General features: G+C 59.3%; 52 protein-coding genes, 1 tRNA gene and 4 pseudogenes (2 of these 57 running past the window's edge). 33 read left to right on the top strand and 24 right to left on the bottom strand.

The features are described 5' to 3' along the window. From ROS217_RS02695 to ROS217_RS24615, 4 genes and pseudogenes are all read left to right on the top strand, one after another. A protein-coding gene (locus ROS217_RS02695) for a ribonuclease E/G (RefSeq protein WP_009816114.1) crosses the window boundary here: on the top strand, positions 1-279 show its end. It extends 747 nt beyond the left edge of the window; 279 of the gene's 1,026 nt are visible here — the last part of the coding sequence; its start codon lies off the left edge, out of view; it ends in the stop codon at positions 277-279. Then, positions 276-458 carry a DNA gyrase inhibitor YacG gene (locus ROS217_RS02690; protein ID WP_009816113.1) on the top strand — a complete coding sequence of 61 codons (183 nt, stop codon included), beginning with the start codon at positions 276-278 and terminating at the stop codon, positions 456-458. Before ROS217_RS02695 ends, ROS217_RS02690 begins: the two co-directional genes overlap by 4 nt. Positions 459-535: 77 nt before the next feature. Beyond that, a tRNA-Phe gene (locus ROS217_RS02685) sits at positions 536-610 on the top strand. A 283-nt stretch (positions 611-893) separates the two neighbouring features. After that, positions 894-1,079: pseudogene (locus ROS217_RS24615) on the top strand (IS6 family transposase); the annotation flags it as partial. 138 nt (positions 1,080-1,217) lie between these two features. Here the strand turns inward: ROS217_RS24615 and ROS217_RS02680 are convergent. The 5 genes and pseudogenes from ROS217_RS02680 to ROS217_RS02660 all read right to left on the bottom strand — a co-directional run bounded on the left by ROS217_RS02680 (position 1,218) and on the right by ROS217_RS02660 (position 8,910). After that, the gene (locus ROS217_RS02680) at positions 1,218-4,391 is read right to left on the bottom strand and encodes an efflux RND transporter permease subunit (protein ID WP_009816112.1); all 3,174 of its coding nucleotides are present in this window, start codon (positions 4,389-4,391) and stop codon (positions 1,218-1,220) included. A 115-nt stretch (positions 4,392-4,506) separates the two neighbouring features. Further along, on the bottom strand, positions 4,507-5,697 hold the full coding sequence (locus ROS217_RS02675) for an efflux RND transporter periplasmic adaptor subunit (RefSeq protein WP_009816111.1): 1,191 nt from the start codon (positions 5,695-5,697) through the stop codon (positions 4,507-4,509). A 68-nt stretch (positions 5,698-5,765) separates the two neighbouring features. Continuing rightward, positions 5,766-6,542 (bottom strand): alpha/beta hydrolase fold domain-containing protein, encoded by a 777-nt coding sequence (locus ROS217_RS02670; protein WP_009816110.1) that lies wholly within the window; start codon positions 6,540-6,542, stop codon positions 5,766-5,768. 272 nt (positions 6,543-6,814) lie between these two features. Then, the gene (locus tag ROS217_RS02665; RefSeq protein WP_009816109.1) at positions 6,815-7,723 is read right to left on the bottom strand and encodes a LysR family transcriptional regulator; all 909 of its coding nucleotides are present in this window, start codon (positions 7,721-7,723) and stop codon (positions 6,815-6,817) included. Positions 7,724-7,894: 171 nt separating this feature from the next. Continuing rightward, positions 7,895-8,910, bottom strand: a pseudogene (locus ROS217_RS02660) (IS110 family transposase). Between the two features lie 231 nt (positions 8,911-9,141). Between ROS217_RS02660 and ROS217_RS02655 the strand changes: the two are divergent. Then, a complete protein-coding gene (locus ROS217_RS02655; RefSeq protein ID WP_157046520.1) occupies positions 9,142-10,293 on the top strand; it encodes a glycosyltransferase in 1,152 nt (383 codons plus the stop codon). A 70-nt stretch (positions 10,294-10,363) separates the two neighbouring features. Here ROS217_RS02655 and ROS217_RS02650 read toward each other — a convergent pair whose 3' ends face one another. Then, positions 10,364-11,254 carry a Stf0 family sulfotransferase gene (locus ROS217_RS02650; RefSeq protein ID WP_157046519.1) on the bottom strand — a complete coding sequence of 297 codons (891 nt, stop codon included), beginning with the start codon at positions 11,252-11,254 and terminating at the stop codon, positions 10,364-10,366. Positions 11,255-11,731: 477 nt separating this feature from the next. On the opposite strand from ROS217_RS02650, the gene ROS217_RS02640 reads away from it, so the two are divergent. The 4 genes from ROS217_RS02640 to ROS217_RS02625 all read left to right on the top strand — a co-directional run bounded on the left by ROS217_RS02640 (position 11,732) and on the right by ROS217_RS02625 (position 16,250). Further along, a complete protein-coding gene (locus ROS217_RS02640; protein ID WP_085978771.1) occupies positions 11,732-12,445 on the top strand; it encodes a sugar transferase in 714 nt (237 codons plus the stop codon). 94 nt (positions 12,446-12,539) lie between these two features. Beyond that, positions 12,540-13,820, top strand: coding sequence for a polysaccharide biosynthesis/export family protein (locus ROS217_RS02635; protein ID WP_083781498.1), 1,281 nt, complete (start codon positions 12,540-12,542; stop codon positions 13,818-13,820). 25 nt (positions 13,821-13,845) lie between these two features. Next, positions 13,846-15,351 (top strand): lipopolysaccharide biosynthesis protein, encoded by a 1,506-nt coding sequence (locus tag ROS217_RS02630; protein WP_009816102.1) that lies wholly within the window; start codon positions 13,846-13,848, stop codon positions 15,349-15,351. After that, positions 15,348-16,250, top strand: coding sequence for a polysaccharide pyruvyl transferase family protein (locus ROS217_RS02625; RefSeq protein WP_040650309.1), 903 nt, complete (start codon positions 15,348-15,350; stop codon positions 16,248-16,250). Before ROS217_RS02630 ends, ROS217_RS02625 begins: the two co-directional genes overlap by 4 nt. Positions 16,251-16,266: 16 nt before the next feature. On the opposite strand, the gene ROS217_RS02620 is transcribed toward ROS217_RS02625, so the two are convergent. Both ROS217_RS02620 and ROS217_RS02615 read right to left on the bottom strand, forming a co-directional pair. Further along, positions 16,267-17,487: an O-antigen ligase family protein gene (locus tag ROS217_RS02620; RefSeq protein ID WP_009816100.1), complete on the bottom strand. Its 1,221-nt coding sequence runs from the start codon at positions 17,485-17,487 to the stop codon at positions 16,267-16,269. 26 nt (positions 17,488-17,513) lie between these two features. Beyond that, positions 17,514-18,332, bottom strand: a complete 819-nt coding sequence (locus tag ROS217_RS02615) for a family 16 glycosylhydrolase (RefSeq protein ID WP_040650308.1) — start codon at positions 18,330-18,332, stop codon at positions 17,514-17,516. 292 nt (positions 18,333-18,624) lie between these two features. On the opposite strand from ROS217_RS02615, the gene ROS217_RS23080 reads away from it, so the two are divergent. Together ROS217_RS23080 and ROS217_RS02605 are read left to right on the top strand one after the other, a co-directional pair. Beyond that, the gene (locus ROS217_RS23080) at positions 18,625-20,055 is read left to right on the top strand and encodes a glycosyltransferase family 2 protein (RefSeq protein ID WP_083781497.1); all 1,431 of its coding nucleotides are present in this window, start codon (positions 18,625-18,627) and stop codon (positions 20,053-20,055) included. Further along, positions 20,055-21,035: a glycosyltransferase family 2 protein gene (locus ROS217_RS02605; protein WP_009816097.1), complete on the top strand. Its 981-nt coding sequence runs from the start codon at positions 20,055-20,057 to the stop codon at positions 21,033-21,035. The genes ROS217_RS23080 and ROS217_RS02605 overlap by 1 nt, the downstream gene beginning before the upstream one ends. Positions 21,036-21,049: 14 nt before the next feature. Here the strand turns inward: ROS217_RS02605 and ROS217_RS02600 are convergent, their stop codons facing one another. The 5 genes and pseudogenes from ROS217_RS02600 to ROS217_RS02580 form a co-directional block, all read right to left on the bottom strand. Then, the gene (locus ROS217_RS02600; protein ID WP_009816096.1) at positions 21,050-21,313 is read right to left on the bottom strand and encodes a hypothetical protein; all 264 of its coding nucleotides are present in this window, start codon (positions 21,311-21,313) and stop codon (positions 21,050-21,052) included. A 106-nt stretch (positions 21,314-21,419) separates the two neighbouring features. Then, positions 21,420-23,318, bottom strand: a complete 1,899-nt coding sequence (locus ROS217_RS02595; RefSeq protein ID WP_009816095.1) for an AAA family ATPase — start codon at positions 23,316-23,318, stop codon at positions 21,420-21,422. A 22-nt stretch (positions 23,319-23,340) separates the two neighbouring features. Then, the gene (locus tag ROS217_RS02590) at positions 23,341-24,279 is read right to left on the bottom strand and encodes a glycosyltransferase (RefSeq protein WP_009816094.1); all 939 of its coding nucleotides are present in this window, start codon (positions 24,277-24,279) and stop codon (positions 23,341-23,343) included. Next, on the bottom strand, positions 24,276-25,310 hold the full coding sequence (locus ROS217_RS02585) for a glycosyltransferase family 2 protein (protein WP_157046517.1): 1,035 nt from the start codon (positions 25,308-25,310) through the stop codon (positions 24,276-24,278). The genes ROS217_RS02590 and ROS217_RS02585 overlap by 4 nt, the downstream gene beginning before the upstream one ends. Before the next feature lie 393 nt (positions 25,311-25,703). Next, positions 25,704-27,046: pseudogene (locus ROS217_RS02580) on the bottom strand (ISKra4 family transposase). Between the two features lie 280 nt (positions 27,047-27,326). On the opposite strand from ROS217_RS02580, the gene ROS217_RS02575 reads away from it, so the two are divergent. Genes ROS217_RS02575 through ROS217_RS02565 form a run of 3 tightly spaced genes read left to right on the top strand, consistent with a single transcriptional unit; the run spans position 27,327 to position 29,904 of the window. After that, positions 27,327-28,175: a 3-methyl-2-oxobutanoate hydroxymethyltransferase gene (locus ROS217_RS02575; protein WP_009816091.1), complete on the top strand. Its 849-nt coding sequence runs from the start codon at positions 27,327-27,329 to the stop codon at positions 28,173-28,175. Between the two features lie 50 nt (positions 28,176-28,225). Then, positions 28,226-28,924: a class I SAM-dependent methyltransferase gene (locus tag ROS217_RS02570; protein WP_083781496.1), complete on the top strand. Its 699-nt coding sequence runs from the start codon at positions 28,226-28,228 to the stop codon at positions 28,922-28,924. Next, complete coding sequence (locus ROS217_RS02565) at positions 28,921-29,904, top strand: GlxA family transcriptional regulator (protein WP_009816089.1); 984 nt, start codon at positions 28,921-28,923, stop codon at positions 29,902-29,904. Before ROS217_RS02570 ends, ROS217_RS02565 begins: the two co-directional genes overlap by 4 nt. A gap of 5 nt (positions 29,905-29,909) precedes the next feature. On the opposite strand, the gene ROS217_RS23075 is transcribed toward ROS217_RS02565, so the two are convergent. From ROS217_RS23075 to ROS217_RS24610, 4 genes are all read right to left on the bottom strand, one after another. Then, the gene (locus tag ROS217_RS23075) at positions 29,910-30,371 is read right to left on the bottom strand and encodes a MerR family transcriptional regulator (RefSeq protein ID WP_009816088.1); all 462 of its coding nucleotides are present in this window, start codon (positions 30,369-30,371) and stop codon (positions 29,910-29,912) included. After that, the gene (gene nrtS, locus ROS217_RS02555) at positions 30,331-30,624 is read right to left on the bottom strand and encodes a nitrate/nitrite transporter NrtS (RefSeq protein WP_198134856.1); all 294 of its coding nucleotides are present in this window, start codon (positions 30,622-30,624) and stop codon (positions 30,331-30,333) included. The genes ROS217_RS23075 and nrtS overlap by 41 nt, the downstream gene beginning before the upstream one ends. A gap of 87 nt (positions 30,625-30,711) precedes the next feature. Continuing rightward, positions 30,712-31,485 carry an OmpW/AlkL family protein gene (locus ROS217_RS02550; protein ID WP_009816086.1) on the bottom strand — a complete coding sequence of 258 codons (774 nt, stop codon included), beginning with the start codon at positions 31,483-31,485 and terminating at the stop codon, positions 30,712-30,714. A gap of 127 nt (positions 31,486-31,612) precedes the next feature. Then, positions 31,613-31,711: a hypothetical protein gene (locus ROS217_RS24610; protein WP_254656366.1), complete on the bottom strand. Its 99-nt coding sequence runs from the start codon at positions 31,709-31,711 to the stop codon at positions 31,613-31,615. A 17-nt stretch (positions 31,712-31,728) separates the two neighbouring features. On the opposite strand from ROS217_RS24610, the gene ROS217_RS25095 reads away from it, so the two are divergent. Beyond that, the gene (locus ROS217_RS25095; protein WP_441295875.1) at positions 31,729-31,893 is read left to right on the top strand and encodes an H-NS family nucleoid-associated regulatory protein; all 165 of its coding nucleotides are present in this window, start codon (positions 31,729-31,731) and stop codon (positions 31,891-31,893) included. Positions 31,894-32,223: 330 nt separating this feature from the next. On the opposite strand, the gene ROS217_RS02545 is transcribed toward ROS217_RS25095, so the two are convergent. Continuing rightward, positions 32,224-32,697 (bottom strand): winged helix-turn-helix transcriptional regulator, encoded by a 474-nt coding sequence (locus ROS217_RS02545; protein ID WP_009816085.1) that lies wholly within the window; start codon positions 32,695-32,697, stop codon positions 32,224-32,226. 84 nt (positions 32,698-32,781) lie between these two features. Here ROS217_RS02545 and ROS217_RS02540 point away from each other — a divergent pair, with 84 nt between their 5' ends. The 3 genes from ROS217_RS02540 to ROS217_RS02530 are packed head-to-tail and all read left to right on the top strand — an operon-like array spanning position 32,782 to position 35,465. Continuing rightward, complete coding sequence (locus ROS217_RS02540) at positions 32,782-33,594, top strand: oxidoreductase (protein ID WP_009816084.1); 813 nt, start codon at positions 32,782-32,784, stop codon at positions 33,592-33,594. 9 nt (positions 33,595-33,603) lie between these two features. Beyond that, the gene (locus tag ROS217_RS02535) at positions 33,604-34,440 is read left to right on the top strand and encodes an alpha/beta fold hydrolase (RefSeq protein ID WP_198134855.1); all 837 of its coding nucleotides are present in this window, start codon (positions 33,604-33,606) and stop codon (positions 34,438-34,440) included. Positions 34,441-34,463: 23 nt separating this feature from the next. Next, the gene (locus ROS217_RS02530) at positions 34,464-35,465 is read left to right on the top strand and encodes an NADP-dependent oxidoreductase (RefSeq protein ID WP_009816082.1); all 1,002 of its coding nucleotides are present in this window, start codon (positions 34,464-34,466) and stop codon (positions 35,463-35,465) included. A 557-nt stretch (positions 35,466-36,022) separates the two neighbouring features. Here the strand turns inward: ROS217_RS02530 and ROS217_RS02525 are convergent. Then, a complete protein-coding gene (locus ROS217_RS02525; RefSeq protein ID WP_368072237.1) occupies positions 36,023-36,490 on the bottom strand; it encodes a winged helix-turn-helix transcriptional regulator in 468 nt (155 codons plus the stop codon). Between ROS217_RS02525 and ROS217_RS02520 the strand changes: the two genes are divergently transcribed. Further along, positions 36,477-37,322 (top strand): NAD(P)H-binding protein, encoded by an 846-nt coding sequence (locus ROS217_RS02520; RefSeq protein WP_009816079.1) that lies wholly within the window; start codon positions 36,477-36,479, stop codon positions 37,320-37,322. The two genes, ROS217_RS02525 and ROS217_RS02520, sit on opposite strands and share 14 nt — an antisense overlap. A gap of 370 nt (positions 37,323-37,692) precedes the next feature. Here the strand turns inward: ROS217_RS02520 and ROS217_RS02515 are convergent, their stop codons facing one another. Beyond that, positions 37,693-38,529, bottom strand: a complete 837-nt coding sequence (locus tag ROS217_RS02515; RefSeq protein WP_009816078.1) for a LysR family transcriptional regulator — start codon at positions 38,527-38,529, stop codon at positions 37,693-37,695. A gap of 109 nt (positions 38,530-38,638) precedes the next feature. On the opposite strand from ROS217_RS02515, the gene ROS217_RS02510 reads away from it, so the two are divergent. The 4 genes from ROS217_RS02510 (at position 38,639) to ROS217_RS23340 (ending at position 42,394) form a co-directional block, all read left to right on the top strand. Beyond that, positions 38,639-39,832, top strand: coding sequence for an MFS transporter (locus tag ROS217_RS02510; RefSeq protein ID WP_009816077.1), 1,194 nt, complete (start codon positions 38,639-38,641; stop codon positions 39,830-39,832). Next, the gene (locus tag ROS217_RS02505; protein ID WP_009816076.1) at positions 39,829-41,043 is read left to right on the top strand and encodes an SGNH/GDSL hydrolase family protein; all 1,215 of its coding nucleotides are present in this window, start codon (positions 39,829-39,831) and stop codon (positions 41,041-41,043) included. Before ROS217_RS02510 ends, ROS217_RS02505 begins: the two co-directional genes overlap by 4 nt. A 647-nt stretch (positions 41,044-41,690) precedes the next feature. Next, a complete protein-coding gene (locus ROS217_RS02500; RefSeq protein WP_040650959.1) occupies positions 41,691-42,011 on the top strand; it encodes an ArsR/SmtB family transcription factor in 321 nt (106 codons plus the stop codon). After that, positions 42,008-42,394 (top strand): SRPBCC domain-containing protein, encoded by a 387-nt coding sequence (locus ROS217_RS23340; RefSeq protein WP_009816074.1) that lies wholly within the window; start codon positions 42,008-42,010, stop codon positions 42,392-42,394. The genes ROS217_RS02500 and ROS217_RS23340 overlap by 4 nt, the downstream gene beginning before the upstream one ends. On the opposite strand, the gene ROS217_RS23335 is transcribed toward ROS217_RS23340, so the two are convergent. After that, positions 42,320-43,088, bottom strand: a protein-coding gene (locus tag ROS217_RS23335; RefSeq protein WP_157046516.1) for an IS5 family transposase whose coding sequence is annotated in 2 segments (ribosomal slippage) — positions 42,320-42,767 and positions 42,766-43,088 — 771 coding nt in all. Because the reading frame shifts where the segments join, the coding sequence is not laid out codon by codon here. The two genes, ROS217_RS23340 and ROS217_RS23335, sit on opposite strands and share 75 nt — an antisense overlap. A gap of 235 nt (positions 43,089-43,323) precedes the next feature. On the opposite strand from ROS217_RS23335, the gene ROS217_RS02480 reads away from it, so the two are divergent. Together ROS217_RS02480 and ROS217_RS23325 are read left to right on the top strand one after the other, a co-directional pair. Continuing rightward, on the top strand, positions 43,324-43,758 hold the full coding sequence (locus ROS217_RS02480; protein ID WP_009816072.1) for a GFA family protein: 435 nt from the start codon (positions 43,324-43,326) through the stop codon (positions 43,756-43,758). Positions 43,759-44,130: 372 nt separating this feature from the next. After that, positions 44,131-44,905: pseudogene (locus ROS217_RS23325) on the top strand (IS5 family transposase). Positions 44,906-45,316: 411 nt separating this feature from the next. On the opposite strand, the gene ROS217_RS02465 reads toward ROS217_RS23325, so the two are convergent. After that, positions 45,317-45,775, bottom strand: a complete 459-nt coding sequence (locus ROS217_RS02465) for an SDR family NAD(P)-dependent oxidoreductase (RefSeq protein WP_009816069.1) — start codon at positions 45,773-45,775, stop codon at positions 45,317-45,319. Positions 45,776-45,904: 129 nt separating this feature from the next. Between ROS217_RS02465 and ROS217_RS02460 the strand changes: the two genes are divergently transcribed. Next, a complete protein-coding gene (locus ROS217_RS02460; protein WP_040650304.1) occupies positions 45,905-46,813 on the top strand; it encodes a LysR substrate-binding domain-containing protein in 909 nt (302 codons plus the stop codon). Positions 46,814-46,948: 135 nt separating this feature from the next. Here the strand turns inward: ROS217_RS02460 and ROS217_RS02455 are convergent, their stop codons facing one another. Further along, positions 46,949-47,896 carry a DMT family transporter gene (locus ROS217_RS02455; RefSeq protein ID WP_040650944.1) on the bottom strand — a complete coding sequence of 316 codons (948 nt, stop codon included), beginning with the start codon at positions 47,894-47,896 and terminating at the stop codon, positions 46,949-46,951. 157 nt (positions 47,897-48,053) lie between these two features. Between ROS217_RS02455 and ROS217_RS02450 the strand changes: the two genes are divergently transcribed. Then, a complete protein-coding gene (locus ROS217_RS02450; protein ID WP_009816066.1) occupies positions 48,054-49,196 on the top strand; it encodes an HPP family protein in 1,143 nt (380 codons plus the stop codon). Between the two features lie 168 nt (positions 49,197-49,364). On the opposite strand, the gene ROS217_RS02445 is transcribed toward ROS217_RS02450, so the two are convergent. After that, entirely contained in the window at positions 49,365-50,489 is a 1,125-nt protein-coding gene (locus ROS217_RS02445) for a zinc-dependent alcohol dehydrogenase family protein (RefSeq protein ID WP_009816065.1), read from the bottom strand. A 466-nt stretch (positions 50,490-50,955) separates the two neighbouring features. On the opposite strand from ROS217_RS02445, the gene ROS217_RS02440 reads away from it, so the two are divergent. The 6 genes from ROS217_RS02440 to ROS217_RS02415 form a co-directional block, all read left to right on the top strand. Then, positions 50,956-52,257: an ABC transporter substrate-binding protein gene (locus tag ROS217_RS02440; protein ID WP_009816064.1), complete on the top strand. Its 1,302-nt coding sequence runs from the start codon at positions 50,956-50,958 to the stop codon at positions 52,255-52,257. Positions 52,258-52,331: 74 nt separating this feature from the next. Then, positions 52,332-53,237 carry a branched-chain amino acid ABC transporter permease gene (locus ROS217_RS02435; RefSeq protein ID WP_009816063.1) on the top strand — a complete coding sequence of 302 codons (906 nt, stop codon included), beginning with the start codon at positions 52,332-52,334 and terminating at the stop codon, positions 53,235-53,237. 59 nt (positions 53,238-53,296) lie between these two features. Further along, a complete protein-coding gene (locus ROS217_RS02430) occupies positions 53,297-54,268 on the top strand; it encodes a branched-chain amino acid ABC transporter permease (protein WP_050766407.1) in 972 nt (323 codons plus the stop codon). Next, positions 54,265-55,014, top strand: a complete 750-nt coding sequence (locus ROS217_RS02425) for an ABC transporter ATP-binding protein (protein ID WP_009816061.1) — start codon at positions 54,265-54,267, stop codon at positions 55,012-55,014. Before ROS217_RS02430 ends, ROS217_RS02425 begins: the two co-directional genes overlap by 4 nt. Further along, on the top strand, positions 55,014-55,694 hold the full coding sequence (locus tag ROS217_RS02420) for an ABC transporter ATP-binding protein (protein ID WP_009816060.1): 681 nt from the start codon (positions 55,014-55,016) through the stop codon (positions 55,692-55,694). Before ROS217_RS02425 ends, ROS217_RS02420 begins: the two co-directional genes overlap by 1 nt. Next, positions 55,691-56,825, top strand: the 5' portion of a protein-coding gene (locus ROS217_RS02415; protein WP_009816059.1) for an aldehyde dehydrogenase family protein. The gene runs 332 nt beyond the window's last position; 1,135 of the gene's 1,467 nt are visible here — the first part of the coding sequence; it begins with the start codon at positions 55,691-55,693; the stop codon falls past the right edge of the window. The genes ROS217_RS02420 and ROS217_RS02415 overlap by 4 nt, the downstream gene beginning before the upstream one ends.

The following is a 56,825-nucleotide window of genomic DNA, read 5'->3' as shown; positions in this document are numbered from 1 at the left end:
AACACTGGCGGAGACGCCAGTCTTGCGGCCGGGCTCAAGGCCAACATCGCCGTGGCCCGCGACCTTCCGCGCCAGTTGCGCCTGCGGGGCTTGGGGGGGCAGATCACTCTCGATCTTGCACCAATGCCCAAAAAAGACCGCCGCACCTTCGAATCCGTTCTCCGCGCCACGTTTCGTCAGGATGCGACAGAAACTGCGCTTGTGGGCTGGACACCTCTGGGGCACTTTGAGTTGCAACGCAAACGTGACCGCCTGCCTCTGACCGACCTATTCAAATGACCTGTCCTATCTGCCAGAAAAAGACTGACCCCGCCTACCGCCCCTTCTGCTCGCGGCGCTGTGCTGACATTGATCTCGGCAAATGGTTTGCGGGCGATTACGCTGTTCCCTCCACAGAGCCCGCCGATCTGGAAGAGGCCATCGACGCCTTGGAGCAAGAGCTGCAAAAACCCCATTGAATTTTGCTCATACCCTCTGGACACCCCGCGCGCGCTCGCCTAGAACGCATCCACCCGAAGGCCAAGCCTTCTCCCATGCCCGGGTAGCTCAGGGGTAGAGCAGTGGATTGAAAATCCTCGTGTCGGTGGTTCGATTCCGCCCCCGGGCACCATTTTTACATATAAATAACAAATAGTTACGAACAGTATGTTGGCAGCCGGTTACTGGGCCAGAATTGCTTGGGTATCATATGGGTATCATTTGCCCGCCGCTTGGGACCTGATCGGCAATCAATGCGCCTGAGCGTTAGATGCCAGTTTGCCCTCTAACCGTCGTATGACTCGCCGTCGAACGCGCCGCTGACAGTCAAGTCAACAAGGCGGCACGCGGCGACTATGGTGCCGAGGGATCGTCAAGTTGTTGAGGGTCGTCTCGTTGGCCAGTCGCGCGGTCTGATGATCAGGCAGATTTCCACACCCTGCCTGAAAGGCTACCGTTTCCCGCGCTCCATCATATCCTACGCTGTTTGGGCAGACGACCGCTTTGCTCTTAGCTTGCGCGACGTTGAGTATCTGCTCGCCGAGCGCGGTAGTGTTGTCAGCAAAGCGGCGATTAGGGCGTGGGTTGGAAAATTTGGAACACCTGCGCAAACAGCATCCCTTCGTGACACCCAGAACCGCCGCTCCTCTCGATCTGTCGGCAACAACTTGACGGTCCCAACTCAACCTATCACATCGACCACCAAGTTTTGCCCACTCCCCGCACAGAGCGTATCAGGTTCAGATCACCTTGCGCTCTTGCTGATGGTCATGCCGCGCTATTGGACGGTTGGCCACCAATTTGCGCAACAGCACATAGAAGACAGGTGTCATGAAGATACCAAAGACGGTCACGCCAATCATGCCCGCGAAAACCGCAACGCCCATTGCGACGCGCATTTCCGCGCCTGCCCCTGTCGACAAAACGAGCGGCAGCACGCCCAAGATGAAGGCAATCGAGGTCATCAGGATCGGGCGCAGGCGCAGGCGGCTGGCTTCGATCGCGGCCTCGACCGGCGTCTTGCCTTCTATCTCAAGCTCTCGTGCAAACTCGACGATAAGGATAGCGTTCTTTACCGAGAGCCCGATCAAGACAACCAGACCGATCTGGGTGAAGACATTGTTGTCCCCCCCTGTGAGCCAGATGCCGGTCAATGCGGCCATCACCCCCATAGGGACGATCATTATGATCGCGATTGGCAGCGTCATGCTTTCGTACTGCGCGGCCAGAACCAGGAACACCAGCAGCAGGATCAGAGGGAAGACCAACACCTCGGAGTTGCCGGCGAGGATTTGCTGGTAGGTCAGTTCGGTCCATTCGAACGCGACCCCTTTCGGCAGGGTTTCTGCGGCGATCCTTTCGACGGCGTCCTGGGCCTGCCCCGAGGAAAATCCGGGGGCGGGGCCGCCATTGACGTCGGCGGCAAGGTAACCGTTATACCGTGTGACCCGGTCCGGCCCCGTGGTCGGGTACACATCGAGCAGGGCGGAAAGGGGGATCATCTCTCCAGTTCGGGAGCGGACCTCGAATTGTCCGACGTCGTCTGCGTGAGCGCGGTATTTTGCATCCGCCTGAACCCGGACCGAGTAGGTCCGGCCGAATGCGTTGAAGTCGTTCACGTAAAGCGACCCGAGATAGATTTGCAGCGTGTCGAAGACGTCTGTCACCGAAACGCCCAGCTGCTCGGCCTTTGTGCGGTCGAGATCTGCGTAGAGCTGCGGGACGTTGATCTGGAAGCTGGAGAACAATCCGGCCAGTTCGGGCGCTTGGTATGCTTGGGCCAGGAACGCCTTATTGGCGCTGTCGAGTACGTCGAACCCGAGGCCTGCACGATCCTCGATTTGCAGCTTGAAGCCCCCGGTCGTTCCCAGCCCCTGCACGGGAGGGGGCGAGAACATGGCGATGAAGGCATCCTGAATGGAGCCGAATTTCTGGTTAAGTTGCATCGCGATCGCATCCCCTGAAAGCTCGGGAGATTGGCGTTCCTCAAAGTCTGTCAGCGTTGCGAAAACGATGCCCGCATTCGAGGAATTCGTGAAGCCGTTGATCGAAAGACCTGGAAATGCGACCGCATGTTCGACGCCGGGCTGTTCCAGCGCGATCTCGCTCATGCGGCGGATGACGTCCTCGGTACGATCGAGCGTGGCAGCGTCGGGAAGTTGGGCGAAGCCGATGAGATACTGCTTGTCCTGCGCGGGCACGAAGCCGCCGGGAATGGACGTAAAGAGGCCGTATGTCGTGCCAGCAAGTGCAAGGTAGACGACCATGACGAGACTCTTGCGGGACAGCAAGCCACCGATACTGTGGCCATAGGCATTGGACCCTGCGCCGAACGCCTTGTTGAACGCTCGGAAGAACCATCCGAACAGCCGGTCCATTCCCTTTGTCAGCCAGTCCTTGGGGGCGTGATGGTCCTTGAGCAGAAGCGCAGCCAAAGCCGGGGACAAAGTCAGCGAATTGATCGCGGATATCACCGTGGAAATCGCGATTGTCAGGGCGAACTGGCGAAAGAATTGGCCGGACAGACCAGAGATGAACGCCAGAGGAACGAAGACTGCCACCAGCACCAGTGCGATCGCGATGATCGGCCCGGAGACCTCTTTCATGGCCTTGTAGGTCGCCTGGCGCGGGTTGAGGCCGTTCTCGATGTTCCGTTCGACGTTTTCGACGACGACGATGGCGTCATCCACGACGATGCCGATGGCGAGCACGAGGCCGAAGAGGCTGAGCGCGTTGATGGAAAAGCCGAACACATACATGACGCCGAATGTGCCGACGATCGAAACAGGGACGGCGATCAACGGAATGATTGAGGCGCGCCAGGTTTGCAGGAATACGATGACCACGATGACCACAAGTGCGACGGCTTCCAGCAGCGTGTGCACGACTTTCTCAATAGAGGAGCGGACGAACTTGGTGGTGTCGTAGACGATCTCGAATTCGACATCGTCCGGCATCGCCTCCTCAAGCTCTTCCATGGTGGTTAGCACCTCGTTCGAGATCGCGATCGCGTTGGAACCAGGAGACTGGAACACTGGCAAGGCAACGGCGGCTTTGCCATCCAAGAGCGAGCGCAGTGAATAGTCCGCCGCACCGAGTTCGATCCGGGCGACATCGTGCAGGCGTGTGACCTGGCCGGTCTCGCCGGTGCGCACGATAATGTTCCCGAAATCCTCTGGCGTCTGCAAGCGGCCCTGTGCATTGACGCTGAGTTGCAAGTCGACGCCGTCCACGTTCGGCGACGCGCCGATAATGCCGGCGGCGGCCTGAACGTTCTGTTCGCGAATGGCATTGGTGATATCGCTGGCGGCCAGATCGTATTGAGCCGCCTTTTGGGGGTCTATCCAGACCCGCATAGAATAGTCGCCCGACCCGAACACCTGAACCTGGCCGACACCGTCGATCCGTGCCAGCCGGTCTTTGATGTTTAGGACCGCGTAGTTACGAAGATAAGTGATGTCGTAACGGTCGTTCGGAGAGGTCAGGTGCACCACCATCATCAGGTCCGGCGAGCTTTTCACAGTCGAGACACCAAGGCTCCTGACTTCGGCGGGAAGGCGAGGTTCGGCCTGGGAGACGCGGTTCTGGACAAGCTGCTGCGCCTGGTCTGCGTCGGTTCCCAGCTCGAAGGTCACCGTCAGTGTCAGCACACCATCAGAGGTCGCCTGGCTAGACATATAGAGCATGCCTTCGACACCATTGATCTGTTCCTCGAGCGGCGTTGCGACGGTTTCCGCAATCACCTTGGGGTTCGCGCCGGGATAGGTCGCCCTGACGACGATCGAGGGGGGGACCACCTCGGGATATTCGGAGATCGGCAGGTTTGGTATGCTGATCAGGCCACCCAGCAGGATCAGGAGTGACAGCACAGCCGCAAAGACCGGGCGGTCAATAAAAAGTCTGGAGATATTCATTTTCCATGTCCTTCAAGGGGAGGATTGAGACAGGCGGAGCCAATCCGGTGGCAGGCGGCCATCGGAAAAATGCATTTCGTGTTTGGTGCGTGCCGCGACGCCTGGCCGCGCAGGGTTAGTTCACCGAGGCGATCTTTTCCTGAGCTTGGGGATCGACCAGCGCACCAGGCCTGATCCGTTGCAGGCCGTTGACCACGATCCGCTCGCCCGGCGTCAGGCCCTGTTCGACGATCTTCTGGCCTTCGGCGTTGCGGCCAAGTTCCACGGCGCGGTAATTGACCCTGTTGTCGACGTCGACGACATAGACAAACTTCTTGTCCTGATCAGTGCCGATTGCGCGTTCACTGACTAGGATCTTGTCTTCGAGCAACGGTTCGCCCATGCGGACGCGAACAAACTGGCCGGGGAAGAGCAGTCCGTCCGGGTTGTCGAAAACGGCCCTGACAGCGATGGTACCGCTGGCGGCATCGACTTCGTTGTCGATAAGCTGAAGCCTGCCTTTGACCGGATTGCCGCTTACGTTACCGGTTTCGATCTCAACCGGAACAAGATCGAGCGGGGGCATGGTGCCGACGCCGCGTGGTAGCTTGGCAAGCAATTCGGAGATCAGGTCTTCGTCCGCGTTGAAGCTTGCATAGATGGGATCGACGGACACGAGCGTGGTCAGCGTGAGCGAAGTAGCGCCGCCAGCGATCAGGTTTCCGGCGGTGATTTCAATCTTGCCGACACGGCCTGAGATCGGCGCGCGGACCTGCGTGTAGCCGAGTTCGAGGTTTGCAGATCTCAGGGCCGCTGTGGCGGTGCGCAGGTTCGCCTGGGCTTGCAAGACGGTATTTTGCCGTTGATCAAGGACGCTTTGGGGAATGGTCCGGTTCTTGATGAGCTTGGCGCCCCGGTCGAGTTCCAATTGGGCCAGGTCAAGCTGGGCTTTGGCGAGGGCCACTTGACCGTCGTGCCGGGTGACGGCTGTCTCGAAAGGTTCGGGATCAATGGTGAACAGCAAGTCGCCGGCCTTGACATACGACCCTTCGCGGAAATCCACCGACTGTATTGTGCCGCTGACCCGCGACCGGATCTGAACCCGGTCGACGGCCTCCAGACGGCCAGAAAAATTCTCCCACAGCGCGACCTTCTTGCTGGTCACTTCCGCTACAGTCACAGGCACCGCAGGGGCTTCGGCCTGCGTTTCCGCCGCGATCGCAGATTTGGTTGCGGGGAAGTCCATCAACGCCGTTCCCGCCGCAAGGGAGACGACAATTGCCAGGCTGGCGCCCGCGAAGGCCCAGTGATTGTTTCTCGGTTTCATCAATCTTTCCTTTGATCTGGACAAAAGCGGCCAGTGGTCGCGCGCCCCGTCGAGGCGCGGTCAAACTGTCACTGGTTGTTGAGCGAATTCAAAAAGTCGGAAAACTGCCTGGTGAGGCTCTCTTGCCAAGTTACGGGTGAGTCGCCCTTGCAGCCATAGATCGAGGGCCACCCCATCCCGGCGGGAAGAATGTGTTGGCTGACCTTGACGTTTGCAGCGATCAGCGCCACCGCATAGGCGAGTGTCTCGTCGTGCAGCGGGTCGTCTTCGGACGTGACGACCAGGGCTGGTGCGACGCCAGCCAGCCTGGAACAGGTTCGGGGTGCCGCGTAGGGGTGGCACAAACCGCCGCTCAGATAGTGACTCCACCCCTCTGTCCAGCGGTTCCGCATGTCGAGGGGCGCGCCGCTGCGGATCGAGGCCGAGCCCATATATGGGTCAAGCAAGGGTGACAGCAGGACCTGGCCGTCCAAAGCATGTTCGCAATGGTCCCGGGCCTTGAGCGCAACCGCCGCCGCGAGGTTTCCGCCGGATTCCACACCACAAACCAGCAAGGGAGATTTCCTTGTGCCAAGGCCCGCGCGTTTCCGTGCCAGATGGGACAGTACCGCAAAGCCGGTTTCAAGCGGGCTGGGAAACACGCTTCCCGACACGCCGCAGCAATCTGGTATGACGACGGTTATTCCCGTCCCAGCAATGGTCTCCGCAACGAGGTTGGCCTCGTTTTTGTCGCCCTGAAATGCACAGCCGCGAAAGAAAAGCAGGATCGGTGCAGAGGTGCATTGTGCCGAGCAATTGAGAATGCGTGCGGGCACGGACCCGCTGGCAGCAGTTTCAAGCGTCATGTCCCTTCGGTCTATTGGCATCGTATCATCTCACTTCGTTCAGAAGCTTTATCGAGGGGCCGTAATCCCTTCACCTCGAATAGATGCATTTGTTCGGAAAATTTAACAAGATTGCCTTTTTGGGTTAGACTATTCGTGTTTTCGTATAATCGTCTGATTTGCGCCAGTATCAGCGACAGAGGTGCTGGCGAAATGACCTGTTTCATCCCTCCGCACGCCATGCATGTGATTGAGGTTGTCGGGACGAGAGAACGCGCGATCACAATGCAGCGTCAGCGAACCGGCTGGATGTCGGACAGCATGCCGATCAGCCAATCCACGAAAACCCTGACCTTGTTGCTCAGGTGCCGGTTTGGCGGATAGACCACATAGACCGGAACCGTCTTTGCCTTCCAGTCTGACAGCACCGGCACAAGCGCGCCTTTGGCGATCTCGTCCTCGGCCATGAAATCCGGCAATTGGCCGATGCCCTGGCCAGAAATCGTGGCACGCAAATAGCTTCGGACATCGTTGACGGCAATCCGGTGCTTGCTGTTGATGGAAATTTCGCTGTCATCCTGCGCGAAAACAAAGGGTTTCAGACTGCCGGTCTGGGCGATGAAATAGTTCACGCAAAGATGGTCGGTTTCGAGCTGTGCCGGTGTTGAAGGTGTCCCGTGGTTTTCAAGATATGAAGGCGCTGCGCAGGTGATTAGGCCGATTTCGGAAACGCGCCGGGCGATCAATGACTGATCCTTGGGTTCCCCGGCCCGCAGTGCGCAGTCGACGTTCTCTCGCACATAGTCGACAGTTCTGTCAGTGACACCGATGTCGAGCTGGATGTCAGGATAACTCTGATAGAAATCAGCCAGTGACGGAATGACGTACCAATCGGCGAAGGCACCGGACATTTCGACCCGCAGCCGGCCGCTGGGGCGGGTCTGGCGATGTGTCAGGCTGTTGTCGAGCTCGTCGATCTCGCTCACGAGTTGCACAGCCCTTTCGTAATAGAACGCGCCATCAGTCGTCACGATCACGAGGCGCGTGGTTCTGTTCAGCAACTTGGTCTGCAAGTGCTTTTCCAAGCGTTGAATAAGGTTGGTCAGGGTTGCCTTGGGCATGCGCAGGCTTTCCGCGGCACGGGTGAAATTTCCCGTTTCAACGACCCTGACAAAGGCCCGCATGGCGGAGAGTTGATCCATTAAACCTCTGTCCGATGTGATCGCTGGGCATATTGTCCGAAGGTAGGAATAGCGTAGAGAAGTTTGCGCACTTGTTCAAATGAATGAAAAGCATGAATCAATTCCCTAGGTTCAGCGGGATCGTTAAGTTGTTGCCGACAGTGAGGTGCCCTTTCCCCTTTCAGTTTCAGGTCACGCCATTCGATAATTCTCCTGCTTTGTTGTAACTGCCCAGATCATTCGGGCCATCTTGTTTGCTAAGGCAACGGCAGCAACCTCTTCGGCTTGAGCGCGACAAGTGCGGCTAACCAGCGGTTGGCGCTGCCACCTTTACGAACGACCCGACGTATCACGCTCATGGCGCCGACGATCAGCAATCGACGGATGTCGGTTTGCCCAATCTTGCTGACCGATCCCAGTCTGGCCTTTCCGCGCGTTGACCTTTGTCGAGGCACCAAACCCAGCCATGCGGCGAAGTTGCGGCCGCTGTCAGACGTGTCAAGATCAGGCGCGAATGCCGCGACAGCACCTGCGGTGACAGGGCCGATCCCTGGAATGGTGCAAAGCCTGCGCAGTTGCTCATCTGTCTTTGATGAGGTCTCCAGCTCATCGGAAAGCCGGTCTATGACTTCGGTGAGACGCGCAATCTGCTCAACATAGATCGATCCCATGTGTCGAACCGGCTCGGGCAGATCTGTGCTCTCTTCAGCAAGGGCGTTCTCAAGCAGTTTGAGGCTTGCCGGCCCTTTGGGTGCTACCAACCCAAACTCAGCCAAATGGCCGCGCAGGGCATTGATAAGCTGCGTGCGCTGTCGAACCATACATTGATACGTTCGGAACGCGACCGCCCGGCCTTGGGTTGCCACATTCTTTACGGCTACGAACCGCATGGTCGGACGCATGGCGGCCTCCGCAATGGCTTCCGCGTCCGCGCGATCATTCTTCTGGCGCTTTACGAACGGCTTCACGTAAGCAGCAGGCACGAGCCTAGCTTCGTGGCCATGACTTTGAGCAATACGGCCCCAGTGAAGCGACGTCGCGCAGGCTTCCATTGCGACAATGCAGGCAGGCTGGTCAGCCAACAGCGTCGCCAGACGGGTTCTCGACACAGCGCGGTCGAAGACAACCACCCCATCGGGCCCAACTGCACAGACCTGAAAACTGCCTTTTGCCAAGTCGATCGCCAAAATACTGATCTTTGAGGTCATCGATATACCCTCCACTAAGCGAATATAGAACCGTCATGGTATACGATGCCGGCCGGTGGGTGCATCCACCGCATCAATTCACTCCCCAGTGACAACACCAACTCCAAGCTGATATCCGCCCGTTCCCGTCGACCAGACACTGCTTCCTTGCATCGGCAGACCACCACCAAATAATGGAACGCGGTATTTGTCGACGCGCCCGTCGGCGGTCGGAGACGAGATGGAATGATCATGGCGCGTGTCCTTGTCTTTGCTTTTGACCTCAAAGAGGCTTCGCAGATTCGCCGTATTCGCAGCTTGTTACAGCTCGGCTACGACGTGCGAAGCCTGGCGTTTCAGCGCGGCAATATGAACGCGGACTTCGTGCCAGACTGGACGAATACCAACCTCGGTCACGTCCCGAACGAGAATTACGGCAAACGCCTGCTTGCTCTTATCCGAGCGCTCTGGCCAGCCTTCAGATCACGGCAGGATCTCAGATCTGCAGATGTCATTGTGGCGCGAAACTTCGATCTTTTGATCCTCGCCTGGATGGCACGAAGCCTGTTCGGTCGAAGACGGGTCCCAATCGTATACGAGTGCCTCGACATTCATCGGCTATTCACGCGCCCCGATGCGATTGGTGCTCTGATGCGTTGGTGTGAACGGCGCCTTCTGGCGCGCGTACAGCTTCTGATCGTCTCTTCGCCCGGCTTCGTCGAACATTACTTCGTGCCGGTTCAGGGGTTCCTCGGTGACGTCTCGATCATCGAAAACAAGCTCTGGTTCGATGGCGCAAAGGTCTCGCGTCCGCTGTACGCACCGCGACGCGATGCGCAGGGTCCCATTGTAGTTAGTTGGGTCGGATCCATTCGCTGTGCGCCCAGCCTTCAGATCCTGCTTCAAACCGCCGACCGGATGGGCAAGGACGTGCAGATCAACATCCACGGGAATGTTCACCGACACGCGGTCGGCGACATCGACGCCGCTGTGGAGTCGCGGGAAAATATTCGATTCTTTGGCCCTTATAGCTATCCCGGCGATCTGGAAGCGATCTATGCTGGCAGCGATCTCGTCTGGGCACAGGATCTCTGGCAGAGCGGCGCGAATTCGGACTGGCTGTTGCCCAATCGGATTTATGAGGCGAGCTGGTTCGGCTGCCCTTCGATTGCGGTTGAAACGACCGAGACAGGTCGAAAGGTCGCAGCCGAACAACTGGGCCTGACAATATCAGAGCCCTCCGCCGATGCGCTTGTCGCGCTCCTACGCCGTATCACGCGTCCTGAACTCAGCGCTCTTTCGCAAGGGATTCTGGAGCAGGACGACAAGCAGTTCGAACTTCGCCCCGAGGCGATTGCAGACGCTCTGAGCCCGGCATTCCGAATCTCGCCAGCAGACCGCTAGGACGGCCTTCTCGGGTTTGAGTGTCGACACCAAGCCTAAAGCGGACAGCATTGTCTCCCTGACACCGTGGTCACGCCCCAAGCCCGAAACGCCGCAGCGCGCCCGAAACAGTTTGCCGAACACCATTGCCAAGACGTCGCGCCTTCGGCGTGTGTCGATAACCCGGTATGGGCTGACATTGCCCGATAGCACCGCGATTCTCTGACTTAAAGCGCTCGACCCAGACTTCTGTAGGATCGTTGGATGCACGTTGAGCCTTGGGCTGAAAGACATCCTCGCCGGTCGATGCGTCGGGCAACTCGATACTGAGATAGGCCGCAATACGCTGCATTGCGCCCCTCCGGTCGGCGACGACATCCTCGTAGAAGAGTTCCAAGGGCTTCACGCCCAGACTGGCCAGGAAAGACGTCCACCCGGCATTGAAATCGGCAATCGCATCCACCTTCGCCGCAATCAGATTGCGGTCGTATCGCGCTTCGGCCCGCTCCGGCATGTCCGAGATCCAAGCCCCTGTTTGCTGCGCCCGCGCAAATGAAACCGCCTGCCGCACGAGATCGCGGCGCTGTAGTTGGATGAATCGATAGCTCAACGGATCGACTTCGTGGTCCACAAACGCTTCCAGATGCTCATGGTGTAACTTTACGGAGAAAACTCCGTTGGGACCGGTGCGAACTGATTTGATGAATTGGAGAGTATCGGCGGCACCGGCACGGCGCGCGCGTTGTTCCCAGACCGGCCAGTTGCCGGGATTGAGATATTCCAGCGGATAGCCAAAGCAATTCAGGGCACGCATCTGATGGCCGAGAAAATGGCTGCCGCATCGCGGCGTCGTGCAAATGGCGACATGACATGTCGCCGGGGTCGGATCGAAGTCGTTCTCGACTGCGAATTGCCGCTGCCAGAGAGTCTCCGGAACAGCAAGCTGCTGGCTGTTTAATTCGTTTTCAGGGGGTGCGGTCACGAGTCATCCTCACAGTGCGTCAAGTGTTTGCTTGTTCCGGGTAACCGATCTACCCATGAGCAGGGCAGGGCGCTCTTCGCTTCGATGTGATTGTTCGGCTTGGCCGTGTCTTTGCAGTCGTGCAATTAAAGCCTTGGCCAGCAAATGAAACCCTTTAGTTACGCGACCACACCCGAGATTCGGCCGGAGCGAGCTTCGTTTCTCATGACTTGCATGCCCATCGGCAAGAAACCGTGGCCGAAAATGCGATAGTTCGCGCATCTAAGGAAGGTCTTGTTATAGTTCGCTAATATTGATTTGACACCATGAGCGCGAGCCGAATCCCCTGAGTTTATTTGGTGTTTAAGGAACTTCTGCCAAGCAGAGGTGGCAAAATTCTGCTGTTCTCGCTGCAGTTGCAAAGTGACGCTACACGATATCGGAGCCATCAAGTAATGATTTGTGCAGATTTCCAGTCACCTCTTCAGGAGCACGCACATGTCGACGTCGAATGAAGTTAGCCCGGAAGTGTTTACCAGTCGCCAAACTTGTTCCGGCGGCCACGAGCATGGCGATACGAGAGTCTCCTCCCGCAGGGTGTTAGGGGGGCGCTCAAAGAGAGTTTTGGACGTTTTCGTTGCGCTCTTCGGCCTCGTTCTTCTAAGCCCTCTGTTCATACTGATCGCCTGCGCGATCAAGCTTACATCGCCCGGCCCTGTGCTGTTTGGTCATACTCGCATCGGCTATGCCGGGCAGCCGTTCCGCTGCTGGAAGTTTCGCTCAATGGTGGTCGATGGTCAGGACCTGTTGGACCGCTACCTGGCAGAACACCCTGACGAGCACCATACATGGGTAACCGAACGCAAACTGAAGAACGATCCCCGTGTAACCCGGATTGGGGGGGTTCTCCGTACCTATAGCGTCGATGAGTTGCCGCAATTGCTCAATGTTCTGGTCGGCTCAATGAGTCTGGTCGGGCCACGCCCCGTGGTGCGCGATGAACTGTCACTCTACAGCGACGCGGTGCAGTTTTATCTGAGCGCACACCCAGGAATCACCGGCCTTTGGCAAGTAAGCGGACGCAGCGATGTCGGTTACGACAAGCGGGTCGAATTGGACAAATCATATGTACAAAACTGGTCGTTGTTTTTGGACTGCGTGATTCTAGTCCGCACAATCCCGGCGGTTATCGCGGCGCGGGGCTCGTATTGAGCCGCGGCGGGATCGCGCGCAACACCGCAGACATCTGGTCTTGCACGCATCAGATTGGCGATGCAGCACGGCAAACTATGAAAAGGGATGCGTGATGCAATGGACATCAAGGGCCATATCGGCCTGTCTGACCGCGATGCTCTGGCTGAACCAGCCAGCCTTAGCGCAAACGCCGGACGTACCAGTTGGAATGAACGACATTCTCAAAGTGCGGGCGACGATCTGGAACGCTGCCGACGGCACGGTCGAGGAACTGCTGACGGTTTCGGACAGCTACAGCGTCAGTGCCGGTGGAAAGATCGCTGTACCGCTGGTCGGTAGCGTGGACGTGGCGGGTCTGACACCACAGGAAATCGCATCGACCCTTCAGGAAGGGATGGCAGGCTATGCCGGAGCCGGCCGCACGCCCCGAGTATCGGTCGATGTCGAGCAATATGCGATGATCTACGTCGCGGGTGAGGTCGATGCACCGAATGTCTACACGTATTCTCCCGGCTTGACTGTACTCAAGGCCGTGACGCTCGCTGGCGGTACTGCCCGGATAGAGCCCATCCTTGGCCAAGAACGCAATTTCTACCTTGCCCGGAGCGCGGCCATGGTTCTGAGCAAGGAGTTGCGCTTTCTCGAAGCACGCCGGGACCGCCTGGCTGCAGAAGTCGCGCGCAGTGAAATAACAGCCGCACAAGATAGTCCGGACCTACCGAGCGTCAGCAAGTTCCGCGCGGGCGAGGCGGCGATCTTTGAGGCCCGCAACCAACTGCTCGACCAGCAGCTGGCGTTCCTCGACAAGGCGGAAACCGCGCTGAACGATGCGATCAGCGTGCTGGAACAGAAACTCACAACCAACACGGAGCAACTGCGGGCTGGTCGCGAGGAACTGAGACGCGAGGAAGACATGGTCGAGCAAGGTCTGGCGACCCGTGTGCGGCTGTTTGATCGCGTGCGCTATGTTGGCGAGGTGGAAAGCCGAGTGCTCGATATCGAGCGCTCAATCCTGTCGACACAGCAAAATCTGCGAGACATCGAGGAAGAACGGATTGTGCTGGAGGCGACGCGAGCCGAAACCGCAGTGACCGAACTGCAAGAGGTCACAGCCAAGATCGTGCAGGCCGAAGCCAAGCTGGATGGAGAATATGCGCTGATGTCGGCAGCACTCGGCGAGGACGTCACGCTGGAAAGCCTGCATGCGCGCGCCGTCGGCACGCCGGAATTCTGGATCACCCGCACCCGCGAAGGCGACTCCCGGCAGTTTGAGGCGCAGAGCGATACCTCAATTTTGCCGGGTGATGTGGTCGAGGTCCAATTCCCCGACATTCTGGAGGAGGATTTTCCAGAAACCCCGGCGGCGTTTTCCGCAGCCGGATCGGTCAACTGAAGCATCAGCCAGATCGGAATTTGCCATGAGCCAATCGCTTGAGACCACCGCTGTCGCTCCTGGCACGGCTTATCATCCGCATGTCCGCGCCGGCCGGTCCCGGTCCGCCGCTGTTGGAGTGCTCTGGTCATCGTTGCACACGGCTATTCCAATCTTCGGTTCCACGCTGATTTTTTACGTCAGCGCACGCTATCTCTCCCCGGCCGATCTGGGGCTCTTCGGCCTCGCGAGCAGTTTGGTGATGACGGCGATAGCAGTGTCGCCAATTGCGTTCGGCGAGGCACTTGTTCAGCGCAAGACGATCTCGAAATCCAACGCCGACAGTGTCTTCTGGATGACGATAGCGGTTGGTTTGGTTCTGATGTTGTCGGTCTTTCTGGCAGCACCGTCCATCGCGCAATGGGCAGGCGACAGCGCAATTGCCGCGCTGCTACCGCTGTTGGGACTGCGTATCCCGCTCGACCTGTCGGTGGCGGTGCCCAACGCGATGATCGTGCGGTCGATGAAGTTCAAGCTTGTCGCCTTACGAACCTCCGTTGCCACTGCGGTCAGCCTGGTCATCACCCTCTCCTTGCTTTGGGCTGGTTATGGCTATTGGGCTCTGGCAATCAGCCAGCTTTCGAGCAGTATCGTGATCTGCGCGATGGTCTTCTGGACCTCCGGCTGGCGCCCCGGTCTGAGCTTCAATCTGCACGCAATCAAAGAGTTGACCGGATACGGGCTCTATGCGTCTGGAACTCGAATGCTGACGACAATGCGTCTTGATCACATCGTACTGGGTGCGCTTGGCGGCACGGCGATGCTCGGGTTCTACTTCTTTGCTCAAAAGCTCTACCTGATGCTGACCCAATTCGTCGGCGGCGCGCTTTCATCTGTGACCCATGCATTGTTCTCATCTCTTCAGGATGACCGCGAGAAGACCGCCCGCGCCTTCTACATTGCCTCGTTCTCGGCGGCGGTCGTCAGCCTGCCGTTGTTCAGTCTGCTCCTGGCGCTTGCCCCCGACATCGTGGCACTGCTCTTCGATCCCCGGTGGCAGGGTGCCGGATTCACAGTGCAGATGTTCAGCGTGATCGGCTGCATAGCGGGCGTCAGCGTTGTGCAAGGCGCGTTCATCCGAAGCCAAGGCAAAGCAAACTGGTGGTTCTTCTACCAGCTCATCCAGCAGGCAACGTCGTTGCTGGTGATCGGTGTAACGTTTAGTGCCGGGCTGGAGACGCTCATGATCGCGCTCGTTCTCAAATCCCTGCTGGTCTGGCCGATATCGGTCATCATGATGGCACGGCTGCTGGGGATTGGACTCCTCAAGTACCTAGGGACGTTTGTCACCCCGGCTATTGCCACCCTGGCGATGATCTCTGCGGTGCTGGCAACCCAGCATCTGGCGCCCGAGCTATCTCCCGCCATCTCAGTGGCGGCCCGTATCGGTATCGCGATAGTCACCTATCTGGCCGTCCTCGGATTGATCGCAACGGACAGAATTGTGGAGATCCTCAACCTCGTGTTGCCTGGTCGGAGAAAGACTGCATGAAACTTACATATTTCCAAGGCCGCCCCCCGAACTTCGGGGACGAGCTGAATGCCACCATGTGGCATCATCTGCTGCCGCAGAGCTTCTTCGACGAAGACCCCACCACGCTGTTCGTCGGAATCGGCTCGGTGATTCAGCACAATTACCCCAGATCCGCACGTAAGCTGGTCGTCGGATCGGGATATGGCGGCTACACAGCTCTGCCGGACATTTCCGACGGGACTTGGGATTTCCGGTTCGTGCGCGGCCCACGGACCGCAAGTGCGCTAGGTCTCGATCCGCATCAGGCGATAACCGATGCGGCGGTCCTGTTGCGTGCTACCCCGCTGCCCCCACCGGCAAAGGCAATCGGCACAGCATTCATACCGCATTATGAAAGCATAGAACGCGGCGATTGGCGCGCGGCCTGCGACCTTGCCGGCATCCATTTCATTGATCCAACCGAAAGCCCGGATCGGGTGATTGCCCAACTGCGCGGCGCAGACCTGGTGATCGCCGAGGCGATGCACGGCGCAATTGTCGCCGACGCGATGCGCACGCCTTGGATCGGCGTGAAGACCATGCATCACGTCCATCGATTCAAATGGTACGACTGGACCGACTCGCTAGCCATTTCCTATCGACCACGGCCCCTCCTCCCGTCCAATGGCCGCGAAGCCTGGGCCGTCGCAACCGGACGTTCCGGCAGTGGTCCGGGCGTGCGCGCGGTCTTTGAGAACCCGGCGGGCCGTCCGGTCAACTGGGCGTGTCGGCATCTGGCTGCGCGCAGCCTGCAAAGCCTCGCCCGTGTCGATCCGCACCTGAGCGCCGACAGCGAGATCGAACGCGCGACAGACCGCGCCTTGAGCAGCGTCGAGGCGATGGTCCGGGACTACGGGGATAAAGCCTGGTCGGCCTAAGTCCGCATCAGGATCGCTACCGCGTCGCACGCAGCTCCTGCACCGCATAGGCAAAGGCGCAGATGATCAGCACGGTGCGCAGGCTGAACTGAAAGAACACCGGCACCTCGACAAAGCTGATCATGATCACGATCACCACCATAACAAACATTAGTGTGGCTTCGGCGCTGCGCGAACGCAGGGCCCAAAGATAGGTCACAACGGCAGCGCCGTATAGCACACCGACCTGCAATGCCACGCCCACGAGACCGATTTCGACCGCGTTCGACAGGTAGGTGTTGTGAAAATTGAAACCGCTCCGGCCATCAATACCGAATTGCGCCCAGAGGGCCTCGGCCGGGGCGTGCCCCTGCACCCAAAAGGCCTGATAGCCGACGCCGAACAGCGGGCGTTGCGCAATCAGATCCGTGGCCATCCGCCAGAGGTCCGTGCGCCCGGTCAGTGTCGCATCCTTGCCCATCATTTCGAGGGCTGTGCGCACAAGCGCGTCCATGTTCACCGCAACCAGAAGAACGCCAAGGCTGACACCGAGCAGGACCGCAATGATCGTAACGGCCCGCTGCAACGGGGTGAGTCTGTAGAGGATGAGCAAGCCAGCCTGGATCAGGAGCGCGGGAGGGATGAGCAGAAGGGCGCTCATGGACTGTGCCTGAAGCAGCAGGATGCCCCCCGTCATGATGCCGAAACAGGCCATCAGGCGAAATCGGTAGCTGGCGCTGCTGTCGAGGGCCTGCGCGATCGAGATCACGACGAAGATGGCGGCAGCTCCCGCCAGTGCATTCTTGCTTCCGTAAATGCCCAGCCAGGCTCCGGTATCGGCGCGCACCTGCCCGACCAATACACTCGCCACCATCGCGATTGCGAAACACAAGAACAGCAGCCGACCAAACAGCCTGGGGCTGATCCTAGTCACAATCATCAGGGCGATGACCATCGTGACCATAAGTTGCAGCCCGTACCGAAAGCTCAATCCCGGAAATTGCGACCACGCAAAGCTCATCAGGCAAAAGGCCGGAAGACACAGCAGGTACCAGTAATTGAGGCAGACGGCGGCGACCCGCGTCCAGTGACGCGCGCAGAGAAGGACGCCTGCGATCAAAAAAAGCAGCGCGCCATAGGTGCGAAGCATCGGGACGAGCACCAGTGCCGCGACAGCTATTCCGGCAAGCACCCCATCGAGCGAGATCTCGACGACATGGGCCGGGGCAGTGATGTACCGGCGCGAGACGGGGACCATTCCACGCTCATACCCCGCTCCGGATATCATTCCAGTTTACAGAGTAGGGAGGCCGGAAACTGGCAGCTTTCGCCCTCTGCCGTAAAGGCGATCCAGTCGACACTCATCGTCAGATCCTGCTCCGGTTCATCGAAACGCCCCATCCAGTTGGGAAAAGAATCGCTGCCCCAGAAACTGGCATAGATCTTTTGTGCATCAGTGGGCAGCGGCGACCCGGCGGCGGTTTCGTGCATTTTGACGCCGTCGACATACCAGGTGATGCCGTCCTCCGACCATACAAAGGAATAAGTGATAAAGCCGTCGTCTGACGGATGTGGCAGGGGCACGGGTTTGCCGTTGTGGGGCTCTCCACCAACATAGGTGTTCAGACTTACCCGCGAAGTGTCGCGCGTCAGAACCTCAAAGTCGATCTCGCCGTGTGGCTTGCCATGATGCGGGCCGATATAGGTGAAGAAGGCGGCGTTGAGTCCCGATCCCTGCGCCGTGCGAAATCGCGCTTCGTAAACCCCGTAGCCATATGTCTTGCGGGATTGGATTTCTCCACAGAGGTAATCGAGTTTCTCGGTCGGGTGACGGAGAAACTGAAGGTTGAGATATCCGTCAGACACGGACATCGCATCCTTGGACCACTCGCAATTCTGCCAGGTCCCATTCACCCAACCGTCCGAGATACCCCAGAGCGATGTATCAAAACTGTCAAAATCATCGAAAAAGCTGGAGCCTTGCGGGATTTCCTCCGCCGCCGGTACAGGCCGTGCAAGACTCAAAGTGACAAGCGCCGCGCCGAAGTACCTTGCAAGCCTTGCGGAATGGAAGGCGGAGGGAAAGAGGCGAATCTTTGGCATGGAGCACTCCTGCAGCTGGACGGTGGACGGCATGTCGGGCCGAGTTTTCCGGGAATTCGCGATCCAATGCAAAGCGCATCGGCGTGCTTTCGTCACGATCGGCAAGAGGCTGCCAGAATGCCGTGCCACCGGCGGAAATCCGTTTACGGCACAGCCCATCCCTATAACATTCTGCCAAACGGGTATTGTTTCAGAGCGCTATGGCGGGTCAGATTGATGACCTATCCAGCACACTGGGCTGTCAGGGAATGACTGCGTACCGGTCGATGGCAAGGAGAAAGGACCAGTCCCCATGGTAGAACGCCACCAGACAGTCGGGGCGCAACCCGCACATCATATCGCTGCGGGAGATCCGTTAGTGTCGGTCATCATGGCGAATTTCAACGGGGCGGCGCATCTTGCGAGTGCTGTGCATTCCGTTCTGGCCCAGTCTGTGGAGGATATCGAACTGCTGTTCGCCGACGATGCCTCGACCGACGCCAGCGTGCAACTCGTGACCGAGATCATTGTGCAGGATCAGCGCGTGAAGCTGCTCCGCTCGGACGTCAATACCGGCCCGGCGGCAACCCGGAACCGGGCGATGGACATGGCAAGAGGGACATGGATCGCGATCGTCGACTCGGATGACCTGCTGCATCCTGAACGCTTCGAGCGGTTGATCGGCGCGGCCAACCCCCTCAAGGCCGATGCAATCGCCGACGATCTGATCCGCTTTCAAGATGGCCCGTCCGACGGCGAATCCAGCACACTTCTGGGCGACACCCGCCAGATGGAACCCGTCCGCATCACCCCTGCGATGATGCTCGGGACGGGGGCGGGTGGGCCGCTCGGTTATCTCAAGCCGATGCTCCGCCGTGACTGTATTGGTGCCCTTCGGTACCGTGAGGATATCCGCATTGGCGAGGATCACGAATTCTACATGCGTTTCCTGCTCGGCGGCGGGAACATGTATCTGATACCACAGTCCTACTACCTCTATCGACAACACCCGGCGTCAATTTCGCACCGGCTGAAACCCGCAGACCTCACTGCGATGATCAAGGCCCAGGATGATCTGGTGCCGTTGATGTCAGAGGCGGAGCGTGCGCTCGCGTTGCGTCGGCGGCTTGCGATGGAGCGGTCGAAGCGGGTCGAGGCTTGCGTTGCCGACATCAGGTCGAGGCGAATTTTGTTAGCACTCGGGCGGACCCTTGGCCATCCAGGGACCGCCTTTGCGCTCGCTCGTCTGGCCTCTCGGCGTGTGGCACGCCGCTTGCGGCGCAAGAGTCCTCAACCACTGGCAGCCAAGGATATCCTGCTCGCGCCGCAAAACGAGAAACTGCCGGAGCATTCCGGTTTCAGTGGCATGTTGCGACATATTACTATTCCCCACTCCACTGACGCATGGACCGCGACCGACTGGGCAAAGGTGACAGCCGCCACACAGCATCCCGCGACGCGGGTGATCGCCCTTGGCGGTGTCGGGCTCTTTGCGCTTGGATATGTTTCCGCGCCGCAGCGCGTGCTGCTCGGTCAAGCCGGAAGCGATTGGCCCAAAGGCGCTAGACGATTGCTCGAGAACGGCTACGCCACGCTCTCCCCCACTACCAGCTTTGCCCAGTCCGATGCCAAGACCGTGGCGCGGCGCGCCCTATCCCTGATGCCCGCCCCGGCACCTGAAAACGAAGCCCCACCAGTGCGACCATCGCCGGTTCGCACCACAGTCAAGAGAAAGGCTTGTTGATGTCTCCCTCCCATCCGCTCGTGCATGTGCGCACCCCGACTTACCGTCGGCCCGAACCGCTCCGCCGCTGCCTGAACAGTCTCGTTGAACAGTCCCATGACAATTGGGTTTGCGACGTCTACGATGACGACCCGGAAGGCTCTGCAAGGGACGTCGTTACGGCTTTCTCGGACGACCGCATCACCTACAACCACAACCGGCCGCAGCGATATGCGTCACGTAATATCGACAAGTGCTTCACACGGGACAATCCGCGCGAGGCGGATTATTTCTGCGTGGTGGAGGATGACAACTTCATTCTGCCGCGCTTCATGGAAGACAACATCGCGCTCTGCCATCGCGAGAATGTTCAGATCGTCCTGCGCAACCAACTCGTGGAACATCACAGCGACACCCCTGATGCGCGGTTGAGCAAAAGCGGGCTTCTCGAGGACAAGCTGAGTGCCGGGCGCTACGAGCCGAATGTTTTCCGGCTGAGCCTGATTGCCGATATCGGTGTCTCCAACGGTGGCCTTTTCTGGTCTTGTGAGGCCTCGTCGGATCTGGAGGTGAGTGTTCCGTGCAGCGCCACGCTACAGGAATATATGCGCACCTTCGCGATCACTGAACCGATCTACGTGGCGCTCGAACCACTGGCCGTCTGGGCGGAGAACGGCGATGCGACCCAACGCGACCACGGGTTGAACGTGGGATACTTCAACCGCGAGCTGACGCTCAAACATTCCATAGGCATTCTGCAACGGCGCGCTTGGACTATCGCACGCGCCGAAGATCGCGCCAACTTTCTCATCCATCCTGCATTTTGCTATTCACGGGAATCGCGCGCTCGCGGCCTCGTGAAATCGCACATCAGGCTGGGCGCAGGGACGGCTCTCCGGTGGAAGGAAGCGCTGCGCCTTGCGGTACGCGGCGGACTGATCCGGCTGATCGGTCGTCCAGAGCCTGGGTTACACCAGTTCCTCCAAGCACAGGCGAACTGATCTCGAAGATCAAATCAGTGAGGGGAATCGTTTGCACCGCGCACCGGCTGGGACGGAGGGTGCCGCTCTTTCTCTGCACGACTGGGGTCGTCCTGCCCGGAAGAGTTCGGCAGATAGGCGACGACGACCAGCATCACGAAATACCCCACCTGCAGGACAATTGCGGTCACCATAAGACGCAGAGCCACCGTCGCAAACCCTGCGCCCTGTGCAAGCGACCAGGCTCCTACGACAATCATCGCGACCAAAAGAAATGCGGCAAATACCACCATACGCATTCCAGAACCCTCACCCCCGTGCTGTATTGAGGATCAGCATAACGGATAATCAGAGTGCAGGCTACCGAAGTGCCGAGATGCGCGCAAGTATGAGGACCAGTCGAGCCTATCCGTATTTCTCTTCCAAATAGGTTTCCCAACTTCCCGGCCTCGCGAACTTGCGCAGCCGTCGCATTTCCACCTTGTTCAGAACGATCCCCAGCACTTTCCGCGCGACTTCAGGTTCCATTCTGAGATAATCCCGCACAAGAGTGCGCGGTGTTTTACCCCAGGCACATTGCAGGATTATGTGGTCGATCCGCGACAGCATGATCTTGGTGTCGGCAATTGTTCCCAGCGGTGGCAGGTCGAGCACCACGAAATCGTACCGGTGTCGCAGAGACTCGATCAGGGCCGTCATCGTTTGCCTCATCAGAGCATCACTGGAGCGTCGCGTATTGTGCTCTGGAATGCAGGGTAAGAAATCGAGTCCCGACACCGACACTGTTTGCAGCGCCTCATCCAGCGTCGCGGTTCCGTCGAGGATGCGGATCAGATCGGCCCCTTGATTGCACTGGAGCATCCTGGTCAGCGCAGACCGATGGAGATCGAGATCAACCAAAAGCGTCCGAGCACCCGATTGGGCGACAAGGTTCGCATAATTGGCGGCGAGGGTTGTCTTGCCTTCTCCTGCGACCATCGAGGACACGCCGATCACCTGTGCGCCACTGTCGGTGGCCGCCAGCATGACCGTACTCTGCACATTCCGCAGAGTGTCGGCCAAGAGTGATTGGGAATCGAGCAACGACATGAACAGACTGGGGGCTGTCGATTGCACCACGCTGCGGGCATCGGTGTCGCCATTATTTTTCCCGTTTTCGCTCTTACCGCGCGGTGCTTGCCGAGACAGCGCAGTGGTGTCGAAAAGTGGCATGTAACCGAGGAACGGCTTGCCGGTATCGACCCAAACGTCTTCGCCGACACGAAACGCACGCTCGCGGGTTTCGCGCAGGATGGCGATAACAAACCCGATCATGAAACCAAGGATCGTCGCAATCGCGACAGACTGCCATAGCTTCGGAAGATCTGGCTTTTTCGGCACCGCTGCTTCACTGAGGATGCGCCCATTGGTGACCGGGTATGACCCCTCGATGGTTACCATCTCATAGCGCGACGACAGAGTCTGCTGCAGCGTTTCAAGATTGGCCGCCCGCTGAGCGAGCGCCTTCAGCGCTTTTGTGTCAGGGGGCGTTTGGGCGCGCAGCGCCTCTGCGCGCACCTGTATGGCTTCGCTTTCCCGCTGCAGTTCGCCAATCCGCGCTTGCATCCATTCAGCCATGCGCGCCGTCACTTCCATTTTTGCGTTCAGATGGGCAGCGAGATACGATTCGGCATAGGTATTGACGATAGCGGCGGCGAGCGCGGGCTCCGGCCCGATATAGCTGATATCAATCGTGAAGCTCTGCCCGATCCGGTCGATGCCGACGTCCCGTTGCAATATGAGGGCAGCTCTCTTGATTGCCGAAGCCTCCGAACTACCAGGAAGGGGCGGCGGTGTCTCGGGATCGGCCCCGATCACGTTCTTCACCGCATCCAGCACCGCAGAGAGCATGCTGCGCGCCAGCGATTCGGGTGGGTTCAGAAAAATCGGCGTCTCATGCAAGCTAAGCCGTCGCGCTACCTCTTCGGCAAGCCGCAGCGAACGGAGCACCTGAATTTCGTTCAAAAGCGAGGTGTCGTTGCGCAGAAAGGGCGTGGTCGGTGTGATCTCACCACCAGATTCGTCCATCCGCACATCCACAAGCACGGTCGCAGCGCTGTAGTAGAGTGGCGGAGTGGTCATGTGCTTGACCAAGCCAAGGCCGAGACCGAGAGCCGTGCAGAGCATCAGCGGCCAACGCTGCCGTCGGGCCGCCGCCAGCAGATCGCCAAGCGTCGTCGTCCGATCCTGCGCCGGGGAACGGTTCAATGTGTCCGGCCTGAAATCCGCGTCATGGATCTTCATCCCCAGATCATTGAGCATCATGTCAGACCCCTCGCAATCACTGTCAATTTTCCCCTCGCTGAACCGAACCCGAACCGTAGAGTTCGAGTTCACGCATGCCGGTCAGCCCCATGAACACGCCAATGTGCAGTGTTCCGCGCAGCAAAGCCGCGTTGCGCCGCGTGGTGTCGTAGCCGCCAAGCACGGCTGCACCACAGCAATAGGTGACCTTTGCCAATGCCACGGCCAGATTGCTCAGCAAGCGCCCCGCGCCAATCTTTCGGCGCAGCATTCGCCCATGGGTTTGCCCCATCCGGAACCGCCGCCGCAACAACCAACCATAAGCGAGCCGTTCGGGCGTCACATCCTCATGGACCAGGGCGCGTTCCGCATAACCGATTTTGCCACCTGCTTCGTGGATTTCATCGAAGAACAGGCTATCCTCGCCGCCGGTCTTGCCAAGCGCCAGATCAAAGCGGCGGTCGCGCACCGCTGGCGCGTGCCGGTCAATGATGACATTACAGGTATAGCCCGTCCGGATCTCACCCTTGACCCAAACCGGGCGCGTGGAGTGTATCTCCAGATTGCACATCCACGATGGTGCGCTCTGGTCGTAAACACTCTCGACCGGACCCAGCACGACATCGGCCTGCGTGCGCCGCAGTTCGTCAACCAGTGCGCAAAGCCAATCGGGCGAGGCGGTCTCGTCATCATCTATGAAAGCGAGATATCGCGCCCGGCAATGATCCAAAGCGCCATTGCGGGCGATCGAGATATTGCCCTCGGGGCAATGCACATAACGCAGCGGGACTGGAAACGTCGCGACAACACCCTCAACCAGAGGCCGTGCGCTAGGGGTGGCATCGTTATCAATGATGAGTACCGACAGGGTGAAATCATCCGGCACGCGTAACGCCGCAAGCGACTCCAGCGTGACGCTCAATTGGGGTCGGCGATAGGTGCAGACGCACACCTCGATACTGTCATTGTGACAAGCGGTCATCGGGCGTTTCCACGGGACGCCACTGATGCGCCGACAAACAGAGCCCCGAACATCTGCCACCAGAATCCGGTTGACCACGCGACATGCATCAGCAGTGCCGAGACACTGGACAACGCAAGCCATGCGCGTCGGTGGCGGAACGCCAGAAACACGCCCGACGCAATGCAGACCGCCAGCCACAGAGCCGCCGGTGCCGCGAATATCCAGTGAACGCCAATCAACGCGGATAACACAATAGCAGGCAGCACCATCATGACCTTCATCTGGCGTAGCTGTGGCGCAACGGCATGCTTGAGCATCGTGCGCGCACGACCGCAGCCATAGTTGAAGTACTGCCGTGTCAAGGCACCGAGCGAACGGCGCGGGATATAGGTGATGACCGGGTCGGCGGTCAGCCAGATGCAGTAGCCGTTCCGCCTCAGCCTGAAGTCGAGTTCGGCATCCTCGTTGTGCGAGAAACTGGGATCATAGCCACCCACGGCCCGAAACGCATCCAGACGGATCAGCGCATGGTGGCCGTGGTCAACAAACCGCCCTTCAGAACGCCTGCGGTGGCGCGAACCGCCATTCCCGACGGTCGAGTTCTGCGCCACGGCATTGAGAGCCTCCACGCCCCGTTCTCCATCCGCGATCATGCTGACGACCACGCTATCGGCACCGCTGCGGTCCATCTCGGCCAGAAGCCGGGAACAGTAATCATCCGGATAGCGGCAGTGCGCGTCGATGCGGATCATGTGACTTGAAACGCCCCGGTCCTCGGCCACGGCCAAATTGATCGCGGCGCTCTGGATGCGTCGCGGATTGTGTAGCAGCGTGATGCAGGAATCGCGGCTGGCTATGGCAGAGACGATCTCCCATGTTCCATCGGTGCTGCCGCCATCGACCACCACGATCCGTCCGCCAATCTGGTCCGTCGTTCTGGCAAGCTGCGCCAAGAGTGGCGCGATGTGTTCAGCCTCGTTCAGGCAGGGTATGACGATCAACGGGACCAGCTTGGCTACCTTCGGGGTTTCTGGAATATCTGTCCTCACAGCATGACCTTTGTCTGGGCATAAAAGATGCAGCTTCGGCACCGATCCGGTCCGACTGCCTGTCTGGCAAGGTTTGCGCGCCTTGACAGTCTTGGCACCTCCGCCTCACCCACGCAACCAAGGCATGCCATCCGGCCAAGGGACGGCTGGAGTCTGCCGGTTGATGGCTGTTTTTTGCCCATCGATAGAAAACTCTGACCCGGCAACGGTTGAAATCATCGTGCGCTTCGGGCTTATTACTGTTTTCCTCTCGGGTTGACTTTGTCTCGGTGTTCGTCACCGATCAGATCGCTTGCGAAAACAGCTGAGCAACCACGCTGATCTCGCCAATCATCTTGGTAGAGCCGTGCAGTTCTTGGGCTCAACGTCGAGGGAGTGGGCAAAACATGGGGGTCATGCGGCCAACTTGTCTACGCCTAACCTCCCGTCAAGGACAGCGGCCCATGTGACGGCAACGCGATGTGCGCCCTGCGGTGACCATCTCATCGGGCGGCGTTTTCCCAAGTGGGTGTTGCCGATGTCATCGACGCAGCCTTCTGCCCGGGACAATGAAACCGCGAGGCCGTTTCGGTATCGACAACCGTAGTCCGGAAGCGCGTCGGAGGTGTTGGAAAGGTAGGAATATGGCTCCTGACACCGGGCTTTAACGCGCCTGACCGCTTCCCGTAAATCTCGGGTTTCGGCACGCAATCGATCACAATCGATTTGGAGAAGTTTGAGGATTGTCGCGGCGGTCATCAACTTGCCGTGCCAAAGGTCCCAACGCAGTGTTTCGGCAGGGCGCTCGAAGCGCAATGGCAACCCTGAATTCCCTTCGATTGCAGAAGTCCTTGCACTGCATTTCTATGTGTTTGACCCGCATCGAGATGTGCCACCAGTCCAGTATGTGGGTGACAGGACCTCGACCGGCACGCCGCATGAGATTTGGCAAGTCCGGCTTACCGTCTGAAATCACGGTCACCTTGTTTCGGCCATCCCAACCTTGCGCAATCAGGTCATTTCGGAGCTGTCTGGCAGGCGATGCAGCGGCTTGTTGAACGAAGCCAAATCGTCGGCTCATATTGAGGCTTTCAACCTTGCCGACCACGCCATTAAGGTGCCGTTTTTGGTATTCAGGCCGACATCGTATGTGCGCACCATCCAGGAAAACGGCCAGTGGGGAGGATGCCTCGTTTGTACCCGCGTCCCCTTGGCTTGTGTCGTTATGGCTGAGTTCGTCGGCGATGCGACCCAAGAGCTTTCGAACTGTCGTGTTCAACCGAGCCGAACAGGGCCGGAACATTTCGATCAATCGCGGCTTCTCGAAACGAGTGCCTCGATCCCAATTCAGCCGGCAGGCACCGAAGTTCCGGCGTCGCACGTTTGGGGAAAAGCCCAGCAAGTGGTGATTGCGGCCCATGGTTCGCGATCCCTGCCGGTTGGCACGAGCAGCGTCGAATCCTCGGCCACTTCACCCGAATTCGACCGTACAGCGTATCGAAAATGCGGCCACGATCGTCATGGATCGCACGTCGTTTACCTCAGCCCTCGCATATCCGGCGGGCCTCCATTGCTTCACCGACGTGATCTTGCACAATCGCTTCCTGCAACCGCCTCAACAAGGTCTTTGCGTCGTGAAGGAGCAGGCCCAAGTTCGGAGAGGCAAATTCGTCATACGGACGGCGAAGTCGACCGATACTGCGTCTCCGAGTTTCGCCATCGTCAAAAGTCGTTTCAACAAGAATACTTACATCCATGTTGGGTCTCGCCTTGTTCTGAAACCCTTATCCTACCCCGTCGACCACCAAGTTTTGCCCACTCCCAACACGAGATGAAGAATTCATTGAAATCAAAGGCCAGGTTCGTTCGCATGCACTCACGGGGCAACGCGACATCGGTATTAGTGGCGGAACAGCGGCGGGATGGGGCAAAGACCGACGGGTTCGAGGGTGAATCGATTTTTGGTTGAAATCTAACATCAATGTAAGGTAATGTGCGAATTGCAGTACATATGCTGCCCATCGGGAGAAAATCAGAATGGCAAAACGCAGAAAGACACGACTGAAACATCTTGCGGAAAAGGTCCAAAAGGGAGAGCGCATTGTTGGTATGGAATGCCACGATACACCAAGTGCGATGATGGCCGAAGAGCTTGGCATGGACCTGCTGTGCTGTGGCAGTCCCGGCCCGATGGGCCTGATGGGGCACAAATCAATGGCAACGGTGGATTTCGAAGAACAGCTTTACATGTTACAAGGTGTGCTGCGAGGGGCTTCGTCACCATTCATCATCTGCAACATGCCTAATACAACGGCCAGTATCTCCATTGAGGAATCCGTGCGCAACGCGGCAAAAGTGGTTAAGCTGGGTGCTGACGGCGTGCATATCGAGCCCTCGCTTGGGACAGTTCCGCATATTCGGGCCATCGTCGATGCGGGGATTCCTGTTGTGGGTCATTTTGGCGTTCAGGGCGAGCGGGCGGTGATGAACTCTGGCCATAGCCCAGCGGGACGCACCGCAGGGGAAGCGGCCGCGATCATTGAACTGGTCCGCGCCTCGATCGAAGCGGGCATTTTCGCGGCGCTCTTCGAACATACGTCGGTCGAGTTGACCAAGTGGTGCTACGAGAATCTACCGGTCGCTGTCGCCAGCCTCGGGTCGGGCCCCTACGCGCATGGCATTTTCCATGTTTCGAGCGATATCATCGGGTGTTCCGTCTTTCCAATTCCGCCCAAACGCGAACTCTTTGGCGACGTCTGGGGGGAAATGCAGAAAGCATATTCTGCTTATTACAACGCTGCAAAGAGCGGGCAGTTCCCCAAGCCGGATCTTTCACACACCATGCTTGACGGGGAACACGAAAAGTTCTTGTCGCTTGTCGGCTGACCCCCGTGCCGCATGATGCTGCCAGGACAGCTTTGGAGCCAGCGCAACTCATGCGCTGGCTCGCCGCGCTGCCGTACCAACGTCGCGTTTGTGTCGAATGTGGCGCTGGAGACGCCGAAGTCAGCTATTTCATGGCGGAGCATTTCAACCTCGCGATTGCTACAGACCCTTGCCCGCCGAAATCGGCCTATCCGGTATCGACTGAAACCCCTATAGGATACGTCAAGTGTCGGGCCGAAAATCTGCCATTGCCGCCAGATAGTGTTGATATGGTGGTATCCATGCAAGCCCTCCATCATTTCAATGTGGCGCGTCATCTTGCCGAAGCCCACCGGGTGCTGAGTCCGGGCGGTATCTTTGCCGCGCTCGCCTGGAGCAATATCGAATTGCCCATCGATGTCAGGGGCGCGTGCGACGGTTTTCTCTCGACGATCGACCCATTCTGGGAACCAGAGCGCAGTTGGGCGGTTTCGGGCTACGCCGGGCTTGCGTTCTGTGGAGAAAAGGTAGAGCTGCCATATGCCGTCATGTGCAGGACCGTTCCCATGGAGGAACTGATCAAACTCTTCCGTGGTTGGAGCGCTTACAGGGCAGGTCAGCAGGATTGCTCGAACGCTCTTCAGACAGCGCGCGCAAATCTGCTTAGGCTGGGACGTTCTGACATCATCATATCGTGGCGGATTGTGGGCCAGGTGTTTCGAAAGACCGGGAGCCTATCAAGGATACCAGACGTGAACAGGCCGACATGACGATCCCGGAACGAAAATCCACGACTTTCGAAATTTTTGTACAGCGCAGATTCTGCGATCTGGAATTGGCTTCGGTCATCCACACCCTGCAAACCGCCAACATGGTGCATGGCGCGCCGCATTTTGGCTGGCGGGTCATCTCGGATCGGCCGGGGCTCGTGCAGGGCGGTGGCGTCTGCCTCGTGCGGGCAGAGCCGGTCATTCCAAATCATTGCCTGGCTGACTTCCTGATCGTGATCGCCTCAAACACAGCCAATCCCGCCGTCTGGATGGCGCGCATCCGTAGTATGCGGCGGCTGGGGCACTCGGTGATCCTGCTCGCGGATGCCGCCACCGCCTTCATTGCCCGCACCCAGGTCGAGACCGGCGCGGTCACAACCCACTGGGCCGATGCGGTGGCGCTGCGCGAGACCCAGGATCAGCCGCGCCTGACCGAGAATCTGTCGGAATTTTCCAACGGCATCATCACTGCTGCGGGACGCGCGGCAACCGCGGAACTTGTGATCGGTTTGCTAGCCCGCGAGTTGCCGGTGTCCGAGATCACCGAGATCGGCCGCCACCTGCTCTTGCCGGAAATCCGCACCAGTTCCAGCTCCCAGCCTTTTGCCCCAGAGGCGTTTCACAAATTCTATGACAAGGCCGTGTCGGATGCCCTCGCCATCATGGAGGATAATCTGTCTGATCCACTTTCAATCGTTGCGATCGCCGCTGAGCTGGACATCTCGCAACGGTGCCTTGAACGTCGCTTCCGCGCGGTCTTTGATGCCTCGCCAGGACATTATTACAAAAAGTTGCGTATTCGCCGCGCGCATCATCTGATCCTGCGCACGAAACTGCCACTGATCGACATCGCCACCGCCACCGGCTTTGGCTCGACCGGCTCGCTGGCCACCGCCTTCAAGAAATCCTACGCCGTCACGCCCTCGGACCAACGCAGAAAACATCGAGCGCGCGTGCTCGACTACTCCGCCGAGGTTTGACGGGCTCAGGCAAGTTCGTCGCGCCAGATCATATCCGCCAAGGGCGAGGTTTCCGATACCGTGTTCATCGGACAGGTTGGACATCCTGATCGGGATGGTTTGTTCTTGCATCCTCGGCATTCATTGACCGCGCCCAAAACGTGGTTGACCTCGCCTTGAATCTCGATTGCGAGCCGGGCCATGAGCATGAGCGTGTCGGACAGTTCATTGAGTTTGGCCGCCACCTCTTGTGACGATCCAGAGCCAGTGGTGTGATGCGCGCGGACCCCCGCGATCGAGGCGATAACCTCAAGCGGAATATCTAGGTCGCGCATGTTCTGGATCATTTTGGCCAGAACCACGTCACGCTCACCATACGTCCGCGTTCCCCCATCGCTGCGCTCAGGCCTGAGGATGCCCAGATCCTCGTAATGACGCAGAGATCGTTCACTCAAGCGGCTGAGGCGCGCGAGTTCTCCGATCTTCATCTGTCTTGTGTCGCTGATCTTGGCCAAGTGTCTTCTTTCTGTAGTCTTTCGTCGCGGACAGTGCCCCATACATAGCAACAAAAAACGGAACACAATAGGTCAAGCCCGCCTTTGCGAGATCACTTTCGGCGGAACCGAAGATTACATCGCTCTGATTGATCAAGTTCAGGACCGTCCCGACCACGATGGCAATTCGGGTGGAACGCAAGACAAGGGTCCGTGACACCCCGAGATTGAAAAGAAGGTTGTTCATGCGTCCATCCGCTTGTTGCTTTAAGTCCGAATGCCCCTGCGCGGGGGGCCGGCGGGGCATTCGTCTGTTCTAGAATGCGCGTCTCGATCAGAAGCGATATCCGATCCCGATGCCCGCGACGATAGGATCAATCGAGGCCTTTCCGGATACCGTGCCTCCGGCGGTGGTGACCTTTGCGTCGATGTCTACAAAAAACTTCTTGATATCGGCATTGAGATACCAATTGTTTCGGAGCTTGATATCAACCCCAGCCTGCAGAACAAAACCAGGATTGTAGGTTTCGAGATTGAAGGATGTCGCGGGGCCCCTTTCGTTATTGGCCACGACAAGCACCAGCGCCGGACCCGCCCCGATATAGGGCTTGATGCTGCCTCTAGGACGAAAATGATACTGAGCCATGACGGAAAGCGGGATCAACCACGCTTCCCCAAGGGTGGGCCCGCCCGACAAGGACACGTCGTGCTTGGTGATACAACAAATGGTTTCCGCGGCGATGTTTTCCGTAAAGAAGTACGACAGGTCGATCTCCGGAATGAATTGGTTCGAGACATGCGTACGTGCGGGGACATTGTATTGAGCGCTGTCTTCGGGAAAAACACCGGCAATCCTGCCTCGTACCAGAAACCTGTTCGCCCAGCCCTCGTCAGCGGTCAAAGCGCCCTGCGCCAGTGCCGTTCCCGAGGTTTCTGCCAGCAAGACGATTGCCAACAAGATGAACCCGACGGAGAACAGTAATCGTCGGAGCCGATTCACCCGTCTTGAGACCGTTCCCGGTTCGCACACAAAATCCATCATCATCTCCTCCCCATTTTTAAATATGTCGAAGACGAAAGATTTGATGATATAATTTTGCTTTTTCATCGTCAAAAACGCCTCGATAATCTAACATGAATGATAGATTATGAAAAATCAAGTATCCTTTCTTGCCCTATGTGCGCAAACTTGATGGAAATGTGGTGTCTGTTCCGGCTGGGGGCAGATTGACACCCTAAGAGTTTTCCCTGTGCCGTTTCATTCTGTGGAGCACAGTGGTTTTGCTGATACCGAGATCGCGGGCGATCCATCGGTATGAGCGACCCTCCGCCACGGCTTGAATGACCTTCGGTGAAAGCTGTCGGATTTCGACCGTTGTCCAGGTTGGCGCCCGAGCTTCTTGCCGGGGGCGGTTACAGCATCAGTCCCACCTGGTCCCGTCGTGGGCGTAAACCGCAGTGGGTCGTGGACGCGCTGGCTGCTGGTACAACTGCCGGTGATCTGGAAATCCGCTGAAAGATCACCAACCCTGCGGCTAAAGAACCGGAGGCTGATCGTTGCCCGACCCGGTCATTCGGACTTGGCGCTGCGTATGATAGGAGCGGCCTCACTTGGGCCGTCAGTGTGGCTGACCTGCCCCCTTCGAGCGACCGTCACAGAGGGCGGAAAGCAGCCTGTCGCAGTTCGCGCCATCGAGACCAAGACTCTGCAAAAGCGGTCATTCGAGGTGGAAAGCACCTGGTGCGGAATGGAGTTTTTCAAACTCCTAGCAGTTTCTCGCGCCGTGGGAGTTACAGGTTCATCCTTGCGTGCGGATAGTTTGCGAAAGTGCCAGCCTCGACGAAGTCATGACAACACGTCAGCACGGGGAGGTGCGAACGCAACGCCGCTCTTCCCATCAATCGTTCGGATAGGCCGCGTGCCGATCCTTGCGCCGGTTTCCAGGTCGACCGCAATCGGCACGATACTCTTCCCGGTCTCGGTATCGACATAGCGGGTCAAGTCACCGCCGGCCCGATGCTTTGTCCCCCATGCGTTCAGCATGATCAGCACTGGCAGAAAATCCTGTCCGGCCGGTGTCAGCACATATTCGTCGCGCGGCGGACGTTCCATGTATCGCCGCTTTTCCAGCAAACCCTCTTCTGTCAGCGTCGCCAATCGGCTGGTCAGCATCGTGGGCGCGATCCCAAGGCTTTTGCGGAACTGGTCGAACCGCGTGAGGCCTAGAAAGGCGTCACGCAGGATCAGGATGCTCCAGGAATCGCCGACGCAGAGCAGGCTGCGGGCGATGGGGCAATGGGCGGCGAGATCGTCTTTCATGTTAGTATCATTTCTGTATTGACTAACTACTATTTTGATATCATATGGACCGTAGAGTCGAACTTCAAGTGAAATGGACAGACCATGCGCCCCTCACCCCAGCCCGTCGCCCTGATCACCGGAGCGTCCTCGGGCATCGGCCGAGCCAGCGCCGTTGCCTTCGCCAAGGCCGGCTATCGGGTCTTCGGCACCAGCCGCAAACCCATGACGGCCCCGGCAAATGGCATCACCATGCTGGTCGCGGACGTTACCGACGATGCCTCGGTGCGGGCCCTGATCGCAGAGGTCATGGCCGCCTCCGAGCGCATCGACCTTCTTGTCAACAATGCCGGATACGCTCTATCAGGAGCTGCCGAGGAAAGTTCGATCGGTCAGGTTCAGGCCCTTTTCGAGACTAACTTCCACGGGGTCGTGCGTGTGACCAACGCCGTCCTGCCGATCATGCGGGCGCGAGGTGCCGGGCGCATCCTGAACGTCGGCTCGGTCCTCGGGCTGATCCCGGGGCCTTTCGGCGCCTACTACGCTGCCAGCAAACACGCCATCGAGGGCTATTCGGAATCGCTTGACCACGAGGTCCGCCCCTTCGGCATCCGCGTTGCCGTGATCGAACCTTGGGCAACCAAAACCTCGATCGAAGCGAACTCGCCGCAGGGGGACCGCCCGGTGCCGGCCTATGCCCAGACCATCGCCCGATACCAGACGGCCTTTGACGCGGCGATGGCCGCAGGCGACACCGCGGACGATGTTGCTGCCACCATTGTCACGGCGGCACAGGACCGCAGCCCGCGCCTGCGCTACCCCTCGGGCAAGGCCGCGCGGCAGACCTCATTCGCCCGCCGCTTCCTGCCCCGGGCGCTGTTTGACCGGACCCTCCGCAAGCAATTCAACATCGCCTGAGGGATGTTCATGACACCCTCCTATAGCGACGCCCTGACCCAGGTCATCACGGCAGCGGGCACCCGTTTTGCCTACCGCGAGGTTGGCCCGCGCGGCGACACTCCGCTTGTTCTTCTGAACCACTGGGGAGCGGTGCTGGACAACTTCGACCCCCGGATCATCGACGGCCTTGCCACCCGACATCACATAATCGCGGTCGACTACCGGGGCATCGGTGCCTCGGGTGGCTCGGCCCCCCTGACCATCGACGAGATGGCGCGCGACGCGATTGCCCTGATCCGCGCGCTTGGGCAGTCGTCCGTTTATCTTATGGGCTTTTCGCTGGGCGGGATGGTGGCGCAGGACGTGGTACTGAAAGCCCCCGATCTGGTGCGCAAGCTGATCCTGACCGGCACCGGCCCAGCGGGAGGAGAGGGCATATCAAAGGTCGGCGCAGTGTCCTTACCGCTGATCCTCAAGGGAATTTTCACCTTCCGCAACCCCAGGACCTACCTCTTCTTCACCTCGACCGCCAATGGCCGCAACGCTGCCAAGGCGTTTATCGCCCGGACCAAGGAGCGCAAGACCGGCCGCGACAAGGGCCCGACTCCGCGCGCCTTCCTGCGCCAGTTGAAAGCGATCCACGCTTGGGGCCGCCAGTTGCCACAGGACCTGACGCGAATCCGCATTCCGGTTCTGGTGGCCAATGGGGAAAACGACATCATGGTCCCGACCCTCAACTCCCACGACATGGCCCGCCGCATTCCGGGGGCAGAGCTGGTGATCTATCCCGACGCCGGTCACGGCGGCATCTTCCAGTATCACGCGCAATTCGTGCCGACGGCGCTGGCCTTTCTGGCTGCCTGAACGCCCCCTTTCGGAGAAAACCGATGCAAGCTTTCCTTGTTGACAAGTATCATAAAAATGCCCCGCTGCGGCTGGCCGATGTCCCTGAACCAACCCTCGGCGAGGATGAGATTCTGGTCCAGATCCATGCCGCAGGGGTCAACGTCCTTGACGCCAAGCTGCGCGATGGCGAATTCAAGCCGATCCTGCCTTACAAGCTGCCGCTGATCCTTGGGCACGACATGGCTGGCACTGTGGTGAAGGTCGGGCCGAAGGCCACGCGCTACAAGGCCGGCGACGAAGTCTTCGCCCGCGTGGACGACTTCCGTATCGGCACATTTGCCGAAACCATCGCAGTCAGGGAAACCTCTCTTGCGGCAAAGCCCAAGACCCTTACCATGGAGGAAGCAGCCTCGGTGCCGCTGGTCGCGCTGACCGCCTGGCAGGCTCTGGTCGAGATTGCAGGATTGCGTGCGGGACAACGGGTGTTCATTCAGGCAGGTTCGGGCGGAGTGGGGACAATCGCGATCCAGATGGCTAAGCATATCGGGGCCTATGTCGCCACGACCGCCAGCGCCGCGAACGCGGATTGGCTCAAGGCGCTTGGGGCCGATCTGGTCATCGACTACAAGACGCAGGATTTCGAGACGGCCTTGCGCGACTATGATGTGGTCCTGCACAGCCAAGACGCCAAAGTGCTTGAAAAGTCACTGAACGTCCTGCGGCCCGGCGGCAGGCTGGTGTCGATCACCGGTCCTGCCACCCCGACCTTCGCTGCACAGATCAAAGCCCCCTGGTTCCTGAAACCGGTGTTCTGGGCGCTCAGCCGGGGCACCTACAAGAAGGCCCGCCAACGCAACGTGTCCTTCGATTTCCTGTTCATGACAGCGAACGGCACTCAGTTGCAGCAGATAACTGCCCTGATCGACGCAGGCCATATCCGCCCGATCATCGACCACGTCTACCCTTTTTCCGAAACGAACGCCGCAATCGCACATGTTGAAAGCGGTCGCGCGAAGGGCAAGGTCGTCATCAAGGTGAGGTAGCTTTCCCTCCATTCTATCGATGTGACCCAACGCACCACCTATTGCAAGGGTTAGGCTGTATGTCGCTCGATCTTACTTGAGTGACCACGAACGTCCGGTCTTGCGACAGAGGTGCCTCGAGGTCACCAGAATGGCCGGACACAATGGGTCAATCACGGTCATCTAGGGTTCCGAGCCTGAACTGAACCATTGCTGCGCCGCCGCTAGGCTGCTTTAGAGCCCACAGTGGATGGTCAGGGGCAACATCATCCTCATGTCATTTAACGTCGAGCGGCCCGCATTTTGGTTCGGAATGGCCGATCGTGCTGCGGACAAATCGGCAAGAAGCCTTTTGCGCCCCGTATTATTCCAAGCGACGCGGACAGGGCGGAAACTGGACTCTCGCTGGGCTGAGGTCGAAGGGCCGGAATACGACCTATAGCGCAAGGCCACAGCGTGCAGGGCAGGCTGCCACCAGGCACCAAACGGGCGCGTTCGCTTCAATGGCATTTTACTGGGCAACAGGGTTCAGAGTCCAATGCAGGATCTGCTGGTCAGTCTATCTTGGCAACAGGGCGTCAACGCATCTGCATTCCGAGAATTTTCTCAAGGTTGCTTTCGATGCAGGTGGCCAAAGCGTGGACTTTTTCGGCGACCACCTGACCAATCGGCGTCAGGTCATATTCGACATGCGGTGGAACCACAGGATAGGCGGTGCGCTGGATCAACCCGTCTTCTTCCAGCACCCGCAGGGTTCGAGCAAGCATGCGTTCCGACACGCCCCCGATCCGGCGGCGCAAGCTGCTGTAACGATGCGTGCCGTCTTGCAGCACGATCAGCACCAGCACTCCCCAGCGGCTGGTCACATGGTTCAGCACCGTACGCGAGGGGCATTTTTCGTTCAGGACATCCGCAGGTCTTTGGGTCAGGTTGGTTTCGGGCATATTTTTGAAACTTACATTTTTGTACGTACTTCCTTTTCGATAGTATTCGTTTAGATGTGTTCCGTCAACGCAACATACGGAGCTTTTAATGACAATCGCCATCACCGGAGCCAGTGGCCAGCTTGGTCGCCTTGCCATCTCGCACTTGAAGACCTTAACTGATCCTGCTGAAATCGTGGCGCTTGCGCGCGATCCCGGAAAACTGGGCGATCTAGGCGTTATTGCCCGCGCCTTTGACTACACACGGCCCGCAGGTTTTGCTGCCGCGCTTGACGGGGTCAAAACCCTTGCGCTGATTTCATCAAGTGATTTCAACGACCGCCAAGGCCAGCACCGCAATGTCATCCAGGCTGCCGAGGCCGCAGGAGTCGAACGCATTATCTATACTTCGATTTTGAAGGCCGACCGCTCACCCTTGCTGATCGCTGCAGATCATGCGGCTACCGAAGATATCATCGCGGCCTCGAGCCTGAGCGCCACGATCCTGCGCAATGGCTGGTACACAGAGAACTGGACTGACAATCTAGGAGGGGCCATTGCCGCGGGGGCCCTGATCGGGGCGGCGGGGAAAGCCTGCTTTACCCCCGCTACCCGCGCCGACTATGCTCATGCCCTCGCTGTAGTTGCCGCCGACCCGACCCATGCCGACCAGACATATGAATTGGCGGGGGACGAGGGGTTCACCCTCTCAGAGCTTGCGGCCGAAGTCTCGCGGCAGACGGGCAAGACGCTGCCCTACAACGATTTGCCGGGTGAGGTGTATCAGGGCATTCTGGAAAGCCTGGGCCTGCCACCGGGCTTTGCGCAACTGCTGGTCGATGTGGACAACAAGGCTGGCGAGGGCTGGCTGGCAGATGACAGCGGCACGCTGTCGCGCCTGCTGGGCCGTCCAACGGTAAGACTGGATCTGGCCGTGGCGAATGCGCTTGCCTAATCCCGCATGGCAGGTCCACGATCCGGGTGGCCTGCCACTTGCCGTCCCTTTTATCCGGCGATCCCTTAGCGCACCCCGCTACCCTGCCGCGCTGCCATCAGACCGTTTCCGCCCGGTCAATGTCAGCGGCGCTGGTGACATTCCCGCTGATCGAAGGTCAATTGCGAGGCCGGGAGCCACCAAATGATGAACAGGGTTGGAGGTCAGCTTGGTCCGCTCACCGGACGGTGGCAGGGCCAAGAGTCTTTACCCAGGCGCGAACGGCTGCTTTTGTAAAGCAACTCCTCACGCCGCGCGCCGCATCGAACGGCGGCTACGGGACGGACTTTCATGGCAAAGGTCTACCTGCCGATACTCGAACAAGCTCCGGCTAATCGACCCGGCCGTGCCTGGTGAGATAGTCCAGCACCGCCTGGACCCGACGCGGAAGCGTCTTGGCCCGGCCCACATAGAGTAGGTGGAAATCCTCGAAAAGCGGTTCGGCGTGCGGGTCGCACAAGACGACCTGCCGGGCCGCCAGTTCACGGGCGACGGTGAAGCGGCCGACACGAGCGGCGCCGGCGCCGACGGCAACGAGGGCCGCGATGGTGGCCCCGTCATTGACCAGCAGGCGCGATGATCGCCCCCGCCATGTCGCGTCACGGCGGGCATAGGAAAACCCGATCCGGAGCGGGGGCGGTCCGCCATCGCCGCGGGGAGGAGCCATCACCTCGACAATCTCGCTGCGGCCCAGGTGCCGGGTCATGAGGGTGGAGTCGTCAAGCGGCCCGGCCCGCACCGCCAGATCGATCGGTTGACCATAAAGATCGCTCACATTATCGCCGATCGCCAGGTCGATGCGGATCTCCGGGTGCGTTTGCAGCAGCCCGCCCAGAATCGGCGCCAGGATATGGTTGGCATAGGCGGCGCTGGTGGCGATGCGCACGGTGCCCGCGACCCGGCCGCAGCTTGCTTCATGCTCGGCCGCATCAAGCGCCTCGAGAATCGCCTGGCCCTGTCGCGCGAAGCGTGCGCCTTCCTCGGTCACCTGGATCTTTCGGGTCGAACGTTTCAGCAGGGTCACGCCCAACCGTTCCTCGAGCCGGGCCATCATCTTGGACACCGCCGAGGGGGTCATCCCGCGCATGCGCGCGGCGGCTGAGAAGCTCCCCTCGGCGAGGACGCTCAGCAGGGTCTCGATTTCCGCAAGCCGGTTGGTGTCGCGCATTTACTTCGCCAATCTGTGAATTGAAGGCACAATAGATTGTAGTTTTCAGTGTCTGTTTTCTCAAGTCATTTGCGCCGATCTTGCACCCGACCACGTGGAGATTTGCATCATGACAACGACACTGACCGCAGGACGCATCAAAACCGGACACAAAGCCCGTTGGGCCCTTGTCGCGCTTGGCATCGGCGCCTTCGGGATCGGACTGACCGAATTCGTGATCATGGGATTGCTGGTCGAGGTAGCGCAGTCGCTTTCGGTCAGCGTGCCATCGGCAGGCTTGCTGATCAGCGGCTATGCGCTTGGCGTCACCTTTGGCGGCCCGCTGCTGACCCTTGCCACGGCGCGCTTGCCGCATCGCAACGTGATCCTTGCGCTGATGGCGATCTTTATCCTCGCCAATGTCCTTTGCGCCATCGCGCCAAGCTATGGGTTGCTGATGCTGGGGCGGGTCATCAGCGGCGTTGCCCATGGCACCTTCTTTGGCGTCGGTGTCGTCGTCGCGCAAAGCCTGGTCCCGCCCGAACGCAAGGCCTCAGCCATCGCATTGGTCTTTACCGGCCTGACGCTGGCAACGGTTCTGGGCCTGCCCTTTGGGACCGAACTGGGGCAAGCGTTTGGCTGGCGCGCAACCTTCTGGAGCGTGAGCGGCATCGGCCTGCTGGCGCTTGCCGCCAGCGCATTGTCGCTGCCCGCCGGCACCCACGGCGAAACCCAGGCAAACTGGCGCAGCCTGGCAAGGCTTCTGCGGGGCGCGCCGCTGTTGGCGCTCGCCACCACGACACTGGGTTATGCTGGGGTCTTCCTGGTCTTCACCTATATCGCGCCGATCCTGACAGAGGTCAGCGCGGTCGCCCCGTCCCATGTATCACGCTACCTGCTGCTGTTCGGTGCGGGGATCGTGGTGGGCAACCTGCTTGGCGGGCGCCTTGCGGACCGCGGGCTGCGCCCGGCGTTGCTGGGAACATTGGCGGGATTGGCGGCGGTGATACTGGCCATGCGTCTTGGCATGGGCAATCCGGCTGCCGCGATGATCTCGCTTTTCCTGTTCGGCGCGGCGGCCTTTTCGACCCTCGCGCCGCTTCAGGCCTTCATGTTGCGCCAGTCGCAGGGCGCGAGTACGGAACTGGCATCGACCCTGAACATCTCGGCCTTCAACCTCGCCAATGCCATCGGTGCGGCCATCGGCGGCAGCGCGATCACGGCGGGATGGGGGCTTGGAAGCCTGTTCCCGCTGGGCGCCACTATGCCGGCTCTGGCCGTTCTGCTGACCCTCTTGACCTTCAAATCCAGGGAAGACTCATGAAACCGATTACCGCGACGACCGCCCTGATGCTGTTCGCCCTATCCGCCGGAATGGGTCACGCGAAGGATTGGACCCCGGCTTGGGCCGCCAGTCCGGAAGCCGTCTGGAGCACCGAATTCGACTTTCCCACCGGCCTGCCCGACAGCATCGCCGGGCAATTCATTCGCCAGCCGCTGACCCTTGCCTGGGGCGGGGACAGCCTGCGCATCACCTTGTCGAATAGCTACGGCACCAGACCCTTGCCCGTTGACGCGGCCACGGTTGCGCCCGGCGGCGCAGCCGCCGCGCTGGAGGGGCAGGAGCAGCCGGTTCTGTTTGGCGGCAATCCCTGGGTGATCATTCCGCCGGGAGCGCGGATCACCTCTGATCCTGTGGCGCTGACGATCCAAGCAGGTCAGCGCATCTCGATCACCCTGCGTTATGGCGACGACGCGGTTGCGCAGGATTTCCACTGGGACGCGCGGGAAACGAGCTTTGTCCTTGACGGGGATCGCATTGATGAAGAGATCACCGCCCGCGTGAGTCTTGCCGGCGTGCTGACCGACCATCCGGCCGAGATGGTCGTGGTCGCGATGGGGGATTCCATCACGGACGGCAATGGCGCGACGATGAACGAGGATGTGCTCTGGCCGGATTTTCTGGCCCGACGGCTCGCCCCGCAAGGCGTGGCGGTGATCAACGCGGGCATATCCGGTGGCAGGCTTCTTTCGGAGGGGATGGGGGAAAGCGTTCTGGCGCGGATCGATCGCGATGCTTTCGCCGTGCCCGGTATTGATGCCGTGGTGCTTCTGATCGGCACCAACGATATCGCCTGGCCCGGCTCGCCCTTTGCGCCGGACGAGGCCCCCATGACGCTTGAACGTCTGCAGGCAGGCATCGCCGCCATTGCCGCGAAGGCCAGGATTCACGGCGTGCGCCTGATCGTGGGGACGGTCCCGCCATTTCGCGGCGCGTTGCCCGGCACGCCGATGGAGGCCACCTATTGGAGTGCCGCGAAAGACACCCTTCGCAGCGAGTTCAACGACTGGCTGCGAAAACCCGATCTGATCGACGGACTGGTCGATTTTGACGCCGTGCTGCGCGATCCGGATGAGCCGTCACGGTTGCGTCCGTCCTTTGACAGCGGGGATCGGCTGCATCCGGGGGATGTTGGGAATAAGGCAATGGCCGCTGCCATCTCTTTGGAACTGCTGAAAGGGGAAAAACAGTGAGCACAGGTTGAGACAGCCGTCATGGATGGATACGACAAAATGCTGCGGCAAGCATGACCGGCCGTTTCGGGAAGCCGCACTGCGACATCGCACAGCGAGGTGAATAGCAGCAGAGGGCCGCTCATCAGTCCGGGGCTCCATATTCCTGCGCAACCTATGGATAAAGCCGTTGATATGATACAGGTATCAGGCGAACGACACCGTCATCAGCAATGTGAGAACGCGTCCCTCGCCTGATTTCGCTAATGCAGCAAAAAACTGGTCTGGCGGGTCGCGCTGCGGCACAGTGACTCCGAGTTCAAGGTCGGAACTGGGCCGTCCACGCCGATGCGGTGTGCGCGGAGACCCGAAACAGTTCGCCGCAATGCTGCAGGCTTCTTCGAGGCCTTCCACGACATTCGATCCGCCCCGCGCAAGGGTTGCGGCCAATGCATTCCGTTTATCCAACGGCCCGCAGTCACGCTGTGGTTCCTACGCAACGATCAAGCAGCCACTCTCAGACCGGCCATTGCCCGAATGCGGTGATGGCCAGGATAGCCCCTTCGATCATTTTCACCCCATCCACAATTATGCAGGTAATTGCCTGCGCGTATTGACATGCAGGCAATTACCTGCATATATGACTCTTGTCGCGTATGGAGGCACCGATGGATGACGACATGGTGTTCAAGGCCCTGGCCGATCCTGGCCGCAGGATGCTGCTCGACCGTCTCTGCGAGAAAAACGGGCAGACGCTCAGTCAGCTCTGCGAGACCATGGACATGAAACGCCAATCCGTGACCCAGCATCTCGGCCTTTTGGAACAGGCCAATCTCATCAGCACGGTGCGCCGCGGGCGCGAGAAGCTGCACTTCATCAACCCGGTCCCGCTCTACGAGGTCTATGAGCGCTGGATCCGCAAGTTCGAAGAAGGCCGCTTGAGCCTTCTCCACGACCTCAAGCAGGAACTTGAAAGGAACGAGAAATGACCGACAAATCAGCCAGTTTCGTCTACGTTACCTTTATCCGCACGACGCCCGAAAAAGTATTCGAAGCGATCACGAGGCCGGAAATTGCCCGCCGCTACTGGGGACATGAGAATGTCTCAGACGACTGGCAGCCCGGTTCCGGCTGGCGGCATATCCGCACCGATGAGGCTCGCACCGTCGATCTGGTGGGCGAAGTCATCGAAAGCGATCCGCCCAAGCGGCTCGTCATCAGCTGGGCGAACGAGAGCCAGAAGGGCGATCCCGACCAGTACAGCCGTGTCACCTTTGACATCGAAGCGCAAGGCGACCTAGGCAGCCGACTCATAAAACTCGATCCACAGCCTGATCGATGCCAGTTTGATCATCGACAGGAAATTGCGTGAGGTCTTCTCGTATCGGGTTGCGATACGGCGGAACGAGGCTTTCAGCCTGCCAAAGAAGCGCTCGATTTTGTTGCGTTCCCGGTAGATTTCAGCATCAAATTCGGCGGGTAGTTTACGGTTGGCCTTGGGAGGGATCACGTCGATAGCCCCCTGTTCCCAGATCATATCCCTGATCCAGTCTGCGTCATATGCTTTATCCGCGAGCACATGTTGTCCAGGTTGCAAGTTGTCCAGTAGCGTCTTGCACGGCGGCGCGTCATGGGCTTGACCGGGTGTCAATTCATATCGGATCGGCAGCCCATCCTGATTGGTAAGTGCATGTATTTTCGTCCCTAATCCGCCCCGTGAACGACCTAAACAGCGGCGTGGGTCTTTTTTTGAGCGTGGTGGCGGAATGATGCGCACGCACGCTGGTCCCGTCGACCATCACCATGTCAACGTTATGCGCGTCGGCGATGGCCTCCATGATCCGGTCCCAGTGGCCTGCATAGCTCCACCGGTTGAAGCGGTTGTAGACCGTGGTCGGTGGGCCGTATTGCTCTGGTAGATCAGCCCAAGGGATGCCGGTGCGCAGGACGTAGAAAATGCCGTTGATCACGCGGCGGTCATCAACCCGCTTCTTGCCACGTGTTTTGTTGGGCAAGACAGCTTTGATGAACTCCCATTCCAGATCGCTCATATCTGATCGCGCCATTTGCATTCTCCCGCCCAGTTTTGTGCGAGAGTGAATCACAAACTTATGCTTCTAAACAAGAATTAATGAGTGTGCTGCCTAGTCAAGTTGACCGTCGCTCATGACGAGTTGCAACCTGGCAGCGGCATGCTGAACGGCGTCAGCAAGGGCTGGCCGCAGGTGCTGTCCAGCATGAAGTCCTTCCTCGAAACCGGTCAAGGGTTCGATCTCTGACCGCACACCGGCATATCAGGACATGAGGAGCACCCCAATTAGTGCGAAGACCTATGAGGGTGGCTGCGCCTGCGGCGCTATCCGCTATGAAACGAAGAGCGAGCCCATCTTCGAGAACCACTGCCAATGTACAGATTTTCAGAAACGCAGCGGTACCGGGCACGGGTCCTATCTGACCTTCCCGCAGCGAGCCGACATGAAAATTACCGGTGAAGCGTCACAATGGAGCGTGGCGGCGGATAGCGGGAATGACAAAATCCATGCCTTCTGCCCCACATGCGGAACACCGGTCTACCTGACTTTCGCGGCAATGCCGGACTTGATCGCGGTCGACGCGACCAGCCTCGACGACCCGAGCCAGTTCAATCCGCAAGTGCTTACATACGGCATCCGCAGCCGTGTATGGGACCGGATTGATCCCTCGGTGCAAAAATTCGAATGGATGGCGCCCGGCTGAGGTCGCCTGGTGTACGCCATCCCGCATGAACTCGACGATCCGCCCCGTCAGGTTGACCTGCCGGCGCGGTTTCAAGCTACCCTTTCACAAACGCCCGCTTTGTCCCGCACAGCCGTCATACGTTCTTCGAACATGCTCCGCGTTTCAGGAACGGCTGGTCTGGTGAAGCTGGGGTGCGGCACTAGACACTCCGGCCAGTGGCGGCTTTGAGCCGGGAGTGTCTGTGATCATGTCTCCGCCTCCGTCAGGTTCGCGCCGGTGCTGCGCATGCTCGGTTTGAGCCCAACCTGCTTGTTCTAGGCAGCACACTCATTAATTCTTGTTTAGAAGCATAAGTTTGTGATTCACTCTCGCACAAAACTGGGCGGGAGAATGCAAATGGCGCGATCAGATATGAGCGATCTGGAATGGGAGTTCATCAAAGCTGTCTTGCCCAACAAAACACGTGGCAAGAAGCGGGTTGATGACCGCCGCGTGATCAACGGCATTTTCTACGTCCTGCGCACCGGCATCCCTTGGGCTGATCTACCAGAGCAATACGGCCCACCGACCACGGTCTACAACCGCTTCAACCGGTGGAGCTATGCAGGCCACTGGGACCGGATCATGGAGGCCATCGCCGACGCGCATAACGTTGACATGGTGATGGTCGACGGGACCAGCGTGCGTGCGCATCATTCCGCCACCACGCTCAAAAAAAGACCCACGCCGCTGTTTAGGTCGTTCACGGGGCGGATTAGGGACGAAAATACATGCACTTACCAATCAGGATGGGCTGCCGATCCGATATGAATTGACACCCGGTCAAGCCCATGACGCGCCGCCGTGCAAGACGCTACTGGACAACTTGCAACCTGGACAACATGTGCTCGCGGATAAAGCATATGACGCAGACTGGATCAGGGATATGATCTGGGAACAGGGGGCTATCGACGTGATCCCTCCCAAGGCCAACCGTAAACTACCCGCCGAATTTGATGCTGAAATCTACCGGGAACGCAACAAAATCGAGCGCTTCTTTGGCAGGCTGAAAGCCTCGTTCCGCCGTATCGCAACCCGATACGAGAAGACCTCACGCAATTTCCTGTCGATGATCAAACTGGCATCGATCAGGCTGTGGATCGAGTTTTATGAGTCGGCTGCCTAGATGTCTCAGCGAATGTCATTTATTCACCTTTACACTCGGCGGGAAGGCATCCCGCGTGCTACTGCGTTTGACGTTATCGGTATTCAAGGCCGTTTGGCACGTCTGGGTATCATATGGGTATCATTTTCGCCGTGCTTGGCTGGCACGGTACAAGGTAACTTGAGATGGTTTGCGGCACCAAAGAGGCGTCAATTCAATCGCTTGCGGACGGTTTGAAGAGGGATGCCTCAAGTTGCATAGATTCAAAGACTTATTGAAAATCCTCGTGTCGGTGGTTCGATTCCGCCCCCGGCACCAATTTTGCCAAGTAAATACAATGCCCTAGCGTCTCGGCCGCTCTCCCTGTATAAATACGCTGTCCGCGTGGCTCTGAATCAAGCCGTCGGCACAGTCCCTCTTTCGATGACCGCTTCAGCCCCAGTGATGGTTGCCGCTCGGCCGGGCGCAAGGAGGGCGATCAGGATGGCAACTTCGGACGGCTTCGAGGGGGCCGATTGGTATGCCCCCGAGCGCCTCAATCATCATCCGCTTGCCGCCTTCGAGATCCGTGCCGGATTCTTGCGCCAGACGCTCGGCCAGGCCAACCTTGGCTTTCGTCTCGATCCAGCCAGGTGCCACACGCACGACGCGCAGTCCCTTGGGTGAGACTTCCTGTGACAGGCTCTTGCTATCGACAGAGAGCGCCGCCTTGGCTGTGGCGTAACCCGTGGTCGCGTGGGGCAGTGGCCGTTGGCGCTGGATAGAGGTCAGATGGATCACAACACCCGCGCCCTGTGCGACCAACCCCGGCCCATGCGCGCGGCTGGGGCGCACGGCAGGGAGCAAGTTCACTTCGGCCCGCCACGTCGCCGCGCCAAGTTTGCGAAACAAGGCGACGGTCGCCGCCCCTGCGCCCTATCTGCCGCCGGTGATCAATGTTGTGCTGCCAACACCATAAAGGTCGACCTCAGCCATGATAATCAGGATAAATTGGCATCTAAAGATGCCTGAATCGGGACAATCAGAGACACCGGTTTAAGGGAGCTGGAGGCAGTGCTGGCCATCGCACGCCATGGATCGTTCCGGGCGGCTGCACTCGACCGAGGTATGTCGACCACGGCCCTGTCCCATACCATCGGCCGGCTGGAAGCCGACCTCGGTGGGCGGCTGTTCAATCAGACGGCACGCAGTGTGTCGCTCACCGATACGGGGCGGGATTTTGTCGGGCGGACATCCCCGGCGGTTGCTGAGATCCGCGCTGCGATGGACGCAGCCCGGTCACAGCGCGAGACGCCGTCGGACTTGTTGCGCATCAATGCGTCGGTTCAGGGGGCGCGGCAGATCGCACCACTGATGCTAGAGTTTCTGCGGCGTTATCCCGAGGTGCAGGTCGATCTGGTGACAGAAGGCAGGCTCGTCGGTATCGTCGGTGAAGGCTATGATCTGGGCATTCGTCCTGCCGATTTGGAGCGCCGTGACATGATAGCACTGCCCTTGGGGCAGCCGCAGCGATATGCTGTCGTCGCCGCACCAACTTGGTTGAAAACCCACACCGCGCCGATGAGTCCTGCCGATCTTCCAGCGCAAGAATGTATCCGTGTTCACCTCCCAAACGGAGCGCTGTTTCGCTGGCAGTTCGAGCGAGATGGAGAGGTGGTGCAGTTCGAAGCCAAGGAGCGTCTGACGCTAGACGAGGCCTCAATCGCTCGCGTTGCGGTGTTGGATGGCATCGGCGTCGGCTTTTTCGTCGAGCAGGATGTTGTCGATGACATTTCAAGGGGTCATTTGATCCGTCTGCTCGAGGATTGGACCCCGCCCCGCGCGGGCTTCTGCTCATATTATCCCGGGCGTCGCGACCCTTCCGCTGGCGTCGCGGCGTTCCTCCCACTGGCGCGAAACATGGCTACCAGACACGCGCAGAGCGGGTGAGAATGATCGAGGCATGCCGCACGTCTCGATGCGGCCGAACAGTTTGCGCGTGTTGAACCAGCCGGTGATACCTCGTCCTAACATACCAAGAGGTGCGGCAGGTATGCTCTGCCACTCACTCAGAGCCATGCCACCTCAGATCGGCGGCGCGGCGCGTTCGGTCATCAACTGGCGGGCCGTGACCCGCTCGCGGTGGATCATATAGAGCCCCGCGCCGATGATGATGGCGATGCCCGTGAGCGTGAGCGCGTTGGGGAAATCGTGGAACACCAGATAGCCGAGCAATGTCGCCACCGGCAGTTCCAGATATTGCAGCGGCGCCAGTGTGGCTGAAGGGGCGAGCGAGAGCGCATAGGTCATCATCATATGGCTCAGCGTCGCGAAAAACCCAACCCCCAGCAACCAGAGCCATGCAACCCCTTCAGGCCAGACCGGATCGAGCATCTCAATCCCTGTGCCCTCGGCCAGGATCATCACCGGCAGGCAGAGCAGGCTGGCAATGAGGCCGGTGTGAAACTGCAGGGTCACGGGATGCACCCGTCGCGATAGGCCGCGTGTCACGAGGATATAAAAGGCGAATCCGACCGCCGTGCCGAGCGGAAACAGTGCCACTGCGCCAAAGGCCGCGAAACTGGGCTGGATCACGAAGAGGACGCCAACAAAGCCCACCATCGCGGCACCCACGCGGCGCGGGCCGACATCTTCACCCAAATAGAACTTGCCCACCAACAGCACGATGAACGGGGCGACAAAGACAATCGCCAGCGCATCGGCCAGCGGCATCACCCGGATTGCGGCGATGAAGCAAAAGGTCGCGCCAAAGAGCAGCGCTGCGCGAGACAGGAGTGCCAGCCATTGCTCCCGTGGTACGCGCAACGACAGCCCCAGGATCCAGACAAACGGCGCCATAAGTGCGCATTGTACGATAAACCGCGCGGCGGTGATCTGTCCCACTGGCACGCTGGTGGACGCGAGCTTGGCCGCCACATCCAAGAGGGGGGCGGTCACGCAAAACCCCAGCATCAGAGCGACACCGGCAAGGATGCGGTCGGTGGGCGGGGGGACGGAGATGATGCTTGTCATGGACCCGGCATAGGGTGTCACCTCGGGCGCGTCTATCCTTTTCACGACCCTTGATCTTGCCAAAGAGGTCAAACAATCGGTGCCAATCAGTGTCGATTGATTGAACATTTCGCAAACTGGTGAAAGTCTGCGCAGATCTGGTAGGGGAGCCGCGAATTTGCATATTCTGAGATCACTTGGTCCCGCTGTCGCTAGGGTTTCTGGGATCGAAGCCCTGCGGGCGGGCCTTGGGGCGCTGATCGGATTGGGGCTGACGGGGCTGTTTCTTTTGTCGCCAAACATTGATCTCGCGTTGGGTTTCTACCTTGTCGCGCCCTTTGGTGCGTCGGCTGTCCTGCTCTTCGCCGTGCCGAATAGCCCGCTTGCGCAGCCATGGTCCGCGATTGTCGGCAATACGGTTGGAGCCCTTGTCGGGGTGGCCGTATGCCTAGTTGTCGGAGACGTCGTCCTGCGGGTCGCCCTAGCTGTGGGTCTTGCGATCACCGCCACAATCCTGTGTCGTGCGCTCCACCCCCCTGCCGGTGCCGTCGCAATGACCGCCGCCATGTCTCCAGATGCCGTCGCACAATTAGGTTTCTGGTTCGCCCTCGCCCCCATTGCCATAGGAACGACGGCCCTTGTCGTGCTCGCGACCGGCTACGCGCGGCTGACCGGGCGACATTATCCGTTCCGTCAATTCGATGACCCGAGCAAGCACAGAACAGAAGACCGAAATCCGACCGAGCGTCTTGGCCTTTCGGAAGACGAGCTGACAGGTATTCTCGAACGCTACAGCCAATCGTTCAACCTAGGGGTCGAGGATCTGGCCCGGTTGATCGGTGCTGCGGAACTGCAGGCCGCCGCGCAATCGACCGGCCCGCTGACCGCTCAGGACATCATGTCCCGTAATCTTGTCACGGCTCTCCCGGATACAACGCTTGGCGAGATTGCGGATATCTTCAGAAAACATCGGTTCACGTCGCTGCCGATCGTAGAGTCCGATACCAAGTTCTTGGGCGTCATCTTTCAGATACATCTCATCAGCCAAGCCCGAGAAGACGCGCTGCGTCTGCATCGCGGCTACCTGCCCGCCTTGAGGCGGTTATTGGATCGAGATCGGGAGAAGCCTATGACCGCGAGCGACATCATGAGCGTCGCAGTTCCCCGCGTCACGACAAACACTCCGATCGGAGCGCTGCTGCCAATGATGGCGGACGGCGATACCGATGCTGTACCCGTTGTGGAGTATGGAAAAATCGTCGGCATTGTCACGCGAACGGACCTTATCGCCGCACTTGCGCGGCGAGCGGCTCGATCCTGACACACAAGCAGACACGGTACTTGTGCCGCGATGGATCACCATCCAGTGATACGAGGTCCAAGCGCGTCATCGATCCCTTTGCCACAGAATACCGCGAGGGAGGTCCGCGTCTCTCATCGTCCCGTGTCCCGGCAAACGCGCCAACGCATGATCCCTCGCGATCCGTTCTCAACCGAATTCGATCACCTGTCGGATTGCCGTGCCATTCTCCAACTGATCCATCGCCAAGTTGATCTGATCAAGGCGCAAGCGGTGGGTGAGCATCTTTTCCACCGGCAGTTTGCCTTGTTGGTGCAGCGAGAACATACGCGGTAAGTCGCGTTGCGGCACGCACGAGCCGATGTAGCTGCCTTTCAGGCTGCGTTCCTCAGCGACCAGTTTGAGCGCGTTGAGCGGCATGCGCGCATCGGGATGTGGCAGGCCCGCAGTCACGGTCATGCCGCCCCGGCACGTGCAGTCATAGGCGGTTTCCAGCGCTTTGACCGAGCCTGCCAATTCTATGGCATAATCAACGCCACCATCGGTAATATCACGCACGGCCTGCACGGTGTGCGCGTTCGATGTCACCGCATGGGTGGCCCCCATGCTGAGCGCGGCGTCTAGCTTGGATTGAAAGGGGTCGATCACGACGATCTGTGCCGCGCCAGCGGCCAAGGCCCCCAACACCGCCGAAAGACCGACTCCGCCCAATCCCAACACGGCGACCTTGCTGCCGGGCATGACCTTGGCGGTGTTGAAAACGGCCCCCGCGCCGGTCAGCATCGCACAGGAGAAGAGGGCCGAGATATGCGTGGGAATGTCGGCCTCGACCTTGACCAGAGAGCGACGGGCGAGAACCGCATGGCTGGCAAAGGCAGAGACACCGACATGGTGATTGACCGGCTTTCCGTCCATCGACAAGCGGCGATGGCCGGTCATCAATTCCCCGACCCCGTGATGTTTGGCTGCCCGAGTGCAGAGCGCCGGACGACCTTCGGCACAGGGCTGGCAGGTGCCGCAACCCGGGGCAAAGATACAAACAACGTGATCGCCGGGCGCGAGATCGTCGACGCCCGGCCCAACCTCTTCGACAATTCCCGAGGCCTCATGGCCAAGCACCATCGGCATAGGTCGGGGACGGGTACCATTGATCACCGAGAGGTCAGAGTGGCAGACACCTGCGGCAGCAATGCGGATCAGAACCTCATCGCGTCCGGGCGCCTCGAGATCGACGTCGCGCACGGTCAGTGCCTTGTTCACCTCAAAATCGCTCTGGATGTTATCGCGTTCAAGAACCGCTGCCTGTATTTTCATGGTGTCATTCTCCCGTAAATTGCTCTTCGAACCTGTATAGCTCTGATAGCTGAGGCGCGGGCCTTCACGGGCGCGGGTCGCTCGTGCGGCATGCCGCGGCCATCCTATCGGCGTTATAAGGCGCTGTCGTCGTGGTTTGTACCGTGATAGTAAGAACCTATGGCCGGAATAGCGTCAAGGTATTGGCCGAGCCTTTGGCTCTCGGTCTACCATCTTTGATAGGCCAGATGGGAGGGCCTTCGAATGATGCGCCAGTCAACGACACCCTTTGTCATCATCGGCTGCTGCCTGACGGAGGGCGTTGGTGCTTCCGACAGGATTTTTGCCTCCCCGTCGCGCAGCCCGTCGAATACCGTGCTGCGCCCCACCTACAACGGGGAACATGCCAGTCTAGAGGGCATCGTCAGATGTTCACCACCCCAATCGCAATACGCTGATTGGCTAAACTGAAAAGGGAGGACTACATATGAAAAACCTATTCGTGACACGCGCTGCCGCCGCCATGGTGGCCGCTGCATTGCCTCTTGCGGCAGGTGCCGCAGATAAACCCGAAAGCCTCAAGATCGGGATGACGGCCTTTCTGACCGGCCCTGCGTCGGTTTTTGGCGTCCCGGCCCGCGATGCGGCCGAGATTCTCATCGAGAATATCAATGCGGCTGGTGGCATCAACGGTGTCCCGGTCGACATCTCGTTCATCGACGAGGGTGCTGGCGCCGAGGCGCTGACTTCGGAATATCGCCGCATGGTGGAATCGGGGGGTGCCGAGGTGATGCTGGCAGCGATTTCGTCGGGCAATTGCCAGACGCTCGCACCACTCGCCGAGGATCTGCAAGTGCCTAATCTGATGTGGGACTGCGGCACGCAGCGCATCTTTGAAGAGAACGATTACAAATACGTCTTCCGCACACAGGCCAATGCGACACCGGAAATGCTGGCGACCGTGCTCTACCTGCTCAAGACCAAGCCCGATTTCAAAACCATCGCCGTGGTCAATCAGGACTACGCTTGGGGGCGTGACAGCTGGGATATCTTCATCACCGCGCTCAAAGCAATGAAGCCCGATGTCGAGGTCGTGGCTGAATTCTTCCCCAAGTTCGGCTCGCCCGACTTTTCCACCGAAATCTCGCGTCTTCAGGCCATGCAGCCGGATGTGATCCTGTCCACCTCCTGGGGCGGCGATCTTGACACCTTTGTACAGCAGGCGTCGCAACGCGGGCTGATGAACACGTCGACCTTTGTTTTGCCGCTGGCGGAATCGTCGCTGGAGCGGCTGGGATCGGCGCTGCCGGACGGGCATATCATCGGTGCACGCGGGGATCACTATTTCCTCCACCCCGAGCGCCGCAATGACGAAGACTTCAAGGCCTTCATGACGCAATACGAGGAAAAGACTGGCGACGTGTCCGTCTATCCCGTGTTCCACGCCAGCCAGGCCATCGCCGCGCTCAAGGCTGCCTATGAAAAGGCCATCGCCGACAACAGCGTTGATTGGCCCAGCGAGGATCAATTGCTAGCGGCGCTTGAGGGTCTGACCTTTCAGGGGCTGGGACGTCCCGTCACCCTGCGCGAGGACCATCAGGGTGTCGAAGATCAGTTGATGGGAACGAGCGTGCAAACCGGCGAATATCCCTTTGCCACCATGCAGAACATCATGATCTTTGACGGTGACGAGTTGACAACGCCCGTTGGGCAGAACTCGATTGAATGGGTGGGCGCGCTTGATGCGGGCTTTGTCGAGAGCGTCACGGTCGATACTTTCGAGAACTGAACCACGCTTGTAAACTTAACGGAGAGGGCCATAGATTGCCCTCTCCGTGTCCTTGAAATACCCGGGATCAGCACATGAATTTCTCGATCTTCCTGCTCGCCCTGTTCGACGGTGTGGCCTATGCCGCGCTAGTGTTCATTGTGGCGCTCGGTCTCACCCTGATCTTTGGCGTCATGCGTATCCTGAACGTCGCGCATGGTTCGCTCTATGCGATCGGCGCCTATACAACGGTCTCGTTGGTGGGATATTTTCTGGCCCTCGGTTTTGCTCCGGCCTTTGCCTTTCCGCTGATGATCGTCTCGGCAATCCTCGTGGGGATCGTGATCGGCGCACCGCTGGAATATTTCCTGCTGCGCCGGATCTATCAGAAATCAGAGGTGCTCCAACTTCTTGTGACCTTCGCGGTGTTCATGATCCTTGAGGACGTGCAGCGGCTGGTCTGGGGCACGCAGCCCTATTTCAATTCCTCTGCCTTGCAAGTGCTGGGCAATGTCACCGTGTTTGGCGTGACCTATACCGCCTATCAACTGATCCTGTTGCCGTTGATCGCGGTGGTTCTGTTGCTGGGCATGCGCTTTTTCTTGCGTCACACGATTATAGGCAAGCTGATCACCGCCACCACAGAGGATCGCGAAGCGGCGCAATCCATCGGCATTGATGCCGACCGGGTGTTTCTCTTCACCTTCGTCATCGGCGCTGTTCTGGCCGGGTTGGGCGGCGCGCTGGCCTCTCCGACGACATCGATCCTGCCGGGCATGGGGGCGGATATGATCGTGCTATCCTTTGCCGTGGTGGCCACCGCTGGGCTTGGACAGATCGAGGGCGCTGCGCTCACGGCTCTGATGATCGGTCTAGGTCGATCCTTTGCCGTTTATCTCTATCCTGAAATCTCCGTGCTTGTGCCCTATCTCATCATGGTTCTGGTCCTGCTGGTGCGCCCCGAAGGGCTGTTTGGCAGTCCAGCCGCACGCAAGATCTGAGGCCGGACATGCCCACCCGAACACAGTCAAGCAAGCCGTCAAACAAGGTGAATGCCCGCATGACATCCCCTCTTTCATGGCTCTGGATCGTTGGAATGGCGGTGATTATCGCTGTGCCCTTTCTAGTGCCTTCAATGCAGCTTTTGGTCAATTTCGCCTTGGCCAAGGGGTTGGCCGTTCTGGGCGTTACCGTCCTCTTGCGGGCCGGGCAGGTGTCCTTTGGCCATGCGCTCTATTTCGGCATTGCGGCCTATGCGGGGGCGTTCCTGATGACGTCAATGCCCGCAACCGATTTCTTTGTCATTCTGATTGTCGGGGTGTTGGGGGCCATCGTGGCGGGGCTCTTTGTTGGGCTCTTCGTGGTGCGCTATCGCGGCATTTTCTTTGGCATGCTCAATCTGGCGTTCTCGATGATTTTCTGGTCGATCCTCGAGAAGTTCTATCACCTGACCGGTGGCGCCGATGGCCTGCGCTTCACCCGCCCGACGGTGTTTGGTCAGGCGCTGGATCATGTCCAGTTCAATATGGTGCTCTATTACTCGGTTCTGGTGCTTATGGTGGCGCTGGGCTGGTTCACGCATCGTTGGTTTGCCTCGCCCGTGGGGCAGCTCTTTCAGACCATCAAAACCAATGAAACCCGGCTCGAATATCTCGGTATCTCGCCCAAGCGGGCGCTCTTGTCCGGTTACCTCTTGTCGGCGGCGCTCTGTGGCGTTGGCGGGGTGATGATGGGCATGGCCCAAGGCGTCGTGACACCTGAATATGTCTGGTGGGTGCGCTCGGCGGAAATGGTGTTCATCGCCGTGTTGGGTGGGGCCGGATCGGTGCAGGGGGCCTTCCTTGGCGCGCTGATCTACGAGGTCGTGCGCACCTATGCCTCGGTCTATGCCGGTGACATTTGGCAAATGATCCTCGGGGGCTTTTTGCTCATCATCATCCTGTTTGCCCCGGGTGGTCTGATTGGCATTCTCGAGTCCGCCTTTAAGCGCGATACGACCAAGCCATCGGCCAAGACAGGAGACCGCAAATGACCGAGGTTCTTCTGGAAACCCGCAACCTGACGATCAAATTCGGCGGGATCACAGCGGCGGACAATGTCTCTTTGACGATCAATGCCGGTAAAAACCTGGCAATCATCGGTCCCAACGGCGCAGGCAAGACGACGTTTCTCAACATTTGCACCGGCTGGCTCAAACCCAGCAAAGGGCAGGTTCTCTTCGAGGGACAGGACATCACGCCGCTGCCTCCGCGCAAGATCGTGGATCGCGGTGTCGCGCGCGCCTTTCAGATCCCACAACTCTTTACCGAGCACACGGCGCTGGAAAACCTGCTGATTGCCGCTTCGGCACGGCAGAAACGACGCAATCCGCTGGTTGATATGCATGCCATCCCGGAACGCACCGAAATGCTGAATCTGCTGGATATGGTGGGGTGCGCCGACGTGGCCGATGCTCTGGTCGTGGAACTGCCCGAGGGGCAGCGCAAACTGATCGACATCGCCGTGGCTCTTGCGCTCAAACCCCGCCTGCTTTTGATGGACGAGCCCACCTCTGGCGTGGCCTCGTCCGAAAAACACGCAATCATGGAAATCCTGATCGGCGCGTTGAAAGAGGCCAATGTCACCTCGGTCTTTGTCGAGCATGACATGGGAATCGTCGAGAAGTACGCTGATGAGGTGGCGGTCTGGAACAGCGGTAATGTGCAGTTGCGCGGTACGCCTGCGGAAATTCTGGAACATCCCGACGTGATCCGGGACGTGATCGGAGAGGTGGTCTGATGTTGGAATTACGCAATGTGAATGCCTCGATCGGGATCATCCCGATCCTGCGCGACCTGACCTTTCGGATTGGCGCGGCCGAAACCGTGGCCTTGATCGGTCGCAACGGCGCAGGCAAGACGACGCTCTTGCGCACCATCATGGGGTTTACCACGGCCAGCGGCGAGATCCTGTTTGAAGGCCAGCCCATCAACGCCCTGCACCCGCCCAAGCGGCCCGGTCTGGGGATTGGCTATGCGCCCGAGGATCGGCGGCTCTTTGCGGCCTTTACCATCGAGGAAAACATTCTTTTGCCCGCACAGGCGGCGCGGCTGGGCAAGGCCGAGACCACGCGTCGTCTGGACCGCGCCTATACCGTCCTGCCCGAATTGCGTGATTTGGCCCAACGTCCCGGCGGCACCGTGTCGGGCGGGCAGGGTAAGATGGTGGCTCTGGCGCGCGCCCTGATGCTGGGCACCAAGCTCATCATGCTCGACGAGCCGTTTCAGGGGCTCGCGCCTGCGCTCGCACAACGCTACGCCGAGGCGCTTCGGACCTTGCGCGATACAGATCGTTCAATCACGCTGATCATCACGGAATCCAACCCCTCTTTGCTGCGCGGCTTTGCGGATCGTACGCTTGTGATCGAGCGGGGCGAAGTCGCCGAGGGCTCTCTTGAACCGGAAGGAACCAAGGCATGAAAGACACTGACACCAATGCAAAGCTGGTCATCCCCAAGCCTCTGAACCTGATTGGCAACGATTGGGTTCCGGCACTCTCCGGCAAGGTGATGGATGTCCTCTCGCCGATTGACGGGCTGCCCTTTGCGCAGATCGCCGACAGCGATGCCGCCGATATCGACGCAGCCGTCGCAGCGGCGCGCGCGGCCTTTGACGGCGGCGAGTGGTCCAAGCTGACCGCCGCAGAGCGCGGCCGCCTGATGATCCGCCTCTCTGAGCGTATCCTTGAGAATGTCGAACCGCTGGCGCAATTGGAGCGACGCGACAACGGCAAGCCGATCGCACAGGCCCGCGCCGACATGAAGGTCACAGCGCGCTATTTTGAGTTTTACGGCGGCGCGGCGGACAAGGTGCACGGCGAGATTGTGCCCTTTCTCAACGGCTATAACGTCGAGGTACACCGCGAACCGCATGGCGTGACCGGCCATATCATCCCGTGGAATTATCCGGCGCAAATGTTTGGCCGCTCGGTCGCCCCGGCGCTGGCCATGGGCAATGCCACGGTGCTGAAACCCGCCGAGGATGCCTGCCTCAGCGCGCTTCGGATTGCGGAACTGGCGCTTGACGTGGGCTTTCCGCCCGGTGCCATCAATATCGTCACGGGGCGCGGGGCGGTGGCAGGTCAGGCACTGGCCGACCACAAAAACATCGACTTTATCTCTTTCACCGGCTCCCCGGAGGTGGGCGTCATGATTCAGACCGCTGCGGCCAAGAATTTCATCGGCTGCACGCTGGAACTGGGTGGCAAGTCCCCACAGATCGTGTTCGACGACGCCGATCTCGACGCCGCGATGCCGTTTCTGGTCAATGCCGTGATCCAGAATGGCGGGCAAACCTGTTCGGCGGGCACCCGCGTGCTGTTGCAGCGTGGCATTTATGAGCGGGCCGTAGCCGAACTGACCGCCCGGTTCAGTGCGGTGGCGGCCTCGGATTCCGGTGAGGATGCGGTGCTGGGGCCGCTGATTTCGGCCAAGCAGAAGAAACGGGTCGAGACCTATATCGCCGAGGCCGACGCGCCGTTGATGGCGCGTGGCATTGTCCGCGAGGATGCGCCCGAGGGCGGCTATTACGTGGCCCCCGCCGTGTTTGGCC

It is taken from the genome of Roseovarius sp. 217, from assembly GCF_000152845.1.
GTDB lineage: Bacteria > Pseudomonadota > Alphaproteobacteria > Rhodobacterales > Rhodobacteraceae > Roseovarius.
Note: the sequence above shows the minus strand (reverse complement) of the source record. Positions and strands in the feature narration are given on the sequence as shown.

Bases quoted from the DNA above. Each gene is read 5' to 3' on its own strand.
- ROS217_RS02690 (WP_009816113.1), top strand. From the start codon at position 276: ATGACCTGTCCTATCTGCCAGAAAAAGACTGACCCCGCCTACCGCCCC.
- ROS217_RS02680 (WP_009816112.1), bottom strand. From the start codon at position 4,391: ATGAATATCTCCAGACTTTTTATTGACCGCCCGGTCTTTGCGGCTGTG.
- ROS217_RS02675 (WP_009816111.1), bottom strand. From the start codon at position 5,697: ATGAAACCGAGAAACAATCACTGGGCCTTCGCGGGCGCCAGCCTGGCA.
- ROS217_RS02670 (WP_009816110.1), bottom strand. From the start codon at position 6,542: ATGACGCTTGAAACTGCTGCCAGCGGGTCCGTGCCCGCACGCATTCTC.
- ROS217_RS02665 (WP_009816109.1), bottom strand. From the start codon at position 7,723: ATGGATCAACTCTCCGCCATGCGGGCCTTTGTCAGGGTCGTTGAAACG.
- ROS217_RS02655 (WP_157046520.1), top strand. From the start codon at position 9,142: ATGGCGCGTGTCCTTGTCTTTGCTTTTGACCTCAAAGAGGCTTCGCAG.
- ROS217_RS02640 (WP_085978771.1), top strand. From the start codon at position 11,732: ATGTCGACGTCGAATGAAGTTAGCCCGGAAGTGTTTACCAGTCGCCAA.
- ROS217_RS02635 (WP_083781498.1), top strand. From the start codon at position 12,540: ATGCAATGGACATCAAGGGCCATATCGGCCTGTCTGACCGCGATGCTC.
- ROS217_RS02630 (WP_009816102.1), top strand. From the start codon at position 13,846: ATGAGCCAATCGCTTGAGACCACCGCTGTCGCTCCTGGCACGGCTTAT.
- ROS217_RS02625 (WP_040650309.1), top strand. From the start codon at position 15,348: ATGAAACTTACATATTTCCAAGGCCGCCCCCCGAACTTCGGGGACGAG.
- ROS217_RS02620 (WP_009816100.1), bottom strand. From the start codon at position 17,487: ATGGTCCCCGTCTCGCGCCGGTACATCACTGCCCCGGCCCATGTCGTC.
- ROS217_RS02615 (WP_040650308.1), bottom strand. From the start codon at position 18,332: ATGCCAAAGATTCGCCTCTTTCCCTCCGCCTTCCATTCCGCAAGGCTT.
- ROS217_RS23080 (WP_083781497.1), top strand. From the start codon at position 18,625: ATGGTAGAACGCCACCAGACAGTCGGGGCGCAACCCGCACATCATATC.
- ROS217_RS02605 (WP_009816097.1), top strand. From the start codon at position 20,055: ATGTCTCCCTCCCATCCGCTCGTGCATGTGCGCACCCCGACTTACCGT.
- ROS217_RS02600 (WP_009816096.1), bottom strand. From the start codon at position 21,313: ATGCGTATGGTGGTATTTGCCGCATTTCTTTTGGTCGCGATGATTGTC.
- ROS217_RS02595 (WP_009816095.1), bottom strand. From the start codon at position 23,318: ATGATGCTCAATGATCTGGGGATGAAGATCCATGACGCGGATTTCAGG.
- ROS217_RS02590 (WP_009816094.1), bottom strand. From the start codon at position 24,279: ATGACCGCTTGTCACAATGACAGTATCGAGGTGTGCGTCTGCACCTAT.
- ROS217_RS02575 (WP_009816091.1), top strand. From the start codon at position 27,327: ATGGCAAAACGCAGAAAGACACGACTGAAACATCTTGCGGAAAAGGTC.
- ROS217_RS02570 (WP_083781496.1), top strand. From the start codon at position 28,226: ATGCGCTGGCTCGCCGCGCTGCCGTACCAACGTCGCGTTTGTGTCGAA.
- ROS217_RS02565 (WP_009816089.1), top strand. From the start codon at position 28,921: ATGACGATCCCGGAACGAAAATCCACGACTTTCGAAATTTTTGTACAG.
- ROS217_RS23075 (WP_009816088.1), bottom strand. From the start codon at position 30,371: ATGAAGATCGGAGAACTCGCGCGCCTCAGCCGCTTGAGTGAACGATCT.
- nrtS (WP_198134856.1), bottom strand. From the start codon at position 30,624: ATGAACAACCTTCTTTTCAATCTCGGGGTGTCACGGACCCTTGTCTTG.
- ROS217_RS02550 (WP_009816086.1), bottom strand. From the start codon at position 31,485: ATGAAAAAGCAAAATTATATCATCAAATCTTTCGTCTTCGACATATTT.
- ROS217_RS02545 (WP_009816085.1), bottom strand. From the start codon at position 32,697: ATGAAAGACGATCTCGCCGCCCATTGCCCCATCGCCCGCAGCCTGCTC.
- ROS217_RS02540 (WP_009816084.1), top strand. From the start codon at position 32,782: ATGCGCCCCTCACCCCAGCCCGTCGCCCTGATCACCGGAGCGTCCTCG.
- ROS217_RS02535 (WP_198134855.1), top strand. From the start codon at position 33,604: ATGACACCCTCCTATAGCGACGCCCTGACCCAGGTCATCACGGCAGCG.
- ROS217_RS02530 (WP_009816082.1), top strand. From the start codon at position 34,464: ATGCAAGCTTTCCTTGTTGACAAGTATCATAAAAATGCCCCGCTGCGG.
- ROS217_RS02520 (WP_009816079.1), top strand. From the start codon at position 36,477: ATGACAATCGCCATCACCGGAGCCAGTGGCCAGCTTGGTCGCCTTGCC.
- ROS217_RS02525 (WP_368072237.1), bottom strand. From the start codon at position 36,490: ATGGCGATTGTCATTAAAAGCTCCGTATGTTGCGTTGACGGAACACAT.
- ROS217_RS02515 (WP_009816078.1), bottom strand. From the start codon at position 38,529: ATGCGCGACACCAACCGGCTTGCGGAAATCGAGACCCTGCTGAGCGTC.
- ROS217_RS02510 (WP_009816077.1), top strand. From the start codon at position 38,639: ATGACAACGACACTGACCGCAGGACGCATCAAAACCGGACACAAAGCC.
- ROS217_RS02505 (WP_009816076.1), top strand. From the start codon at position 39,829: ATGAAACCGATTACCGCGACGACCGCCCTGATGCTGTTCGCCCTATCC.
- ROS217_RS02500 (WP_040650959.1), top strand. From the start codon at position 41,691: ATGGATGACGACATGGTGTTCAAGGCCCTGGCCGATCCTGGCCGCAGG.
- ROS217_RS23340 (WP_009816074.1), top strand. From the start codon at position 42,008: ATGACCGACAAATCAGCCAGTTTCGTCTACGTTACCTTTATCCGCACG.
- ROS217_RS02480 (WP_009816072.1), top strand. From the start codon at position 43,324: ATGAGGAGCACCCCAATTAGTGCGAAGACCTATGAGGGTGGCTGCGCC.
- ROS217_RS02455 (WP_040650944.1), bottom strand. From the start codon at position 47,896: ATGACAAGCATCATCTCCGTCCCCCCGCCCACCGACCGCATCCTTGCC.
- ROS217_RS02445 (WP_009816065.1), bottom strand. From the start codon at position 50,489: ATGAAAATACAGGCAGCGGTTCTTGAACGCGATAACATCCAGAGCGAT.
- ROS217_RS02440 (WP_009816064.1), top strand. From the start codon at position 50,956: ATGAAAAACCTATTCGTGACACGCGCTGCCGCCGCCATGGTGGCCGCT.
- ROS217_RS02435 (WP_009816063.1), top strand. From the start codon at position 52,332: ATGAATTTCTCGATCTTCCTGCTCGCCCTGTTCGACGGTGTGGCCTAT.
- ROS217_RS02430 (WP_050766407.1), top strand. From the start codon at position 53,297: ATGACATCCCCTCTTTCATGGCTCTGGATCGTTGGAATGGCGGTGATT.
- ROS217_RS02425 (WP_009816061.1), top strand. From the start codon at position 54,265: ATGACCGAGGTTCTTCTGGAAACCCGCAACCTGACGATCAAATTCGGC.
- ROS217_RS02420 (WP_009816060.1), top strand. From the start codon at position 55,014: ATGTTGGAATTACGCAATGTGAATGCCTCGATCGGGATCATCCCGATC.